57 protein-coding genes, 1 tRNA gene and 1 pseudogene are annotated in these 56,211 nt (G+C 61.0%); 28 read left to right on the top strand and 31 right to left on the bottom strand.

The window, feature by feature from the left end; genetic code table 11:
- The first annotated feature begins 123 nt into the window (after window positions 1–123).
- From NX775_RS19435 to NX775_RS19420, 4 genes are all read left to right on the top strand, one after another.
- Entirely contained in the window at window positions 124–903 is a 780-nt protein-coding gene (locus tag NX775_RS19435; protein WP_183553544.1) for an inositol monophosphatase family protein, read from the top strand.
- 246 nt (window positions 904–1,149) lie between these two features.
- A complete protein-coding gene (locus tag NX775_RS19430) occupies window positions 1,150–2,532 on the top strand; it encodes a DEAD/DEAH box helicase (RefSeq protein WP_258837465.1) in 1,383 nt (460 codons plus the stop codon).
- Between the two features lie 547 nt (window positions 2,533–3,079).
- Complete coding sequence (locus NX775_RS19425; RefSeq protein ID WP_258837464.1) at window positions 3,080–3,919, top strand: hypothetical protein; 840 nt, start codon at window positions 3,080–3,082, stop codon at window positions 3,917–3,919.
- Window positions 3,920–3,930: 11 nt separating this feature from the next.
- Complete coding sequence (locus tag NX775_RS19420) at window positions 3,931–4,584, top strand: hypothetical protein (RefSeq protein ID WP_258837463.1); 654 nt, start codon at window positions 3,931–3,933, stop codon at window positions 4,582–4,584.
- A 53-nt stretch (window positions 4,585–4,637) separates the two neighbouring features.
- On the opposite strand, the gene NX775_RS19415 is transcribed toward NX775_RS19420, so the two are convergent.
- From NX775_RS19415 to NX775_RS19400, 4 genes are all read right to left on the bottom strand, one after another.
- Entirely contained in the window at window positions 4,638–5,192 is a 555-nt protein-coding gene (locus NX775_RS19415; protein WP_258837462.1) for a hypothetical protein, read from the bottom strand.
- A gap of 114 nt (window positions 5,193–5,306) precedes the next feature.
- A complete protein-coding gene (locus tag NX775_RS19410; protein ID WP_258837849.1) occupies window positions 5,307–6,194 on the bottom strand; it encodes a M90 family metallopeptidase in 888 nt (295 codons plus the stop codon).
- 2 nt (window positions 6,195–6,196) lie between these two features.
- A complete protein-coding gene (locus NX775_RS19405) occupies window positions 6,197–6,943 on the bottom strand; it encodes a glutathione peroxidase (RefSeq protein WP_258837461.1) in 747 nt (248 codons plus the stop codon).
- Between the two features lie 215 nt (window positions 6,944–7,158).
- Window positions 7,159–7,767 carry a winged helix-turn-helix domain-containing protein gene (locus NX775_RS19400; protein ID WP_258837460.1) on the bottom strand — a complete coding sequence of 203 codons (609 nt, stop codon included), beginning with the start codon at window positions 7,765–7,767 and terminating at the stop codon, window positions 7,159–7,161.
- A 525-nt stretch (window positions 7,768–8,292) separates the two neighbouring features.
- Here NX775_RS19400 and NX775_RS19395 point away from each other — a divergent pair.
- Complete coding sequence (locus NX775_RS19395) at window positions 8,293–9,321, top strand: OmpA family protein (RefSeq protein WP_258837459.1); 1,029 nt, start codon at window positions 8,293–8,295, stop codon at window positions 9,319–9,321.
- A gap of 86 nt (window positions 9,322–9,407) precedes the next feature.
- Complete coding sequence (locus tag NX775_RS19390) at window positions 9,408–10,322, top strand: YihY/virulence factor BrkB family protein (RefSeq protein ID WP_258837458.1); 915 nt, start codon at window positions 9,408–9,410, stop codon at window positions 10,320–10,322.
- 37 nt (window positions 10,323–10,359) lie between these two features.
- On the opposite strand, the gene NX775_RS19385 is transcribed toward NX775_RS19390, so the two are convergent.
- The 3 genes from NX775_RS19385 to NX775_RS19375 all read right to left on the bottom strand — a co-directional run bounded on the left by NX775_RS19385 (window position 10,360) and on the right by NX775_RS19375 (window position 12,607).
- Complete coding sequence (locus tag NX775_RS19385; RefSeq protein ID WP_370660602.1) at window positions 10,360–11,589, bottom strand: AI-2E family transporter; 1,230 nt, start codon at window positions 11,587–11,589, stop codon at window positions 10,360–10,362.
- Between the two features lie 72 nt (window positions 11,590–11,661).
- Complete coding sequence (locus tag NX775_RS19380) at window positions 11,662–11,976, bottom strand: BON domain-containing protein (protein ID WP_183550710.1); 315 nt, start codon at window positions 11,974–11,976, stop codon at window positions 11,662–11,664.
- A gap of 79 nt (window positions 11,977–12,055) precedes the next feature.
- Entirely contained in the window at window positions 12,056–12,607 is a 552-nt protein-coding gene (locus NX775_RS19375) for a hypothetical protein (protein WP_258837456.1), read from the bottom strand.
- Between the two features lie 248 nt (window positions 12,608–12,855).
- Here NX775_RS19375 and NX775_RS19370 point away from each other — a divergent pair, with 248 nt between their 5' ends.
- Together NX775_RS19370 and NX775_RS19365 are read left to right on the top strand one after the other, a co-directional pair.
- Window positions 12,856–13,314 carry an outer membrane lipoprotein gene (locus NX775_RS19370; protein ID WP_258837455.1) on the top strand — a complete coding sequence of 153 codons (459 nt, stop codon included), beginning with the start codon at window positions 12,856–12,858 and terminating at the stop codon, window positions 13,312–13,314.
- A gap of 106 nt (window positions 13,315–13,420) precedes the next feature.
- The gene (locus tag NX775_RS19365) at window positions 13,421–13,768 is read left to right on the top strand and encodes a hypothetical protein (protein ID WP_258837454.1); all 348 of its coding nucleotides are present in this window, start codon (window positions 13,421–13,423) and stop codon (window positions 13,766–13,768) included.
- A 28-nt stretch (window positions 13,769–13,796) separates the two neighbouring features.
- Here the strand turns inward: NX775_RS19365 and NX775_RS19360 are convergent, their stop codons facing one another.
- The 7 genes from NX775_RS19360 to NX775_RS19330 form a co-directional block, all read right to left on the bottom strand.
- Entirely contained in the window at window positions 13,797–14,939 is a 1,143-nt protein-coding gene (locus NX775_RS19360; RefSeq protein ID WP_258837453.1) for a DUF3616 domain-containing protein, read from the bottom strand.
- Window positions 14,940–15,142: 203 nt separating this feature from the next.
- The gene (locus NX775_RS19355) at window positions 15,143–15,538 is read right to left on the bottom strand and encodes a hypothetical protein (RefSeq protein WP_258837452.1); all 396 of its coding nucleotides are present in this window, start codon (window positions 15,536–15,538) and stop codon (window positions 15,143–15,145) included.
- A 23-nt stretch (window positions 15,539–15,561) separates the two neighbouring features.
- Window positions 15,562–15,948: a phage holin family protein gene (locus NX775_RS19350; protein WP_183550679.1), complete on the bottom strand. Its 387-nt coding sequence runs from the start codon at window positions 15,946–15,948 to the stop codon at window positions 15,562–15,564.
- A gap of 13 nt (window positions 15,949–15,961) precedes the next feature.
- Complete coding sequence (locus tag NX775_RS19345; protein WP_258837451.1) at window positions 15,962–16,306, bottom strand: ElaB/YgaM/YqjD family protein; 345 nt, start codon at window positions 16,304–16,306, stop codon at window positions 15,962–15,964.
- Between the two features lie 63 nt (window positions 16,307–16,369).
- Complete coding sequence (locus NX775_RS19340) at window positions 16,370–16,903, bottom strand: ferritin-like domain-containing protein (RefSeq protein ID WP_258837450.1); 534 nt, start codon at window positions 16,901–16,903, stop codon at window positions 16,370–16,372.
- 37 nt (window positions 16,904–16,940) lie between these two features.
- Window positions 16,941–17,864: an OmpA family protein gene (locus tag NX775_RS19335; protein ID WP_258837449.1), complete on the bottom strand. Its 924-nt coding sequence runs from the start codon at window positions 17,862–17,864 to the stop codon at window positions 16,941–16,943.
- A gap of 105 nt (window positions 17,865–17,969) precedes the next feature.
- The gene (locus NX775_RS19330) at window positions 17,970–18,359 is read right to left on the bottom strand and encodes a DUF4398 domain-containing protein (protein ID WP_258837448.1); all 390 of its coding nucleotides are present in this window, start codon (window positions 18,357–18,359) and stop codon (window positions 17,970–17,972) included.
- A gap of 210 nt (window positions 18,360–18,569) precedes the next feature.
- Between NX775_RS19330 and NX775_RS19325 the strand changes: the two genes are divergently transcribed.
- From NX775_RS19325 to NX775_RS19315, 3 genes are all read left to right on the top strand, one after another.
- Window positions 18,570–20,639 (top strand): AsmA family protein, encoded by a 2,070-nt coding sequence (locus NX775_RS19325; RefSeq protein WP_258837447.1) that lies wholly within the window; start codon window positions 18,570–18,572, stop codon window positions 20,637–20,639.
- 119 nt (window positions 20,640–20,758) lie between these two features.
- On the top strand, window positions 20,759–21,085 hold the full coding sequence (locus NX775_RS19320; protein ID WP_258837446.1) for a BON domain-containing protein: 327 nt from the start codon (window positions 20,759–20,761) through the stop codon (window positions 21,083–21,085).
- Between the two features lie 20 nt (window positions 21,086–21,105).
- Window positions 21,106–21,327 (top strand): YMGG-like glycine zipper-containing protein, encoded by a 222-nt coding sequence (locus tag NX775_RS19315; RefSeq protein WP_183550660.1) that lies wholly within the window; start codon window positions 21,106–21,108, stop codon window positions 21,325–21,327.
- Between the two features lie 103 nt (window positions 21,328–21,430).
- Here NX775_RS19315 and NX775_RS19310 read toward each other — a convergent pair whose 3' ends face one another.
- Window positions 21,431–22,159 (bottom strand): Crp/Fnr family transcriptional regulator, encoded by a 729-nt coding sequence (locus tag NX775_RS19310; RefSeq protein ID WP_258837848.1) that lies wholly within the window; start codon window positions 22,157–22,159, stop codon window positions 21,431–21,433.
- A gap of 185 nt (window positions 22,160–22,344) precedes the next feature.
- On the opposite strand from NX775_RS19310, the gene NX775_RS19305 reads away from it, so the two are divergent.
- The 4 genes from NX775_RS19305 to NX775_RS19290 all read left to right on the top strand — a co-directional run bounded on the left by NX775_RS19305 (window position 22,345) and on the right by NX775_RS19290 (window position 24,450).
- Window positions 22,345–23,043, top strand: a complete 699-nt coding sequence (locus NX775_RS19305) for a glycine zipper 2TM domain-containing protein (RefSeq protein WP_258837445.1) — start codon at window positions 22,345–22,347, stop codon at window positions 23,041–23,043.
- A gap of 172 nt (window positions 23,044–23,215) precedes the next feature.
- Window positions 23,216–23,440: a hypothetical protein gene (locus tag NX775_RS19300; protein ID WP_183550651.1), complete on the top strand. Its 225-nt coding sequence runs from the start codon at window positions 23,216–23,218 to the stop codon at window positions 23,438–23,440.
- An 86-nt stretch (window positions 23,441–23,526) separates the two neighbouring features.
- The gene (locus tag NX775_RS19295) at window positions 23,527–23,673 is read left to right on the top strand and encodes a lmo0937 family membrane protein (RefSeq protein ID WP_005671362.1); all 147 of its coding nucleotides are present in this window, start codon (window positions 23,527–23,529) and stop codon (window positions 23,671–23,673) included.
- Between the two features lie 108 nt (window positions 23,674–23,781).
- The gene (locus NX775_RS19290) at window positions 23,782–24,450 is read left to right on the top strand and encodes a YiaD family glycine zipper/OmpA-like lipoprotein (RefSeq protein ID WP_183550648.1); all 669 of its coding nucleotides are present in this window, start codon (window positions 23,782–23,784) and stop codon (window positions 24,448–24,450) included.
- A 71-nt stretch (window positions 24,451–24,521) separates the two neighbouring features.
- On the opposite strand, the gene NX775_RS19285 is transcribed toward NX775_RS19290, so the two are convergent.
- Entirely contained in the window at window positions 24,522–25,358 is an 837-nt protein-coding gene (locus NX775_RS19285; RefSeq protein WP_258837847.1) for a branched-chain amino acid aminotransferase, read from the bottom strand.
- Between the two features lie 196 nt (window positions 25,359–25,554).
- Here NX775_RS19285 and NX775_RS19280 point away from each other — a divergent pair, with 196 nt between their 5' ends.
- Window positions 25,555–27,756, top strand: a complete 2,202-nt coding sequence (locus NX775_RS19280; RefSeq protein WP_258837444.1) for a site-specific recombinase — start codon at window positions 25,555–25,557, stop codon at window positions 27,754–27,756.
- Window positions 27,753–29,141, top strand: a complete 1,389-nt coding sequence (cls, locus tag NX775_RS19275) for a cardiolipin synthase (protein WP_258837443.1) — start codon at window positions 27,753–27,755, stop codon at window positions 29,139–29,141. Before NX775_RS19280 ends, cls begins: the two co-directional genes overlap by 4 nt.
- Window positions 29,142–29,158: 17 nt before the next feature.
- Here cls and NX775_RS19270 read toward each other — a convergent pair whose 3' ends face one another.
- Both NX775_RS19270 and NX775_RS19265 read right to left on the bottom strand, forming a co-directional pair.
- Window positions 29,159–29,995 carry a metallophosphoesterase family protein gene (locus tag NX775_RS19270; RefSeq protein ID WP_258837442.1) on the bottom strand — a complete coding sequence of 279 codons (837 nt, stop codon included), beginning with the start codon at window positions 29,993–29,995 and terminating at the stop codon, window positions 29,159–29,161.
- 11 nt (window positions 29,996–30,006) lie between these two features.
- Window positions 30,007–30,756: a phosphatase PAP2 family protein gene (locus tag NX775_RS19265; RefSeq protein ID WP_258837441.1), complete on the bottom strand. Its 750-nt coding sequence runs from the start codon at window positions 30,754–30,756 to the stop codon at window positions 30,007–30,009.
- A 140-nt stretch (window positions 30,757–30,896) separates the two neighbouring features.
- Here NX775_RS19265 and NX775_RS19260 point away from each other — a divergent pair, with 140 nt between their 5' ends.
- The 3 genes from NX775_RS19260 to NX775_RS19250 all read left to right on the top strand — a co-directional run bounded on the left by NX775_RS19260 (window position 30,897) and on the right by NX775_RS19250 (window position 33,462).
- Window positions 30,897–31,109 (top strand): hypothetical protein, encoded by a 213-nt coding sequence (locus NX775_RS19260; RefSeq protein WP_183550633.1) that lies wholly within the window; start codon window positions 30,897–30,899, stop codon window positions 31,107–31,109.
- 110 nt (window positions 31,110–31,219) lie between these two features.
- Complete coding sequence (locus NX775_RS19255) at window positions 31,220–32,221, top strand: sulfate ABC transporter substrate-binding protein (RefSeq protein ID WP_258837440.1); 1,002 nt, start codon at window positions 31,220–31,222, stop codon at window positions 32,219–32,221.
- 218 nt (window positions 32,222–32,439) lie between these two features.
- A complete protein-coding gene (locus NX775_RS19250; RefSeq protein ID WP_258837439.1) occupies window positions 32,440–33,462 on the top strand; it encodes an SDR family oxidoreductase in 1,023 nt (340 codons plus the stop codon).
- Here the strand turns inward: NX775_RS19250 and NX775_RS19245 are convergent.
- The 4 genes from NX775_RS19245 to NX775_RS19230 form a co-directional block, all read right to left on the bottom strand.
- The gene (locus tag NX775_RS19245; RefSeq protein ID WP_183550623.1) at window positions 33,424–33,858 is read right to left on the bottom strand and encodes a hypothetical protein; all 435 of its coding nucleotides are present in this window, start codon (window positions 33,856–33,858) and stop codon (window positions 33,424–33,426) included. The genes NX775_RS19250 and NX775_RS19245 overlap by 39 nt on opposite strands.
- Before the next feature lie 99 nt (window positions 33,859–33,957).
- On the bottom strand, window positions 33,958–34,929 hold the full coding sequence (locus NX775_RS19240; RefSeq protein WP_258837438.1) for a porin: 972 nt from the start codon (window positions 34,927–34,929) through the stop codon (window positions 33,958–33,960).
- Between the two features lie 141 nt (window positions 34,930–35,070).
- Complete coding sequence (locus NX775_RS19235; RefSeq protein WP_258837437.1) at window positions 35,071–35,802, bottom strand: helix-turn-helix domain-containing protein; 732 nt, start codon at window positions 35,800–35,802, stop codon at window positions 35,071–35,073.
- Between the two features lie 55 nt (window positions 35,803–35,857).
- Complete coding sequence (locus NX775_RS19230; RefSeq protein WP_258837436.1) at window positions 35,858–37,516, bottom strand: diguanylate cyclase domain-containing protein; 1,659 nt, start codon at window positions 37,514–37,516, stop codon at window positions 35,858–35,860.
- A 311-nt stretch (window positions 37,517–37,827) separates the two neighbouring features.
- Here NX775_RS19230 and NX775_RS19225 point away from each other — a divergent pair, with 311 nt between their 5' ends.
- Entirely contained in the window at window positions 37,828–39,285 is a 1,458-nt protein-coding gene (locus tag NX775_RS19225; RefSeq protein WP_258837435.1) for a carboxylesterase/lipase family protein, read from the top strand.
- 29 nt (window positions 39,286–39,314) lie between these two features.
- Here NX775_RS19225 and NX775_RS24100 read toward each other — a convergent pair whose 3' ends face one another.
- Entirely contained in the window at window positions 39,315–40,958 is a 1,644-nt protein-coding gene (locus NX775_RS24100) for a methyl-accepting chemotaxis protein (RefSeq protein WP_307732349.1), read from the bottom strand.
- Window positions 40,959–42,155: 1,197 nt separating this feature from the next.
- Here NX775_RS24100 and NX775_RS19210 point away from each other — a divergent pair.
- The 4 genes and pseudogenes from NX775_RS19210 to NX775_RS19195 all read left to right on the top strand — a co-directional run.
- Window positions 42,156–42,380: pseudogene (locus tag NX775_RS19210) on the top strand (Arm DNA-binding domain-containing protein); the annotation flags it as partial.
- A gap of 24 nt (window positions 42,381–42,404) precedes the next feature.
- Window positions 42,405–43,298 (top strand): tyrosine-type recombinase/integrase, encoded by an 894-nt coding sequence (locus NX775_RS19205; RefSeq protein WP_258837846.1) that lies wholly within the window; start codon window positions 42,405–42,407, stop codon window positions 43,296–43,298.
- Window positions 43,299–43,969: 671 nt separating this feature from the next.
- Window positions 43,970–44,731, top strand: a complete 762-nt coding sequence (locus tag NX775_RS19200) for a hypothetical protein (RefSeq protein ID WP_258837434.1) — start codon at window positions 43,970–43,972, stop codon at window positions 44,729–44,731.
- 94 nt (window positions 44,732–44,825) lie between these two features.
- Entirely contained in the window at window positions 44,826–45,347 is a 522-nt protein-coding gene (locus NX775_RS19195) for a hypothetical protein (protein WP_258837433.1), read from the top strand.
- Window positions 45,348–45,492: 145 nt separating this feature from the next.
- Here NX775_RS19195 and NX775_RS19190 read toward each other — a convergent pair whose 3' ends face one another.
- The gene (locus NX775_RS19190; protein WP_258837432.1) at window positions 45,493–46,431 is read right to left on the bottom strand and encodes a DNA-processing protein DprA; all 939 of its coding nucleotides are present in this window, start codon (window positions 46,429–46,431) and stop codon (window positions 45,493–45,495) included.
- Entirely contained in the window at window positions 46,431–47,024 is a 594-nt protein-coding gene (locus tag NX775_RS19185) for a hypothetical protein (protein ID WP_258837431.1), read from the bottom strand. The genes NX775_RS19190 and NX775_RS19185 overlap by 1 nt, the downstream gene beginning before the upstream one ends.
- Window positions 47,025–47,265: 241 nt before the next feature.
- On the opposite strand from NX775_RS19185, the gene NX775_RS24210 reads away from it, so the two are divergent.
- Entirely contained in the window at window positions 47,266–47,460 is a 195-nt protein-coding gene (locus tag NX775_RS24210; protein ID WP_370660601.1) for a helix-turn-helix transcriptional regulator, read from the top strand.
- Between the two features lie 72 nt (window positions 47,461–47,532).
- On the opposite strand, the gene NX775_RS19180 is transcribed toward NX775_RS24210, so the two are convergent.
- The 5 genes from NX775_RS19180 to NX775_RS19160 form a co-directional block, all read right to left on the bottom strand.
- A tRNA-Ser gene (locus NX775_RS19180) sits at window positions 47,533–47,622 on the bottom strand.
- 53 nt (window positions 47,623–47,675) lie between these two features.
- Window positions 47,676–49,739, bottom strand: coding sequence for a putative bifunctional diguanylate cyclase/phosphodiesterase (locus NX775_RS19175; RefSeq protein ID WP_258837430.1), 2,064 nt, complete (start codon window positions 49,737–49,739; stop codon window positions 47,676–47,678).
- Window positions 49,732–50,910 (bottom strand): HDOD domain-containing protein, encoded by a 1,179-nt coding sequence (locus NX775_RS19170; protein WP_258837429.1) that lies wholly within the window; start codon window positions 50,908–50,910, stop codon window positions 49,732–49,734. The genes NX775_RS19175 and NX775_RS19170 overlap by 8 nt, the downstream gene beginning before the upstream one ends.
- Window positions 50,911–50,989: 79 nt before the next feature.
- Window positions 50,990–51,622: a response regulator gene (locus NX775_RS19165; RefSeq protein WP_183550591.1), complete on the bottom strand. Its 633-nt coding sequence runs from the start codon at window positions 51,620–51,622 to the stop codon at window positions 50,990–50,992.
- A gap of 4 nt (window positions 51,623–51,626) precedes the next feature.
- Window positions 51,627–52,985, bottom strand: a complete 1,359-nt coding sequence (locus NX775_RS19160; RefSeq protein ID WP_258837428.1) for a cache domain-containing protein — start codon at window positions 52,983–52,985, stop codon at window positions 51,627–51,629.
- Window positions 52,986–53,187: 202 nt separating this feature from the next.
- On the opposite strand from NX775_RS19160, the gene NX775_RS19155 reads away from it, so the two are divergent.
- Together NX775_RS19155 and NX775_RS19150 are read left to right on the top strand one after the other, a co-directional pair.
- Window positions 53,188–55,254, top strand: a complete 2,067-nt coding sequence (locus tag NX775_RS19155) for a carbon starvation CstA family protein (protein WP_258837427.1) — start codon at window positions 53,188–53,190, stop codon at window positions 55,252–55,254.
- Window positions 55,254–55,448, top strand: coding sequence for a YbdD/YjiX family protein (locus NX775_RS19150; protein ID WP_183550582.1), 195 nt, complete (start codon window positions 55,254–55,256; stop codon window positions 55,446–55,448). Before NX775_RS19155 ends, NX775_RS19150 begins: the two co-directional genes overlap by 1 nt.
- A gap of 164 nt (window positions 55,449–55,612) precedes the next feature.
- Here the strand turns inward: NX775_RS19150 and NX775_RS19145 are convergent.
- A partial coding sequence (locus NX775_RS19145; RefSeq protein ID WP_258837426.1) for a GNAT family N-acetyltransferase occupies window positions 55,613–56,211 on the bottom strand: 599 nt, incomplete at its 5' end.

Genomic DNA, 56,211 nt, shown 5'->3' with positions numbered 1-56,211 from the left:
GATTGTAACGGGTTCCGGCGCCACCCTGCTCTTTAATCACTCTTCAATAGCTGATCGTTCACGGCGCCCCATCGGTGCGTGAGTGGGCGTTCGCGTTCTTACGGAAAAGCCTCCATGCACCCAATGCTCAACACGGCCATCAAGGCCGCCCGCCGCGCCGCCACCGTCATCAACCGTGCGTCCTTCGACATCGACCGCATCGTCGTTTCGGAAAAGCAACACAACGATTTCGTCACCGACGTCGACCAGGCGGCGGAGCATGAAATCGTCGAAACGCTGCTCAAGGCGTATCCGGGCCATGCCATCCTGGCCGAAGAAAGCGGTGCATCAGCCAATCTGAACGACGAGAGTGAAAATGTGTGGATCATCGACCCGATCGATGGCACAACCAACTTCCTGCACGGCTACCCCAACTACTGCATCTCGATCGCGCTCAAGCAGCGCGGCGTGATCACAAACGGCCTGGTCTACGACCCGGTCCGCAACGACCTGTTTACCGCCACCAAGGGCGGCGGCGCCTACCTGAACGACAAACGTATCCGCGTACGCAGCACCGAGCGCATCGGCCGCGCCCTGCTGTCGTCGGGCCACGGTCCGGATCCACGCGCACTGGCCGAATACCTGCGCATGTACGAAGTCGTTGCCTCGCGCAGCCACGGCGTGCGCAGCGGCGGTTCGGCAGCACTGGAACTGGCCAACGTGGCCGCCGGCCGCATCGACGGCTTCTTTGAAAAGAACCTGAAGATCTGGGACATCGCCGCCGGCGCCCTCTTGGTGACCGAAGCTGGCGGTATCGTCGGCGAGTTCAGCGGCGAGTCCGATTACCTGAACAAGGGCGACGTGATCGCCGCCGGCCCGAAGGTTTTCGGCGCGCTTGTCCCGCTGTTGTCGCCTTTCGCGTAAAATACACGTTGTAACAATCAGGCCACTCGCAGGCGGTGCTTGCCAGTGGCCTGTGTTTTTGTACAATACGTTACAGAGTTCTGCATCAAATACTTTCTACAGTGAAATACACTTCACTATAATCCCTGCCAGCCGCCTTTGCGGCAGCGTCCGGGCGCCCGCTAGCTTGCGCGCCTGCATCGATCAATCCGATTCCAGGACTGCCGCCAAGCATGGCGACGGGCCGCTTTTTTACTGAAAAAATCTATGTCATTTTCTTCACTTGGTCTTTCTGACGCGATCGTGCGCGCGGTAACCGAACAAGGCTATACCGCCCCGACCCCGATCCAGAGCCAGGCCATTCCAACCGTGCTGAACGGCGGCGACCTGCTCGCCGGCGCCCAGACCGGTACCGGCAAGACGGCTGGCTTCACGCTGCCGATCCTGCATCGCCTGTCGACCGACACGATCGGCGCAGCGCAGAAAAACAAGACCTCGCCACGCGTGATCCGCGCGCTGGTCCTGACCCCGACCCGCGAACTCGCGGCACAGGTCGAGGAAAGCGTGCGCCTGTATGGCACGTACACGAACCTGAACTCGGCCGTCATCTTTGGCGGCGTCGGCATCAATCCACAGATCAAGCTGCTCAAGCATGGCGTCGACATCCTCGTCGCCACGCCCGGCCGCCTGCTGGACCACGCTGGCCAGGGCACGGTCGACCTGTCGAAAGTCGAAATCCTGATCCTGGACGAAGCCGACCGCATGCTGGACATGGGCTTCATCCACGACATCCGCAAAGTGCTGGCGCTGCTGCCGGCCAAGCGCCAGAACCTGCTGTTCTCGGCCACCTTCTCGGAAGAGATCAAGACGCTGGCTGACCGCCTGCTGAACAACCCGCAGATGATCGAAGTGGCGCGCCGCAACTCGACCGTTGAAGTCATCGCGCAAAAAATCCACCCGGTCGACCGCGACAAGAAGCACCCGCTGCTGTCGCACCTGATCAAGTCCAACAACTGGACGCAGGTGCTGGTCTTCACGCGCACCAAGCACGGCGCCAACAAGCTGGTCGAGCAGCTGGGCAAGGACAGCATCGGCGCGATGGCGATCCACGGCAACAAGAGCCAGTCGGCACGTACCAAGGCGCTGGCCGAGTTCAAGGACGGCAGCCTGCAAGTGCTGGTCGCCACCGACATCGCCGCGCGCGGCATCGACATCGACCAGTTGCCACACGTGGTGAACTACGACCTGCCGAACATCCCGGAAGACTACGTCCACCGCATCGGCCGTACGGGCCGTGCCGGCGCGACGGGTGAAGCCGTATCGCTGGTGTGCGTCGACGAACACCAGATGTTGAAAGACATCGAAAAGCTGATCAAGCAAACGCTGCCACGCGAAGTCATCGAAGGCTTCGAGCCAGACATGAACGCCAAGCCACAGCCAATCCAGCTGCGCAGCGGCGCCCCAGGCCACACCGGCCGCGGCGGTCGTCCGGGCGGCGGCAACGGCGGTGGCCGTGGTAACGGCGGCGGTGGTGGTAATGGTGGTGGTAACGGCGGCGGCGGCAACAAGCCCCGCGCCCCAGGTGGCGCCCCCGCAGCCGCAAAACGCAGCGGCCCACGCCCCGCCTCCGCAGTACGCCGCGACCGCTAACCCAATCAGGGTCAGAGTCGAATTATCGAGAAACTTTGTCACACCACTCGGTAATTCGATGTCACCTGAAGGTTAATATCGCCAAAGCTCTTACCCAACAATGAGGGTCAGAGTCGAATTGTTTGACAACTTTAAAAGTTGTCATTTAATTCGACTCTGACCCTCATTGTTTTTGTTGCCACTGATCCCCAAAACTGCAAGAACTTCGCCGATCAATGTTCGCTAGAACATTGATTACTCGGCTCGCGCCTATTTATTTCCGCCTAGGTGTTTTTGGCCTTGTATTTAATGAGGGTCAGAGTCGAATTATTGAGTAACATCCGGGAATCAATTTGCCAGAAGATTGTTGCATTATCGACTTCCCCAAAATCAATTACTAATCAATTAGGGTCAGAGTCGAATTGTTTGACAACTTTTAAAGTTGTCATTTAATTCGACTCTGACCCTCATGTTTATTTTGGTGGTGTTAATGGGTGGATATTGAGGAATAACAAAGTTGTCTGGCGGGTGGGTGGGAAGAATGGGATTTTGGGGTGCAGGAGGTCGTATGGCGCGCAGGGTGCTGGTGCTGGTGGGGCTGTTGGTGGCCGGGTGTGCTTCTACGGGGCAGGTCAGCCTGGGTGAGGTGCGGGAGTTTGCGGATGCGTCGGCCAGGCTGGGTGGGTATGCGGAATTGTCGCGGCGATATCGGGACACCTATGATCGCGAGTCGCCGTATTTGTCGCCGCAGGCCGAGCGCGTGGCGCGCGATACCGATGCGCGGCGGCGGGCGGTGTTTGATGATTTTGTCGCGATTCAGAAAACGCTCGTGCTGTATATGCAAACGCTAAGTTCGCTGGCGGGCGATGGCCGGTACGACTTGTCCGGGCGCATCGATGACCTGGGAAGCGGCCTCAAGGCGATGACGGACTCGGGCTTGCAGCAGCGGCACGTGGCGGCCTATACAGGAATGACCCGACTGCTGACGCGGGTGATCACGTCCCGCTACCAGAACCGCAGCGTCGACACGATGGTGCGCGATGGGAATGCCGATGTGCAAACGCTGATCGACGCCATGATCGTCCTCACCCGCATTTATGAAAAGGCCAACGAGAATGAACGGAAGACCGTGCTCGGCCTCTTCAATGCCGAAATCCCAATGGCCAACCGCAATACCGATCGCATGCTGGTGACGCTGGCCAAGGTGCACCTGCAAAACAAGACTGCCGAATACAAGCTGATCGACCGTCGTTACAAGCTGGCCCAGCAGGGCCTGACCAAGGTGGCACTGGGCCACCAGAAAATGCGTGAGAACATGGATAAGCTCAGCAGCGAGGAAACACGCCACATGCTGGCGGGCTATGTTCACGACCTGAATCTGATCCGCGACGCGCTCAGCGGCGAATAATGGGGAATATCATGGCGACATCTTCACACAGCAATCCCGACCAGGCATCCGACGACACCGGCACGACGCCATCATCGGCCACTCCGCGCCAGCAGGCGGCATCGCCTCTGCCAAACCAGCCATCCATGCCCGACGCCATCGTTAACATAGTGACGCCTGGCATGCCGCCAGCTGCCGCAGACGGACACGATGTGGACGGTCCCCCTCGCGCCAACGCGCTATCAAATATGCAATGCGTCGTTGACCTGGCCGACAGCGTGGTCTGTATCGCCGATGACCTGCACGAACGTATTCTGCAAGAGATTGCTGGCTACAACGATCGCACCATGCCGGATGCGCAGAAGGCCCTGATGCGCGTATTGACCGACGATGAGCGATTGCTGCGCCAGTACGCCCATGCGCTGTACGCCGACGCGGCCACATTCGTGATCCAGGATCTAAAAGAGCCACAACATCGCCTGATGTCACTGACGGCAGATGCGGCCGAAAAAATCCGCCGCATCGGTGTCATCGGCGAAGTCACCGGGCTGGTTGGCGGGATTCTGTTACTGGTCGGGAGCATCGCCAGGGGCCAGTTTTCGAAAGTAGGCGCTGCGCTGGAGAAAATACAGCTCCACAACGCCGCACTCAAGACGCTCAAGCCGGGCTCAACAGCCAAGACCTGAATCCTGCTGGATGCAGATGCACAAAGGGCGTTAACCGAGCCCCACTGGCTCGCTCAGGCAATCACGTCCGGCAGGCTCGATGGATCGAAATCGGCCCAGTCCCCAGCCACGATATTGCCCTGCGCACGCTCGATATGATGCGCGCCGAGTCCGCGCAACAGATCGATCGCGCGGGCTTCCAGCGCGGGATCGGTGAACGCAACCGCCACCAGCATGCCGGCCGTGCGCGGCGCCACCGCATTTTCGCCCCCCTCTTCCGGCTCGCCCCGGTCTTTCATTTTCGAAAAACTGAACAGCGAACCGATGTGCCCGCCCACGAGCCCGCCGACGATCGGACCGATGGGGCCGGTGATCGGCGACGTTGCCGCACCGACCGCCACGCCAACCGCACCCCCCGTCGCCATGCCCTGAACGACGCCTTCGGGCGTGTCCTTCGCACCGGGCGACTGTAAATTGTCGCCGCCGATGGGCGTCATATCGTGCTGACCGGGCTGGCTCAGATAAAAGCCGCTGATGCGATCGGCTTCAAAACCGGCGTCGACCAGTGCGCTGCGCGCGCGGTCCACCTCGTCCTGAAGCTGGAAACGTCCTGCGATGATCATAGACATGGGCAAGTTCTCCTGGATAGAGAGGCCAGCATGCGCCCGCAGCAGCGACCCATCTGTACGGCGCCGCACGCACCCTGTCACGGGCGGTTGCCATCAATTTGACGACGTCAGCGTTCAGCGCCACTGACCGTAGACCACGCCATACTGCGGCGGTTCCTCCACGGGCGCAGGTGGTGCGCTTTGCCATTGACGTGGATCGATCCTGTAATACTTGAGGAATTCGTCGTACAACGCAGGATGGCGCGCAGCGAGCTGGTGCGGTTGCTCAAAGAAGCTTTCCGTGGCGACGGCGAAAAATTCGGCGGGATTGGTGGCGCCGTAATGGTCGAGCACTCCCTGCTTGCCCCACATGGCATCGTGCCGCAAGTTCGCGTAATCGCGCGACAGTACCTCAGACCAACTACGATAGCGCTCGCTGCTGCCCAGATACGGCGCACCATTGGTGTTGCCGGACTCGCTATCGAGCTGATGCGCAAACTCGTGCAGTACGACGTTGTGGCCAGGCGCATCAGCCGTATCGCCACGCCGGACATGATCCCACGACAGGATCACGCGCCCATCGCCCCACGATTCACCCAGCAAGTCTTGCCGTTCTTCGGTCACCACGCCGGACGCATCGATCTGCTTGCGCGGCGCCAGAAACGCTCCCGGATAGACCAGGACCATCTCGAGCGTCGGATAACTGACCGGCTTTTCGTGGCTGCCAACACGGCCCAGCAGCAGCAAGCACGCCTGGCCCGCGATCGTCACGCGCATTTCGTCAGTCAACTCGAGACCGGCGCAGCCGACAAACTTCTTTTGATGCAGAAAATGCTGGACCATCCGCGCCAGTTGTTGCCGCTGCAGATCGTCCATGCCGCTGTATTGCATGACATTGCGCGCCAGGATCGCGACATGCTCTGGCGGAAGCGGCCGGGATATGGCGCGGCGCAAGCGCCACTTGGGCACCAGCCAGGCGGCCAGGATGACGACGCCCAGCAACCCGACAGCAAGCGCTTCCATCATCAGGTCCGGTTGGCGAGCCAGGTTTGCACGTCGTCGGCGCCGCCAATCAATTCACCACCAACAAATACTTGTGGCCACGTCATGCGGCCTGTGATGCCGCGCAAGACGATCGAATTGATCTTCTGGTCTTCGGAAATGTCGGTGAAATGGATGTCCTTTTCCTGCAACGCTTGCCTTGCGCGCGCGCAATGTGGGCAACCGGGCCGCGAAAACATCACCACCGGCTCGGGTACCTGCGCCTGTGGCGCAACGTAGTCAAGCATCGTGTCAGCATCCGACACCTCGAACGGATCGCCTTCCTTGTCGGCCTCGATGAAGATCTTGTCGATCACGCCGTCGCGCACGAGCATCGAGTAGCGCCACGAGCGGCTGCCGAACCCAAGGTCACGCTTGTCGACCAGCATGCCCATCCCGGTCGTGAAGTCACCATTGCCGTCCGGGATAACTGTGATGTTTTCCGCATCCTGCCCTGCTTTCCATTGGTTCATGACGAACGCGTCATTGACCGAAATGCAGAGGACCTCATCCACGCCATGCGAGCGCAGCACGGGCGCCAGCTCGTTGTAGCGTGGCAGGTGCGTCGAGGAGCAGGTTGGCGTGAACGCCCCCGGCAGTGAAAAGACTACGACCGTTCGGCCCTTGAACAATTCGTCGGACGTCACATCGCGCCACTGATCGTCCGGGCGCGCCTTGAATATCACGTTTGGTACAGGTTTGCCTTCCAGCGATTTGGCACTCGGTAACATCGATACTCCTATCTGGTTGATTGTGCATCGCGCAAACACAGCGACATGGCACGTCAGTTGAGGACTATTGATTTGTTTTCAACACATACGGTGCAAAAAACGCGGCCCAAAAAACAAAACCGCGCAAAATGCGCGGCGAAGGACGACAGCGTTCGTCAGGACCGTGGCCAGTGCGGGTCTCGACCGCACCAGCCCGGGGGCGCAACTACGGCGCCTTACTTGACTGCAGGTTGGCCTGGTGGCGGGCCGAACAGTGCTGCAACGAGTGGATCGCGTGCCACAGGGCTGCGATTGACGCGGATGGCGTAGTGGGTATCATCGGCCAGGATGTGGAAATGACGACCGCTGCCAGCCATGTTCTGCTCACGCAGGCCCGGACGCTCCTTGCGTGGTGCAACACCTTCGCGCTTTGGCTGGCAGATCGCTGCCAGGAACGCCTTGACGCGGTCTGGGTCTGGCGAAATCTGGTACACGGCCTTACCCAGGTAGGTAGCGGTGCCTTCGATGTAGCGGGCCAGCTCGATCACGCCTGCTTCACGCAGATCGCGGATGTACTTGCGGGCGCCGGACGGCGAAAACTTGAGGAACCAGGCGATTTCATCAGCCAGCATTTCATGGCTAGAGAGCTCGTTGATCAGCTTTTGCATGTTTTCAATGCGGCGCTGGGTGGCAGACGTCGAACGCACGCGCTCGATTGGGGCCAAAGAAATCGGTGCGCGCTCGGTTGGCTGTGGTGGGACGCGTTCAATCAGCGCCGAATTGCCGGAGGTGTGCACTGCGCCGGTCTCGCCATGTACCGCGTTGTGCTGTGTCGTTGCATGCATATTGATTAGCTCCAATAGAGAGTGAGACTGTGTGGTCCGGGTCGCTGTGTGTCGTGTGACACCCTGACAACATCTCGGTTCCGCTTAACTAGCCTCAAGATTGCCTGCATCAGACACCATGGTCTGTGCGCCATCCAACATTCGACAAGATTCCTGAAAGCACCATGGTGCAGAGCACAAAACACGTTGTTTTGACGCCGCTGGTGGAACTCTTTGCAATCTTGTAAACTCTCTAAGACATGACGACGCTGCCGCATCATGTCATCTGCACAAACAACACTATACCTGCATGACTGCAACATGACATTCTGCAGTGTGCACCCTCTTCATCTGCAACATGACAGCGTCGTTACACTTAGTTTCACCTTAGAAATGTGCGAATTTGACCACTGTTGTAAAATCGCACAGCGTTTTTGCATTAGGTGCGGTAGCGCACCGAGGATTCGGAACTGGCACTGTTAAGCTTTATCCAACTTAGCTGCTGACGCATGCTTTGTCATCAATTTTAACCAACGGGAGTTACCTGTGAACAACACCAAGAAAATCGCCCTGGCTGCTGCACTGCTGTGCGCATCCGGCGCCACCCTCGCTCAAGAGATCAACCCATCGTGGTATATCCAGCCTAGCGTGAACCACGTTAAGCCGGATGCAGACTTCGGCGTTGATGACCGCGACACGGGTGGCGGCCTGAAGTTCGGTAAGGCGGTCAGTCCAAACTGGGACATCCAGGTCGGCGCCAGCCAGACCCGTTTCGAACAGGGTCGCAGCGAATACCGCCAGACCCTGCTGGGCGCGGACGCTCTGCTGATGCTGAGCCGTGAGCGTTTCCGTCCATTCGTCCTGTTCGGTCTGGGCGTGGAGCGTGACAAGGTCAACAACCCACTGCGCAACGTCGAGAAGAACTCGCCGTACGGCACCGTTGGTATCGGTTTCCAGGCAAGCCTGACGCCGCAATGGTCGCTGCAAGCCGACCTGCGCACCGTGCGCGGCTTCCTGCGTGATGACGAACTGTATGGCTTCAAGCGCAGCAACAACAAAATGCTGACCGTTGGCCTGAACTACGCGTTCAACCCGCCACCAGCGCCACCAATGCCAGCACCGGCACCAGTGGTCGAAGCACCAGCTCCAGCACCTGAGCCAGTCGCACCACCACCACCACCAGCACCACGCTTCCAGAAAGTCACCCTCGAAGCGACCAAGATGTTCGCCTTCGACAAGGCCGTCGTGATCACCCCAGCACCTAAGCTGGACGAAATCGCTGCTGCTCTGCAAGCTGACACCAGCGTCACCAACGTCGAAATCACCGGTTACACCGACCGTCTGGGTTCGGAAACCTACAACCAGAAGCTGTCGGAGCGTCGCGCCATGGCCGTGCGTGAATATCTGATCGGCAAAGGCATCGACGGTAACCGTCTGCGCGCTGTCGGCAAGGGCGAAGCTAACCCAGTCGTCGAATGCAACCAGAAAGGCCGCGCTCAGCTGATCGCTTGCCTGGAACCTAACCGTCGCGTCGAAGTCGACCAGATCACGGTTGAAGTCCCAGTGCAGCGTTAATACCTGAAGCTGTCACTGCCGCATGCCGGTGGTGACTATGCGAGATCGAGGGGGCTTCGGCCCCCTTTTCTTTTGGAGAAGCGGTTATGGCAGTGAATAAATGGTTCCCGTACACGCACCAGATTTACCAGGTACTGCGCGCTGCAGTCATGGATTGGATTGATCACCGGGCGTCCAGCAAAGGAGCCGCCCTCGCGTTCTACACGTTGTTTTCGCTGGCGCCGATTCTGGTACTGGTGATTGCCGTTGCCGGTTTTTTCTACGGTGCAGAAGCAGCCCAAGGGCAATTGCTGAATGAATTGCGCGGTCTTGTGGGCGCCCAGGGCGCCGACACCATCCAGGCCATTCTGGCTGGTGCGCAAAACAAGGAAACGGGCATGTTTGCCACAATCGTGGCCACATTGCTGCTGATCGTCGGCGCAACGACGGTGTTTTCAGAACTCAAGGACAGCCTGGATGAAATCTGGAACCTGCCGGCGCCACCAAATGGCGGCATCTGGAACCTGATCCGCACCCGTCTGCTGTCGTTTGGCGTGATTCTGGTGCTGGGTTTCCTGCTGATGGTGTCACTGGTGATCAGCGCCGCCACAACGGTGGCTGAGAAATTTATCAGCGGTATGTGGCAAGACGCTGCGATCGTCATGGGCTGGATTGCCTCGGGCCTGGGCTTCCTGGTCATCGCCACCCTGTTCGGCGTGATCTACAAGCTGCTGCCGCGCGTGAAACTGTCGTGGCAAGACGTGGCCATCGGCGCGCTTGGCACGGCGGCGATGTTCACGCTGGGTAAGTTCGGGATTGGCCTGTACATTGGCAACAGCGGCACCACCGACAGCTTCGGCGCCGCCGGTTCGCTGATCGCCCTGCTGTTGTGGGTATATTACTCGGCGCAGATCTTTTTCTTGGGCGCAGAATTCGCGCGCCAGTATGCGTTGCAGATGGGTAGCTTGCGTAACAAGCCAAAGTCGGTAACGGGCGTGGACCCGAAACCCAAGGCGGAATAACGTTATACCCTGAAGGTCGGCGGCCTGGCTGCCGACCTTATTCTCCCAGCAGTTCCGATACGACTTCCATGCCCTCGACGCGCTCGGCCACGACCTTGAGCACCATCACGAGCGGCACGCCCAGCAGCAAGCCCCAGACGCCCCAGAGCCAGCCCCAGAACAGCAGGCTGACGAAGACCGCCGCCGGATTCATGCGCGCGATCTTTCCGGTCATCCAGGTTGCCACGACCATGCCGACCAGTGTCGCGATGCCCAGCGATGCGCCCGCCACCAGCGTTACCATGCCCACGGTCTCAAACTGCAGGAACGCGGCCATGCCGGTGGCAACCGTGATCACGAGCGGACCAAAATACGGCATCAGGTGCGCCACGCCGGCAAACGCCGCCCAGGCGCCGGCGTTTTCCAGACCGATCGCGCGCAGCGTGCCCCACATCAGCAGCGCCAGCAGGACGTTGGTCACCAGCAGCATGAACATATAGCTCTGGATCGACGTATTGATGTCGTCCAGGATGTGGACGGTAACTTTCTTGCGTGTAAGCGATGGCCCGGTGAGCTTGACCAGCTTGCGCTTGAACGTGTCGCCGGCCAGGAGCAGGAAGAACACGAGGAAGATCACCATCGTAGCCTGCGACATGAATGCCGCCAGGCTCATCGAGCCGGCCAGCACCCAGTCCATGACGCGGATCGGGGAGCTCGACGAAGAATCGCTCACATTCTGGCGCCGCTGCTGCGTCACGCGGCGCGCGTCCGAGCCGACATTGCTGGCGGCGCGCTCGATCTCGGCGGCCGCTGCCTGCATCTGCTGCAGCGTCGACCGCTCGCCCGTGGTATTCGACAGGATGCGCGTGACTTTCGAGGTCAGGGTCGGAAGATCGTCGATGATATTGAAGAATTCACCCTGCAGCCGGTACACGGTACCGGCCATTGCGCCCACGATCACGACGGTGACCAGCGTGGCGCCGACGATGCGGCGGATATGCCAGCGCTCGAGCCAGCGCACGACAGGATTGAGGGTGTAAGCGATCAGAATGCCGAGCAGAAGCGGCACGAAGAATTTTTGCGCCCATTGGAGCGCGAAGACGAAAGCGATGGTAGCGAGGACGCCGAGCGCGAGGCCGCGGGCGTTGACGTGCAGTGGTACGCGTAGGGCACCGATGTGGAGTGCGAGATCGTCGCCGGTGGAACGCACCTCGGGATGGAGGGCGTCACCGTTGCTGCTTGGGGGCAAAGCCCCCAGGGCGGCAGTATCAGGCGGGGTTGCCGGCATGGCCGGATCAGATTGAGCTAGCTGCATATGTGTGCCTGAACAAGTGACCGGGCCGCCCCGGCGATCCGACTATTACTTCACGCGGATGTCGTTCTTGACCGCGGTCACGCCTTTGACGCCACGTGCGATCTCGACAGCGCGCTGTGCATCGCGTGCATCAGCAACAAAGCCCGACAGCTGAACGTCGCCCTTGAAGGTTTCGACGTTGACTTCGCGTGCTTTCACGTTAGGGTCATTGATCAGGGCAGCCTTGACCTTGGTGGTGATCACTGCGTCGTCGACGTATTCGCCGGTGCTGGCTTGCTTGTTGGTCGACGAGCAACCGACAGCGGTAATAGCGACGGTAGCGAAGATGGCAGCGGAAATGATGCTTTTAGCGATTTTCATGATGGCTCCTAATAATGATCATGTTTAAAACTTACCCTTGCGGGCGGATTGCGCGGCGCCGGCAAGCCGGCCCGCAGGTTTATTTGCCGTATGCCGTCCGGGCGGTGCTCACGCACCCGTCCTTGACGGCGCCGGCGAAGGCATCGCACTTCTGCAGTGCGACGCGATATTCGGCTTCGATCTTGACGTCATTGGCATCCAGACGCGCTTCAATCGCCTTGCGGTCGGCCCGGGCATCTGCCTGGAGCGCGACCAGTGTCGCCTTGGCCTGGGCCAGGCAGACTTCGCGGTCATTCCCTACCAGGGCACCGCAGCGCGTCTTGTCACGCTCATGGAACGCGGTCGCGATGCGCATGCGTGCCTGGGTATAGGCCGCGAGCGTGTTCTTCTGGGCTGCCGTCGCCTCTTCTTCGATCCGGACCCGCGCTGCGCGGGCATCGGCAACGCAGATCTCGTGCGGCACACCAGCCAGGGTGTCACACCTGGCCTTGGCCGCATCATAGCCGGCTTCGGCAGTGTCCATCGCGTATTGATAAGCGGCCTTCGCATCCTGCCCTGCGCCTTGCGCCAGAGCCGGAGCAGTCCAGGCCATGGCAACAGCGATCAGGAACAGCACATGCGGGGTCTTCATTATTTTTGTTCACCATTTGTCAACACTGGCGCTATCTTTACATGCACTACACCCGTCTTCTGTACGCTGGCGAACACAAGACGCAGAGTGTTGGGCTGTGTCACGGAAACAACGCTAATTGCCTGACATATTTACCGTCCCATGGCGAAACAGCGGAGGTAGTAGCAGAACAAGGTAGGTGCGGCAACGCACAGACCCCCATCTCCAGCGTGTCTATTCTGAGTAAAACCTTTTGTCAGGAGAACAATATGAATGCAAACCGTAAACTTATCGCTGTCGTCCTTGCCACCGGCGCCCTACTCACTGGTTGCGCCAGCAACACCCAGCAGCCATTCGGCGGCGGCTACAACAATGCCAGCAGCAGCGCCTCGGCCGGCTACGGCGTGATCGATTCGATCCAGGTCGCCCAAGGTGAAAACCGCACGAGCGGCGCCGGCGCCATCCTGGGCGGTGTGGTCGGTGCACTGGCCGGTAACCAGATCGGTAGCGGCAGCGGCCGCACTGCAGCCACCGTGGCTGCCGGTGTTGCCGGCGCTGCGCTGGGCAACAATGTCGAAAAGAACCGCAATGCACAGGGCCCTGAGCAGTACCAGATCAATGTCCGCATGGATAACGGCGAATACCGCGCCGTGATGCAGGACAGCGTCTACGACCTGCGCGTGGGCAACCGCGTTCGCATCGTCGACGGCCGCGTCTACCGTTACTGATCCACGCATCGACCAGGTACAGCAGGAGCGGAAGCGGGGCATCACGCCCTGCCCCGCTCTTGCCTCGTCAGCACGTCCATCTGTTGCACCGCTTCAGGAGACCATCATGGCCCACCTCATTCGCTCCACCAGCGCTTGCGTGCTCGCCCTCGCCACTTCCCTTACTTGTTTGACTGCTGCCGCGCAATCGACGCCTGCCACCGGTGGCGACGCGAATGTGAGCCAAGTCGCCGCCCGTCAACAGGCCCAGGAAATTGCCAATGGCGATCCGGCACGCTGGTACCGCAACGATTCCGAGCAACAGACGCTGCGCAAGGAACTGCGCGCCGCATTGCAGGAAGCGCAGAACGCTTGCAAGCAACAGCCTGCCGCCGATCGCAAGGCCTGCGTGGCCGAAGCACGTGCAACGTTCCAGCGCGATTCGGGGCTGCTGACCAAGGCGCCATCGAACTGAGGCAGAAGTTCGCCAGCGCCAACTAGCTTTAGCGCTTTTTCTTGCGCGACGGTAGCGGATACACGTCCGCCACCAGCGTACTCTCCCCGATCTGGCGGCTCGGCGACGCCGAATCGTGCACCACCAGCAAACCCTCATCGGCCCCGTCGCGACTGGCAAACAGCGCGATACCTTCCGGGTGATCCACGCCCTGCCCGAACGGCAGGTTGAGAACGTGCTCCAGTACCTCGGCAGACACGACTGTTTCGCCATCCGGCTCGGCGCCGCCAACCCATCTGAACAGCGTTACAGGACCGTCCAGATCCATCGTCGGCCCGGCCAGGATCAGCAGATCCCTGCCCTGCTTGCACAGGTCGCGAATGCCCAGTCCACCCAGGTCAAGGAAGTGCTTGCGGTACAGACTGCCATCGGCATCGAGCGGCGTCAGGCGAAGCGAACCCGGCATCTCGTCATCGACGGGGGCCACTTCGATGATGGTGGCCCAGCCCCGCAGCACCGGCCCGCGCAGGCCCAGCAGCACGTGCTTGCCCGCCAGCGCGATGCCCTCGATATCAAAACCGTTGTCCTTGCCGGGAATGGCCAGGAACGGGCCGAGGTGTTCATCCTGCTTCAGCTGCGCTGTGAGCTCGTTGCCGTGCGCATCGCCGCGCAGCAGCGCGGCAGTGCGGCGCTTGCCCTTGTGCTCGACTTCCTTGAGCAAGGTGGGCACGCCATCCTGTTCGCCCATCGGAATGCGGCCGAGCAGATAGCGGTTGCCGTCGGCGCTGACTGTCGCCAGGCGCTTGTGCGTGCGCTTGTTGCCATCGAGCGGGTCGGGCTTCTTGCGGCGCAGGCTGTGCGAGCCGGTCACCCACATATATTTGCCGTCGCAGGCCAGCCCTTCGACATCGGCCTCATTGATGCGGCCTTTCTCGACATCGAACGCCGGCAGCGGCAGGTCGAAGAAATCGTGCAGCGCGAACTGGTGGTGCTCACGCGCAAAGCTGCTCTGGCCGCGGCTGTCCTCTTCCACCAGCGTCAGGCGCTCGATGCTCACGGACTCATCGTTTGCCAGCCACAGCGTCTTGCCCATGCGCAGTGCCACCGACAAGCCATTGCGCAACTCCTTGTCGGGACTGAGGTCATCGCGTTCCGGATGGAATTCGAGCAGGACAATATTCGAGGGATGCATGGGGTTCTCGCAGTAAAGGGACGGGTGCAGCATACTGGATGGGAGGGAAGCAGGCGGACAAAAAAAGACGGCGTCCAACTTGCGATTGGAACGCCGTTCAAGCCCCACCAAAGCCGGTACAACGTACTACACTGCAGCGTTATTCGTGATCGTTACGTCGTGTGCCGGCGCTCGAAGGCGCCGGCACCGATTCATGCTCATGTTCATGCTTCCTTGGCTGCCTTGGCCTTGCGGGTGCGCCGGCGATTCAGGTACCAGCCCAGAATGCCAACGCCAACTGCGGCGCCCGCTGCCTGCTTGCCCATACGACGCTGGCGCACGAAGTTCACCGCGGTCATGGCGTACGGCATCAGCATCGACACATTGGTGCCGGTCGGCTTGAGCAGTGCGTCGGCCCGGGTGCGCAGCGCCACGGTCGTGTGGTCGAACGCCGAGCGCAGCATCACCTCAGGCTTCATGCCATGCTGGATGCTCGCCTTGGCATGGGCCACGCCAGCGCGGAAGAACTCGCCTTCACGCAGCAGTTCCTGCTTGCGAATTGCCGGGTCCAGGCTGTGTTGATGACCGGCCAACCCGGTCGTCTTGTCGTGTTTGTGCATGTTGGCCTCTTTGGGTGCGCCGCTCACAGCAGCATCTCGCGGTCGTTTTTCAGTTCTTTCATCGTCGCCGGGAAGCCAAGCTTGTTCTGCTTGATCAGCGCCATGCCCTTGGCCACGAGAATGGCCGTGATCAGTGCAAACACCGCGAACATGATCAACAGGATGGTCCAGCCCATCGATTCCCATGCCAGCGCGACGATGGTCATTGCACCGAAGGCGATGGCAAACCAGACCGCCAGCGCGGCCACGGCAAAGATGGCCACCAACTCGATGATGTGATTGCGGATGTCGGCCAGCTCCAGCGCCGCGAGTTCGACGCGCGAGACGGCAAGGCCGAACAGACTCTTGAACAGACTGGAAATGCCGGCGAATACGCCGGGGTTATGCACGACTGCTTCTTCTTTATCCACGTAGCCCCCAACCTTAATGTTTGCGGCTAATTAGCACGCCAATGAGCACGCCGACACCTGCCGCTACTGCCACGATGCGCCACGGGTTGTCCTTGACATAGACATCAGCGGTATGAACCAGTTCCTTGCCCTTGACCACGGCCTGGGTCGGGACCAGGCTGGCGCCGCCCAGGACCGTGTCAAGCAGCGCCATGCCACGCTCACGCAGCTCTTCGGCTTTCTCGCCGGTGAGCGATGCGGCGGCGGTCAGCATCGACTGCGCGTCACGCACGAGAGCCTTCATGTCGGACTGGGTGGCATAGGTGCTGCCGCTGATCGGGTGCATGCTGCCGTTGCTGTTGCGGGAAGTGTCTAGCATGTTCTACTCCTGTCACTAATCAATCGTTGAAACTGACCCGCACGGGGCGGGTCACGGTCAAGCTCAGGCCATCAGGTCGCGCATGTCGTCGGCGTGTTCTTCTTCGACGGCCATGATTTCAATCAGCATGTTGCGGGTGGTTGGATCCTTGTCACCGATCGCCACGATCATCTGGCGATACGATTCGATCGCCACGCGCTCGGCGATCAGGTCGGCGCGGACCATGTCCTGTGCTTCGAGCGATTCGTCGTATTCAGCGTGGCTGCGGGCAGCGAACGTGGCCGGGTTGAAGTTTGGCGAACCGTTCAGTTGCACGATGCGTTCGGCGATGCGGTCGGCGTGTTCCTGCTCTTGCTGCGCGTGCTCGAGGAACTCGGCCTTGATCTGGCCGGTGCCTGGACCGCTGACGGTGTAGTAATGGCGCTTGTAGCGCATCACGCACAGCAGTTCGGTGGCCAGTGCATCGTTCAGCATCGCGATGACTGCTTCACGGTCGGCCTGATAGCCCTCGGTCACGGCGCCGTCGTCGAGGTTGGCGGCTGCCTTGCGGATTGCCGAGACATCAAAGCCGTGGCCGAGGTTGTTGGTTTGTTCCATTGTCATTCCTTAATTCAGAGTCGGTTCAAAAACAGGTTCAACGCGCTGCTGCGCGTGGCGGAATGGCAGCGCCTTCGTTCGACAGAACGATTTCGACGCGACGATTCTGCTGACGGCTTGCTGCGCTGTCATTCGATGCAACAGGGAAGGCTTCGCCGTAGGCACGCATTGCAATGCGTTCGCGTGGCACGCCCTGGCCGGCCAGCGCGGTTGCGACGGCGCTGGCGCGACGCTCCGACAGTTGCTGGTTGTGGCTCTCGCTGCCGGTGCTGTCGGTGAAGCCTTCGATCAACACGGTGCGGTTCGGGTTCTGGGCCATGACGTCGGCCAGTTTGCGCAGCGTCGACATGCCATTCGCATTCAGCACGGCCTGGTCGGTCGCAAACAGGACGTCGCCGATCGTGACGACAAAGCCGCGTTCGGTTTTCACGGCCTGCAGGTCAACCAGCAGCGCTTCGAGCTTGGCCGTGCGTTCGGCCATGGCAGCCGTTTCAGCCTGGGCTGCCTGTGCCTGCATCTGGGCTTGCTGCGCCTGACCCTGGGCCTGCTGGGCAGCAGCCTGGGCGGCTTCAGCGTCGCGCTTGGCGCGATCGGCTTCGGCGGTGCGGGCATCCAGGCGGACCATGTCGCGCTGGCGCGTTGCGTCGGCGATATTGGCTTCAGCGGCCTTGCCCTTGGCAACTTCTTGCGCCGTGGCGATGCGCTGCTTGGCCACATAGGCCAGACGGTCGATGTCGCTCAGGCTTTCGCGGCGGGCCGCAGCCTGGTTGGCCTGGTCGAGGGCCTCGCTGGCCTGCTTGAATTCGAGTGGTGCGTAGGTCGAGACCTGCGAATTATTGTTCGCGCTGACAAAGTCGGCACGCGCCTGGTCGAGCGTTGGCGTGGTCATCGGCGCGCTGGCGCAGGCTGCCGCCAGCACGGCGGCGGCCAGGATCGATACGGCGGATTTGCGGTTTTTCATGTTGTTATTCCTTTTATTTTCCAAGCGCCGGATCGTCGGCGCGAACTCCTGTCCGGAGACAGGAAACAGTGCAATGACTCAAATGACTCAGTTAGCTCAGTTGCCTTACTTGGTGTTGGCGCGATCGACTTCTTCACGCAGCACGCGCAGATCGTCATTCAGCTGGGTTGAAGCAGCCGTTGCCTTGCTCGACACAGCCTTGCTCTGGGCCAGCTTGGCGTCGGCCTGGGCCTGGACTGCCAGTTCGCGTGCCAGCTTGTAGTCACGCGCGGCCAGGGCCTGGTTGGCCTTGCCCATCTTTTCACGTGCCGCCGTGATTTCCGCTGGCGCCAGGTCAGCTGCACCTGCCGACACGGCATTCTCGATCGCGTTGCGCGAGACAGCCACATCCGCCGTCGCAGGCGCCTTGTCAGGACTTGCGCAGGCCGTCAGTGCCAGCAGAGCGGCAACGCAGCCAAGGCGGGCAAACCCGGTCATCGATTGATGTTTATTCATTACATTTTCTCCTCGGAAGTGGTGTAGATAACGTTATAAACCTGTTATGGAATGCGCTCAGTTCGGTGACGCACATTGCCTGCAGCGATGCACACCCCGGCTGCATACGTCGCTTATCGCCGGCACTGGGTGCGCCATCGCACGTTGACACAGACCAGCGTAGGCTACCCTCGCCGCACGAATCACATCCACTACTGATAAAGGACTTTCATGGCCGAGACAATGCCGCTGCCGGCGCAGCGCCCACCGGGGCCGCGCCGCAGCAAGAAGAAGATCGGCTTGTGGATCCTTGCCGTGCTGATCGCGCTGCCCGTCATTGCCATCATCGTCATCGCGACCTTCGACTGGAACCGCGCCCGGCCGTGGATCAACGACAAGGTCAGCGACGCCATCGATCGCCCGTTTGCCATCCAGGGCGACCTGACTGTGTCGTGGGAGCGTCCCGCGGCGCGCATGGCGCCAGCCGAGCGCACGTGGCGCGACCACATCCCATGGCCCTACCTCGTGGCGCGCAACACCACGATCGGCAATCCGGCCGGCATGGCGACCGGGAACATGGCCAGCGTCGGCCAGTTTTCCTTCTCGCTCGATCCGCTCGCGTTGCTGGACAAGCGCATCGGCATCCCGCTGCTGCGCTTCGACGCGCCCCGCGTCAACCTGCTGCGCCTGAACGCGGCCACGAATAACTGGACCTTCCAGCGCAACGAACAACCGTCGCGCTGGAATCTCGACCTCGAGCGCGTCGTGCTGACCGACGGCGTCGTCCACGTCAAGGATGCGGTCACGAAGGCCGATGTCACGGCCCGGGTGCGCACGCTCGAACGCGATCCGGTCTATGGCGTGGCGTTCACGCTGGACGGTGACTACAACGGCGCGAAAGTGGGCGGCGGCGGCAAGCTCGGCTCGGTGTTTTCGCTGAAGGACGAGACCGCGCCCTACCCGATCCAGGGCGAATTCAAATCGGGCAAGACGCGCATCGCCATTGCCGGCACCGTCACCAATCCGGCCCGGCTCGCCGCGCTGGACGTGCAACTCGAACTGGCTGGCGCCAGCATGGCGCGCCTGTATCACTTTACCGGCGTGCTGTTACCGGAAACGCCAGCGTTTTCCACGTCGGGCCGCCTGACCGGCCGCTTGGCCAAGGATGCCAGCCGCTGGGTGTACGACGGCTTTGCCGGCAAGGTGGGCGCGAGCGATATCGGGGGGCGCCTCGAATACGCCACCGGTGGCGCGCGTCCGGTGTTGTCGGGCAATGTGCGCTCGCGTCAGCTCGTGTTTGCCGATCTGGCGCCACTCGTTGGCGCCGATTCGAACGCCAGCAAGGCGGCGCGCGGCGTCGAGACGAAGCAGCCGACCGGCAAGGTGTTGCCGGTGGAAGAATTCCACACCGAACGGTGGACAGCGCTGGATGCAGACGTGCGCTTTGCCGCCGACAATATCGTGCGTGACAAGGCACTGCCGATCAGTAAGCTCAGCAGCCACATCAAGATGGACAACGGCGTGCTCCGGCTCGATCCGCTCGAATTCGGCATGGCCGGCGGCACCGTGCGCACCACCATTCGCCTCGATGGCAGCGGGCGCAGCGGCAAGAATGCCATCAAGGCGATGGCGGACGTGCGGGCACGCAAGATCGGCATCAAGCAATTGTTCCCGAAGATCGAGCAGATGCAGGCGACGGCTGGCCAGATCAATGCGGATGCCAAGCTGTCGGCCACCGGCAACTCGGTCGCATCGCTGCTGGCGACATCCAATGGCGAACTCAAGGCGCTCGTCAGTGAAGGCACGGTGAGCAAGATGCTGCTGGAAATGGCGGGCCTGAACGTGGCGAACATTGTCGTCACCAAGCTGTTCGGCGACAAGCAGGTCGAACTCAACTGCGTGGCGGCCGACTTTGCCATCCAGGACGGCGTCGCGCGCACGCGCAGCTTCATTGTCGACACCGAAGAGGCCATCATCAACGTCGACGGCGCCATCAACCTGGCGGGCGAGCAGATGGAACTGCGCATCCGGCCCGAGACCAAAGCGCTGCGCATCTTTTCGCTGCGCGCCCCAATCTATGTGCGCGGCCCGTTCAGCAAGCCGGACGTCGCCATCGACAAAGGTGTGCTGGCAATGAAGGCAGGCGGCGCCGCAGCACTGGCCGTCGTGGCGGCGCCGCTGGCTGCCCTGCTCCCCCTGATCAATACAGGGCCGGGCGAGGACAGCGATTGTGCGCGGTTGCTGGCCCAGGCACGGCAGGCGCCCAGTGCGCCGCCACCGGGCCAGCGTCAGCGTCGCTGAAATAGCCTGACGGATACAACCTGTAACAACCTGGCACCGGCTTTGTGTGTTGCCGAACAGATCAATTTGGCAATCCTGTCTATGATCGTGTTCAGGTCATCAAGAAAAGAAACACCCGCATGAACGGATCGAGCATCAAGCGTTTTGGCAGCATCCCCGTTTTGCTGGCCGCACTGGCCGGTGGAGCACTGACGGGATGCACGTCCGGATTACCCGGTTTCGGCAAGGTCGAAGCGGTCCAGGACGATGTCATCACTGCCGGGGTGCACAGCGCCATCAGGCGCGATCCCGACCTGAAGGTGTCCGATCTGGATGTCAATACGTACCAAGGCATTGTCCGGTTGCAGGGATTTGTTTCCTCGGCCGACAGCGTCGCCGCAGCGGCTTCGGCCGCGCGAACCGTCAACGGCGTGAAATCGGTCAGGAATGACCTGCGCCTGAAATAACCCCATCAAAGGAGAACTTCATGAAACTCATCAAAAACCTGGTAGTGACGGCAACCCTGGCGACCGCCGCTTTCGGTATGGTCGGCTGCTCGAACATGTCGAAGCAAGACCGTAACACTGCAGTCGGCGCTGGCGCCGGTGCTGTGATCGGTGGCGTCCTGACCGGCGGCAGCGCAGTCGGCACCGTTGGCGGCGCAGCTGTCGGCGGCGTGGTCGGCAACCAAGTCAAGACCACCAACTGATTTCCGTTCGCTGGCAGCAATGCCAGCGCACTGTCAGTGAATGCAAAACGCCCGGCTTGCCGGGCGTTTTGTTTTTGGTGCACCGCGTTACCGCCGGGACCAATCAGACCGTATCGGTGGCTGGCGCAGCCCCGGCTTCACGCACGATCTGGTAGCAGGAGCACGCCGCTGCCGTCAGGCGCTCCGGGTCGAGGATCTCGATATTGCCCCGGCTGTAGTTGATCAGGCCCTGCTGCTGCAGCGCGCTGGCCGCCTTGGTCACGCCGACCCGGCGCACGCCCAAAGCATGTGCAAGAAACTCGTGCGTCAGATGGAATTTATCCGATTGCAAACGGTCGCGCGTGACGAGCAGCGACCGGGCCAGGCGCGCCTCGAGCACGTGAAAGCGGCTGCACACAGCGATCTGGATCGCCTGGGCCAGCAAGGAATCGGTGTAGCGATACAGCACGCGCTGCAATGCCGGATTGCGCGAGACTTCGAGGCGAAAACGACCACCCTCCATCCGGCTTGCGCTACCGGCGCGCTGGACGACGGCGCGCACTTGCGTGATGTCGTGGCCCAGCGCCGTGGTGGCGCCGAGCATGCCTTCGCGCCCGACCTGCCCAACCTCGAGCGTCATGCGCCCTTCGGCTACACCAAGCAGGGACACCAGGCAATCATGGGGGAAATAGATATGAAGAATAGGGTCGCCCGCTTCGCACAAGACCTGGCCAGCTTCCACCCTCACCTCGTCGAGCTGCGGCAGCATCTGGGCGAGGTCGTGCGGGGGAAGTGCTGCGAGTAACAAATTACTGTTGGGCTCGAAGACAGGCGGGTGGACGGCAGAATTCATCATTTCCTCACAAGTTGGTGCGTGGGCCAGCCGGGACCGCTACGACCAGTTACATTTACAAACAATGTGATGGAGCCTAATCGCACAGGCTGCGCAGGTATGTACGGTGACGCACGGAAGCATTAGTTGTTCCTGAGGACAATCATCGGACATCCGGCTTAATGCCTATACGAAAGGAACAAAAGATGACAACCCCTCCAACCATGCCGGTGAAGAACCGCACCCACCCGCTGCTGCTGCTGGCCGCTGCCGCTGTCGTGCTGTTCTCACTGGTGGGCACCGCCGCCATCATGGGCTGGCTGCCATCGTCGGTCGGCGGCACGGCGAACCGTCAGCTGACCGAGGCCGATCGCCTGGCGCTCGCCTCTACCCTCCCGCAGGGTGCGCCGCAACCTGGCTACGCCTACCCTGCAGACGCCCAGGCGCCGCAGCAAGCCTATGCCCCTGCGCCGGTTCCCGTACCGGCACCGGCACCTGTAAAACAAGCTGCACCTGTGACGCAGATCAAGGAAAGCGAGCCGACCCAGGTGGCAGCAAAGAGCAACTGGTGTGAAAACTGCGGCAACGTGGAATCGGTGCGCGCGATCAAGCAACGTGCCGAAGGCAGCGGCCTGGGCGCAGCCGGTGGCGCCGTCCTCGGCGGCTTGCTGGGTAACCAGATCGGTGGCGGCAATGGCAAGACGCTGGCTACCGCGGCTGGCGCCATCGGCGGCGCTGTCGTGGGCAACCAGGTCGAGGGCAATGTGAAGGCAACGACCAGCTATGAAATCCGGGTGCGCCTGGATGACGGCACGCTGCGTACCTTCCGCCAGACCAGCCAGCCACAATGGGGCAGCGGCGACCGCGTGCGCATTGTCAAGGGCCGTCTGCGCTCGGTGGCCTAACCAAGAATCAGCTTTTTTGCAGCAACATCAATGGCCGGGATCGCGCAAGCATCCCGGCCAAATTTTTTCCTAATTGCAATGTGTGCCATCGCACGGAATTATTGATGAGCTAAGGCGACAATTGTTCCCATGCTGAATCGATTGGCGAACAGCATTCATCAGGGAGCCGCGCATGAACACATTGACCTGGATCGGCATCATCATTTGGGGAATGGTACTGACTCTTTTCGGCCTGCTGTCGGCCGGCCCGGCGCCAGCTGTGCAAGGGCTGGTAGAGGCGCATGACGTGCTTTTCCTGATCGCTGGCGGCCTGTTGACGTGCCTGATCGGCTTTACTGGGCTGATCGGGATGATGGGCTGGATCCCCGGCGTGCAAAAACAAAAAAGTTGCGTTTAATGTACGCCATCGTACGGTAGTCGCTCTCAGGAAACAACATACTGGTCTCACAGCGCAACCGGCGCACCCCTTCTAGGAGATTCATCATGCTGTACACAATTGCTGTTGTCCTCGTTATTCTCTGGCTGCTCGGCTTGGTGACCTCGTACACCATCGGCGGTTTCATTCACATCCTGCTCGTCGTCGCCGTCATCATGATCCTGGTTCGCCTGATCAGCGGTCGCGGTATATAGCATTTTTATGGCAAGTCTCTGCTTGTCGTAAAATTCAATCCGTTTCGCGGTCGCGCCCTTTGATGGTGTGACGGCGAAACGGATTTCTTACTTTTAAGGAGTTCCACCATGAACAAAAACTTCATCAAAACCACCGCAGCAGTTGCCATCGTCGTCATGACGGCCACCGGTTGCGCAGACATGACCGGCACCCAGCGCGGTACCGCAACCGGCGCCGGCATTGGCGCAGGCCTGGGCGGCCTGATCGGCGGCACGACCAGCGGTGGTGGCGGCGGCCGTGTGGCAGGCGGCGCAGCGATTGGCGCAGCAGCCGGCGCCGTGATCGGCAATATCTGGTCCAAGCGCATGGAACAGCAAAAACAAGCCATGGAACAAGCAACCCAGGGCACTGGCGTGCAAGTCACCCAGACCTCGGACAACCGCCTGAAACTGGAAATCCCGAGCGACATCTCGTTCGACACGGGCCGCTCGGACATCAAGGGCAACTTCCAGCCAGTGCTGCAGCGCTTCGCTTCGACGCTGCAAGAGAACCCGAACACCAACGTCGTGATCATCGGCCACACCGACAGCACCGGCAGCGACAGCATCAACCAGCCCTTGTCGGTTGACCGCGCATCGCGCACCCGTGACTACCTGGCAGGCCGCGGCGTGAACCCGAACCGCATCACCATCGAAGGCCGCGGTTCGCGCGAGCCAATCGCGTCGAACAACGACAACGCAGGCAAGGCGCGCAACCGCCGCGTCGAGATCTATGTCGCGGAACCAGCACGCGGCTAATCGCCACGTAGCGTAGCAATGCAAAAGGCCGGCAATTGCCGGCCTTTTGCATTGGCACAGACCAGGACCGCTTACGCGGCCTGCGTGAACGCCAGATACAGCTCGCGCGCCTGGCTTGCGACCGGCCCGACTTCCAGCACGTGGTCTTCATAGCGGGTACATGGCGTGACCTTGCCATAGTTACCGGTGCTGAAGATTTCACGCGCGGTGCGCAGCTCGGCTTCTTCGACCGTGCGTTCTTCGACCTCGATGCCGACACCGGCCAGCAGCGCCATCACGCGCGCACGCGTAATGCCGGCGAGGAAGGTGCCGTTCAAGCGGGGCGTGACCACCTTGCCGTCGGCCGTGACCAGGAACAGGTTCGAGGCGCCGAATTCGGCGACATGGCCTTCGCCGTCGAGCATGATCGCCTGCTCGAAGCCGCGCGCCTTCACTTCGCGCATGGCGCGGGTCGAGTTGGCATACAGGGCCGATGCCTTGGCATCCGTCGGCGCCATGCTCGGCTGAGGCCGGCGCATGGTCGACAGGCCGGCCGAGAACCCGACGAACGGCGGCAGCGGCGCATCGAACAGCGTCAGCGCGAACTGGCTTTTCTCCGCCACCGGAATCAGGAAGCCTTCCGTGCCGAATACGAGCGGGCGCACGTACAGCTCGGCATCCGGCGCAAACTTCGCGACGCCTTCATGCACCAGCACTTCCATCTCGTCCACGCTCAGGGGGCAGGCCAGGCCCAGCTTCTCGGCGGAGCTGATGACGCGCTCGAGGTGCGGCCGCAGGTCGGGCAGCTTGCCGGCAAGCGAACGCGCGCCGTCGAAGACGGACGAACCCAGCCACAGGCTGTGATCCATCGCGCCATACAAGGGCACATTGCCCTCGGCCCATTGGCCGTTGAAATACGTGAGGTACATGGTTTCCTTCGTCACTGCAACATTGCAAATCCAGTCCAGTGTAGCGGGATTGCCCTGCCCTCGTCCAGCCGCCACCATTGCCAGTTCGGGCATTAAAAGTGCCATGCGGACATTTCCACGACGTTATTGTTCGTTGCCACACCATCCAGGCTGGACGCCTCGCGTACACTGAGGCTTTCCAGTATCAATTTTTTTCATGCTTTCTACGCTCGAACGAATCGACCCCAACAGTGACAACATCGACCTGCTGGTTGAGTTGGTGTGCCATCTGCGCCCGCGCCAGCGCTGGGTGTGGCAAACCGTGGACGATCCGGCCCAGTCCGTGCGTACGCTGACCCAGCTTCTCAAGGGCAATCCCGACCAGGCCTGGGCGCTGCGCCGCTACATCACCACGCTGCTCGAAAAACGCCGCCACACCAGCCTGTACAGTGACATCGGCATCCTGTCGAACGATGGCTTCGTCACCGAGCTGAAAAGCCGCATCACGTATCGTTTCCTGCCGCCGGCACTGGAAGACCTGTACCTGTCCGACGCACTCGATCAGGTGCTGTACCGCCAGGACGATTTCGAGTGGATCCGCGCGGTGCCCGACACTGACTGGATGGCGCTGTTCCATGTGATCGAAAGCGCGCCGGTCCCGGCCGATGCGAACCCTGGCCGCGCGCGCGTGGTCACGCTCAAGGGTCTGCTCGATGCGATCCGCACGCTGTCGTGCCGCGTCTGCGCGCTGGGCCTGGAGCCGCGCCTGGTGCACAGCTACAGCCAGATCGAGAACTTCGATTCGCCGTTCCTGATGCAAAACATCGAGGTCAACCGGTATCTTGATGAATACGCGCGCTACCTGAATGGCGACATCCCGCGCCCTGACGACGCGCGCCACCTGCTCGTGATGCTGGACCAGTGCGAAGACGTGGTGCTCAAGATCCGGCGCCTGGCGCTGAGCAGTGGCACCAGCATCGCACTGACCTATCTGCTGGTCGCGCTGCAGCAGAGTATCGACCGCCTGCAAAAGCTGCTGTTCCTGGTGGACGTGCCCGAGGTTGCCACAAACGCCGACACTGCGGCTGACACGGAAGCCGCCACCCAGGGCGTGCTGAGCGCCATGGCGGCCGGCACGCCACAGCTGGCCGGCGCGGCCGCATCGGCCGTCACGCTGACGCCGCAAGGCAATGTCGCCGTCTTGGCTGACCAGCCTCCGCCCGAATTGACTGCGCGCGAGCGCGCCGTGATCGAACTGGCCGAAGAACTCATCGAAGCGCACAACACCAAGTACCAAGTGACGAACCTGGTGCGCGACAACGTCGACCTGCTGGCGCGCAACGTCACCGAAAACGCCAGCCGCACCGGCGAGCACTACATCGCCGAAGACCGCAAGGGCTTGCGCAAGATGCTGTGGTCGTCGTCCGGGGCCGGTTTCATCGTCGGCTTCATGGCGCTGCTCAAGATCCTGCTGGGATATCTGCACTCGCCGCCACTAGTCCAGGCCTTTTTGTTCAGCATGAATTATTCGTTCGGCTTCGTGCTGATCCACATGCTGCACTTTACCGTGGCGACCAAGCAGCCGGCCATGACGGCCCAGCGCATCGCCGCCTCGCTGCATCGTTCGGCAACCGGGCGCGGCCTCGACGTCGACCGGCTTGCTGAGCTCGTCAACAAAGTGTTCCGCACCCAGATGGTGGCGGTGCTCGGTAACGTGCTGGTAGCGTTCCCGGTGGCCTGGGCCATTGCCGAGGGCGTGCGCTGGTACCGGGGCGAGCATCTGGTCGACCCGATCAAGGCGCTGCACCTGCTTAACGAGATCGATCCCGTCAACAGCCCTGCTCTTTTCTATGCGGCGGTGGCCGGTGTCTGGCTGTTCGTGGCCGGTCTGGTGTCGGGCTACTACGACAACAAGGCGCTGTACACCCGCATGGGCCAGCGCGTCCAGCAGTTGCGCGGCCTGCGCACGCTGCTGGGTCCGGCACGGCTGGCGCGCCTGGGCGCGTATGTCGAGAACAACCTGGGCGGCCTGATGGGTAACTTCTTCTTCGGCATCCTGCTTGGCACCACCGGCACGGTCGGCTTCCTGCTGGGTCTGCCGATCGACATTCGCCACATCACGTTCTCGGCCGCCAATTTCGCGACCGCGCTGGTGGCCCTCGACTACCAGATGACCGTGCCGCAGCTCATCAACGCTGCGTCCGGCGTGCTGCTGATCGGCACGGTCAACCTCCTGGTCAGCTTCGGCCTGGCGCTGTGGGTTGCGCTGCGCGCACGCAAGATCCGCTTCAAGCGCGGCATCCTGCTAGTGCAGGCACTGGGCCGCCGTTTTGCGTATTCGCCGGTGGAGTTCTTCCTCGGCCCCAAGCACCGCCAACTGGCGCCCCCTGATGCAGAACCCGTACGAGGATCAAAATGATCAAACAGCGCTTCGCCGCCTGGTGTGCCATCGCCGCTCTCGCCTGCGCGGTGACGGCCTGCAAGTCACTGCCCGATGCGAGCACGATGACCGGGGCGCCTGGTCAATCGACGCCGACGGTCACGACGCAGCATGGCGAACTCAAGCAGAAACAGGCGGCAGCGCTGCTCAAGCGGCGCTGGGCGCGCGCGTCGACCGATCTCAAGGGGCTGGCGGTACTGGAAGAACAGGCTACCGGGGTGCCGATGATCGCCGGCAATGCCGTCACGCTGCTGTTCGACGGCCCGGCAACGATGCGCGCGATGATGGAAGCGGCGCGCGCGGCCAAAAAATCGATCAATCTGGAAACCTATATCTTTGACCACGACGAGATTGGCGGGCAGTTTGCCGAGATCCTGATGCAGAAACGCAGCGAAGGCGTGGTGGTCAATATCATGGTCGACGGGGTCGGCACGCTGGCCACACCGAAGGAATTCTTTGACCGGCTGCGTCAGGCGGGCGTGAACGTGCTGGTCTTCAATCCGGTTGACCCGACCAAGCGCCCCGGTAAATGGGCGCTGAACAACCGCGATCACCGCAAGATCATGATCGTCGACGGGCTGGTGGCCTTCACCGGCGGCATCAATATCAGCAGCACCTACGCCAACAGCTCGCTGTTCCGGTCCAAGAAGCGTCCGGACGACGTGAGCCAGGACAAGGTCGGCTGGCGCGACACGCACATCAAGATCCAGGGCCCTGCCGTCGGCGCGCTGCAGTGGGCATTCATCGACAACTGGGTGCACCAGGACGCCGGTGAATTGCCGCAAATCGATTATTTCCCGCAACTGGCGCCAGCGGGCGACAAGGTGGTGCGCGTGCTGGCCACGTCGCCAGACCACGATTCATCCATCTACAAGTCACTCGTCGTCGCCATCGGCGAATCGAAGAAATCGATCTACCTGACGGCCGCCTACTTCGTGCCGGACCGCCAGATCGTCGACGGCCTCATCGCTGCCGCCAAACGCGGCGTGGACGTGCAGCTCGTGCTGCCGGGCGTGTCCGATCACGGCTTCATCCGGCATGCGGGCGAATCGTTCTACGAAGAGCTGCTCGCGGGCGGTGTGCGCATCCACCAGTTGCAGGTGGCGGTCCTGCATGCCAAGACCACAGTGATCGATGGCATGTGGTCCTCCATCGGCTCGGCCAATATCGACCGCCGCAGTTTCATCCACAACTACGAAGTCAATGTGGTCGTGCTGGATCCGGCCTTCGGGCGCGAGATGGAGGCGGCGTTCAAGGAGGACGTCGTCCATTCGAAGGAAATCAAGCTCGACGCCTGGAAGCGGCGGCCATGGTCCGACCGCCTGCGCGAAGCGATGGCGCGCCTGACCGAATACTGGATCTGAGCGCGCCTGGCGGGGCCTCAGAGCCCCGCCGCCAGCATGCCGTCGGTGTGCGGCGACCAGACACTGCCTGCCTGCATGAACTTTTCGGTATTGACCACTTCAAACTTGCCGCCCACCGCGTCCCACCCGTAGCGGTCGATCTCGACCCGCTGCGCGTCGACCCGCACCACATTGAATGAATTGACTTCGCCGCGCCCACGCGTCGAGGTTGCCGTGCCGGCCTGGATCACCAGCGCCGCGTAAGCATCGATCTGGTAACGCGCCGCCGTGCTACCGGCGTGGCTGGCATGCATGTGCCCGGCCATCAGGATATCGACGCCGGTTTCGGCAAACACTTCCATCGCCAGCGGCGCGCGCACGACCAGGTCGCGCTTTTCGAAATGATCGGGCAAGTCGAACGGGTGGTGCGTGACGACGATGCGCGTGACGTCGGGGCTCAGGCCGCTCAGGCGCTCGCGCAGCGCGGCGATCTGCTCGTGGCTGACGCGCCCGTCCTTGATGGTCAGCGAACGGGCCGTGTTGATGCCAACGACGGCGATCTCGTCGTCGATGAAGACCGGCTCGAGATCGTCGGTGATGTAGCGGCGATAGCGCGACAGCGGCCGGGCGAAACGGCGCAGCACGTTGTACAGCGAAATGTCATGGTTGCCCGGCACGACGATCTGCGGCCCCGGCAGCGAATCGAGAAACGCGCGCGCCTCCTCGAATTCTTCGACCTTGGCGCGCTGGGTCAGGTCGCCCGAAATGACGACGACGTCGGCCGCGATGCTGTGCACGAGCTCGCGCAATGGACCGAGCAGGGCCTGGTCGACGCGGCCAAAGTGCAGGTCGGAAAGGTGAACGAGAGTGCGCATCGAAAAATTCCTTACATGTCTTGAGGTGAGGTCGCGCCGGACTGGCGCCGTTCACGGGCCCTGCGGCGGCGATTGAGGGTGGCGGTGCCGCCGATGCAGATCGCGAGCCAGCCGCAGCCCTCCGTCAGTGCGGCGAGGATGTCGGTGAGATAGTGCGCGCCGAGATACATGCGCGAAAACGCCACGGCGCCGATCATCAGGGCTGCCAGCACGAACGGCAGCACCCTGCCCGGCCATGTATGGGCGCGGCGCGCAAAATAACAGGCCAGCACGCCATACAGCACGGTGGCGGCCATCGTGTGCCCGCTGGGGAAACTGTAGGTGGTCAACGTAACGATCGGCTCGTCGAAGTGCGGCCGCGCGCGCTCGAACGTGTGCTTGAGCGCGACGTTGAGCAGCATGCCGCCGGGCACGCTGGCGATGACTGCCATCGTCCAGTAACGGTGACCGCTGCGATACAGCCACAGCGCCGCGCAGAAGGCCATGATGAGGATGCCCGGCGTGCTGTGGATGTGGGTGATGAGCAGGAGCACATCGCGCAACAGCCCGCCCTGGCGCGCATGAAGGTGCAGCCAGTTGGCGATCTCGGCGTCGAACTGGGTAATTGGCGCGCCAGCCACGACGGCGCCTGCAAGCTGGGCGAACACGGCCATCGCAGCGAGCAGCAGCGCCACGCCGATGGTCAGGTGCAGCCCGTATTCGCCCTCGGCGGAGAAGCGGTTGGCGGCAAAGCGCTGGAGGCGAGGCAGTGTTTTGGTCATGATGACGCGATTATGACTGACTTGGCGAAAATACCACACACAGCAAAAACTACTGTATGCCCGAACAGTAACTGTTGATTCATACAGTAGTTATGGTATTCTTACCTCACTGCATAACCACTCGATACGAGGAAACGAACATGACCACGCTCAATAGCTCTTTTGGTATGGAACACGCCCCGACCCCTTTCATGGTCCGCATTGGCCGTCGTGAAATCCTGGTGACCCGCGACTTCCGCAAGCGTTTCTACGCCGTGAATCCGGTCATCGAGTGCGATACGGGCGTCGAAGCCGGCCACGTTGAGATCCTGCTGTTCCGCCGCTGGCTCGTCATCCTGTCCAAGGCAAACTGAGCCGCACCTGTGCCGGCGCAGAAATCGTATAAGGTTGCTTGAATTTATTCGTTTTCTTTCTACAGGCCGAGACCGTACTCTACCGTCTCTAACCTGAAGAAAGACACTCGATGCTTCGCAAAACCTTCATCAGCTCGCTGGCAGCCCTGACCCTTTTGGCGCACGCGCCTGTATTTGCCGCCGACATCAGCCTGCTCAACGTATCGTATGATCCGACGCGCGAGCTGTACCACGAGTTCGATGCGGCATTTGCCAAGCACTGGAAAGCAAAGACCGGCGACAACGTCACGATCAAGCAATCGCACGGCGGCTCAGGCAAACAGGCGCGCTCGGTGATCGATGGCCTGCAGGCCGATGTCGTCACCCTCGCGCTGGCATACGACATCGACGCCATTCGCGACAAGGGCCTGATCAATCCAGGCTGGGAACAAAAGCTCAAATACCGCAGCGCGCCGTACACGTCGACCATCGTGTTCCTGGTGCGCAAGGGCAATCCAAAACAGATCCGCGACTGGGGCGACCTCGTCAAACCGGGCGTCTCGGTGATCACGCCGAATCCAAAAACGTCGGGCGGCGCGCGCTGGAACCACCTGGCGGCTTACGGCTACGCGCTGCGCCAGCCGGGCGGCACCGACGCCAAGGCGCGTGACTATCTGGCGCGCCTGTACAAGAACGTGCCAGTGCTCGATTCGGGCGCCCGCGGCGCCACCACGACCTTCGTCGAGCGTGGCATCGGCGACGTGCTGCTGGCCTGGGAAAACGAGGCACTGCTGGCGCTGCGTGAACTCGGCCCGGACAAGTTCGAAATCGTCGCACCGTCGGTCAGCATCCTGGCCGAGCCGCCGGTGGCCGTGGTCGACAAGACCGTCGACAAGCGCGGCACGCGGCCGGTGGCGCAGGCTTACCTCGAATTTTTGTACGGCGACCAGGGCCAGGACATCATCGCCAAGAACTACTACCGCCCGTCGGTCGAGAAATTTGCCAAGAAATACGCGTCGCAGTTCCCGCAGATCAAGCTGTTCCAGATCAGCGATTTCGGCGGCTGGACCGCAGCGCAGAAAACCCACTTTGCCGATGGCGGTGTGTTCGATCAGATTTATTCCAAGAAATAACCTGCTCGCCTGCTCGCCTGCTGTACCTGCAGCCGCGCAGTCCTCTTGAAACGCCGTTCCCGCATCGTGTGGGAACGGCGTTTTTTGTCATGGAACGTCTGCCTGCACCGCCCCGTCACCCGCGCGCCACGTTTTCTCTTGAAATATCACTATGCAACACGAAGTGATCATTTCAATAACTCCCTCCTCGACCAAATCAAAGCAAAAAAGGATCATCCATGTCAGTCAAACTGAAGAAAATCAATGAGCAAGTCATCGTCATCACGGGCGCCACCAGCGGCATCGGCCTGACCACGGCGCGCATGGCCGCCGAACGCGGCGCCAAGCTGGTGCTGGCGGCACGCGCCGACGACGCCCTCGCCCACCTGGCGGAAGAACTGACCACAAACGGCGCCGAGGTCGTCACTGTCACGGCGGACGTGGGCAATATCGACGATGTGGCGCGCATCGGCGACGCCGCCATCGAGCGCTTCGGCCGTATCGACACCTGGATCAACAACGCGGGCATCTCGATCTTCGGCCGGATGGAAGATGTGGCGCCCGAAGACCACCACCGCCTGTTCCAGACCAACTTCTGGGGCGTGGTCAATGGCTCGATGGAAGCGGTCAAGCGCATGAAGCTGCGCGGCGGCGGCGCGCTGATCAACCTGGGGAGTGAGCTGTCGGACCATGCGATTCCGCTGCAAGGCATGTACGCGGCGTCCAAGCACGCCGTGAAGGGCTTCACGGATTCGCTGCGCATCGAACTGGACAAGGAAGGCGCACCGATGTCGGTCACGCTGATCAAGCCGACCGGGATCGACACGATGTTTGCCGTGCACGCGAAAAATTATATGGACAAGGAACCGAAGCTGCCGGCGCCGGTCTACGCGCCAGAAATCGTTGCTGATGCGATCTTGTATGCGGCCCAGCATCCGAAGCGCGACGTGTTCGTCGGCGGTGCGGCCAAGATGAATTCGACGGGAGCGCGCCTGCTGCCACGCGTGTTCGATAAATTCCTGCAGGCGACGATGTTTGTGAACCAGAAGCTGGACGTCGACACCGACCCAAGCCGGCGCGACGCCTTGCACAAGCCCGACTACACGCGTGAACTGCGCGAGCGCCAGGGCTCGCCACATCACGTCATCGAGCACAGCGAATACACGGCGGCGGCGCTGCGCTCGAAATACATCAACGCTGCCCTGTTGGGCAGCGGCGCCTTGTTAGCGGCTTACGTCCTGACCCGGCGGAAGACTCGTTAAGAAGTCGGTGTCATCCTCGGTCAGCGGCAGATCGGGGATGGATTCGATGCGGTCGGTGTCGATGTCGGCGCCGTCCCTGACAACCGCGTCGCGCCCGGCTGCGGCGCGTTCACCCGTGCCGCTGCGATCGCTGTCGCCCGAGAAATCGGCGTCGCCCACATCAGGCCCGGCCGTTTCACCTGCGTGACCGGCTTCGAGGTCGGACGTGGTGCCGCCGTCGAAGTCGAGCGTCTGCTCAGGATCGATATTGCTGGCAAAGCCAGGGCCGCCCACGACGTCGCTGCCGGTGTCCGACAAGTCGCTCGGGCCGAGTGCGTCGACGCCATGGCCCTTGCCCAGGCTGCGGTCTGGTGCTTCAGGGAAGTTATCCGGATCAAGTGTGCTGGTACCAGTCATAAGGTCTCCTCAATAGTTAATGAACCATGGAGACACATTACTGAATTTTGCCGATTCCTGTCGCAACGCAGGGCCGGCGCACGAACGGGCACGCTGTGATCAGAACGAGCGTCGCATCCCGACGTTGAGCGACGAGCCATTGCCCGGCTTGACGCCCAGATGCACGCCGGCCAGATGCTGGATGCGCGAATACGCGGCGTAGAAATCCATGCGCCGCGAGACGGCGTAGCTGGCGCCGACGGCGACCTGGCGCGCATCGCGGTTGGACAGGTCGCGATCATTGCGACGGATGTAGGAGGCCAGCAGCGTCGTCGAGTGACTCATGGGCACGGCCACGCCGGCCAGCACGTCGCGGCTGTTGGTGGAACGCGTGGCGGCCACGCCCGCGCTGTAGGGATTATCGGGATTGAAAAGCGGCGAGCTGCCCCAGCCGCGGCTGGCGCTGTAGGCGGCGTACGCCGTGCCCCAGTCGAAGCGCATATTGGCGGCAACGATGGAATTCTTGGCCGCCATCGTGATGTCGACCTGGTCGTAGCGCGTGACCTTGGCCACATTGCGGTTCTGATGGGCAGCGCGAAGCGTCAGCGGTCCCAGATTGACGCCGACCGACATGCCCCAGGCGCGGCCCGACGGCGAACCGTCGACGTCGCCCTTGCCCCACTTGGCGCCGGTCGACACGCCGGCAAGCTTGCCTTCGTAGGCGACGCTGTCGTCGGCGCGGGCGCCGCGTGGCGCAGCCTGGGCGGCCAGGCCACCGTGAAACGGGTCGCCAACGTCATTGAGCGTCGTGTAATCGATATTGAATTGCCGGCCAACGGTGAGCGTGCCGGCGCCGACGCGCTCGGCGGCCTGCTGCGGCTCAGTGGCAGTTTCATGGGTAAAGATGGCAGTGCCGGTGGGCGCATTCGCGTCATCGGCGCGCACGGCCAACTGGAGTTGGGCCAGACAATCCTGCGCGCACACGGTTTCAGGGATCGCAACACTACCGGCGCCCCTTGCGGTGGCCGCCGACTCCTGTGCCGAAGCACATACCGCACTTGAACCCAGCACGGCCATAGCGATGAAAGACATTTTCATGGCGTCACTCTCTCCCTGACACCTACTATCCGCGAAATGTCGCGAACCCATCTGTCTATTACTTCACATTACTTCACAGAATCGCCTGCTTCCGCTCCGCTCCGGTACTGTGCAGCAGATGCAATCGATCATACTCTACCGGCGCAGCTCCGCAAAGCCTGCTGGCTCCCATTCGCGCAGTGCAAGCAGCAAGCCGGTACCACGCCGCTGCGCAAGCGGCGCGGCCAGGCTTTCGTCGTGCAATTGCGCAAAGCGGCTGCGCAACTGGCGCAGCTCCTGCTGCAGCTTGGCGCGCGCGCTTTCCGTCAGCATCCCATGCGCAAAATCGAGTGACTCACCCACCCCGCCGAACGCGCCGGCCACGAATTCAGGCAAGCCCTGCTCCCGAAAGTAGGCCCGGATCGGGCCATCCGGCAGCCAGTCAAAATCGCGCGCCACGTTCACGCGGATGCGGTTACCCGGCAAGAGCGAGATCAGTTGCAGGCGGTCAAGATGGAGCAGGTGCTGCACGCATTGCGCTTCCGTCAGGGCATAGGCGCCAAGGATGTCGAGCATGCGCCAGTGGTTCAGCGCGCAGACGGCGACGAGCAGCAGCTTCGGATCCGACACCAGCTCGGCTTCCTGCCCGGCGCTGAGCGTACGCAGGCGGCGCTGGCCGGCCTGGGCTTCCTGCGTGATCTCGGCCAGCGTGAAGCCGAGCAGGCTGCAGATTTCGACGATCCGGTCGAGGGTAAATTGCTCGCTGGCGAACAGGCGCTTGACGCTCGGCTCGGACAAGTCGAGCGCAACGGCAACATCACGGTAGGTCAGCCCCTGCAGTTTCAGCTGACGCTTGATGGTGGCAATGATCTGACTGATCTGATTCATGGAGGCTACTGGCAATCGCAAAGGACAACTTGGGGCGTGAAGGCCAGCCTGCGCCTCATATTGGTACGGCAGCCAGCGCCACCGCATTCTCGCCGCCGCGCTTGGCGGCGTACATGGCATGGTCGGCGCGCGCCAGCCAGGCATCGAGATCGGGCTTGTCGCCCGGCGCAAACACCGCGACGCCAATGCTGGCGCCCACGGTGACGTCGGTGGTGCTGAGCGCATACGGCTCGCGCACGCGGTCGAGCAACTTCCAGGCAGTTTCCTCGGCATCGGTGCGCGAGGTCAGCATTTCCAGCACGACGACGAATTCGTCACCCGCCAGGCGCGCGACCATATCGGTCATGCGGATCGACTCGGCAAGGCGCGCGCCAAACTGGCGCAGCAGCTCGTCGCCTTCTTCGTGACCGTGGTTGTCATTGACCGCCTTGAAGCCATCCATGTCGATGAACAGCAACGCCGCCGGGCGCCCGCCCCGGCTGGCGCGGCCCATGGCTTCGGGAAGCGTTTCGAGCAGCGCCCGCCGGTTCGGCAGGCCCGTGAGCACATCGCGCAGCAGCAGTGCCTGCAATTCAGCCGTACGCTGCGCCACCTTCGATTCCAGGTGTTCATTCATCTGCTGTAAGGCGCTCCGGTATTGCTCTTCGCTCTCGACCAGGTTGCGCATCGTGCGCGACAGCATATTGGCTTCGTAGAAGCCCTGGATATGCGGAATCGTCGGCAACTCGTGACCACTGGCAGTGGCCTCCGTCACCCGCTCGATCGCTTCGCCCAACCGCGTCATCGGACGCGCCAGGCGCTGCGCCAGCAAGGCCGCGACCACGGCCAGCACTGCGCCCAGCAATCCGCTCCACATCAGCATCCGGTGCTGCAGCAGCTTGGCGCTCTGTAATGCCTTGTCTTCGTCCTGGCGCACCAGCACCGCCCAGTTCAGCGACGCCTCGTTGCCGATCTGGCCCGTCTGGCTATAGCCGGTGAGATACGTATGACCATCGGGCCAGGCTTCGCGCAGCGCGCCCGTGTCGCCCAGCCTGGCGCGGCGCAGGCTTTCCGTTGAAATCTTTTTCTCGACCAGTTCTTGCGGGCCAAGCATGACCGTCCCGTCATTGCGCACGACCAGGATCTCGGCGCCGTACTCGCGCAGCGCTGGCGTCAAGAGCTTGCGCGCCTGGCGCCGTGCCCAGTCCCAGCTCAGGTGCAGGCCAAGCACGGCGAACATCTCGCCGTCGTGGCTGAACACGGGCGTGGAGACATCGACAAAGCGCCATGGATCGCTACCATGGGGCATGAGCTTTTCGAGCATGACGGCAGGATGGTAATCGGTGGCGCGCACGCCCACCTGGCCCGACTTGAACCACGGCCGGGCGCTGACGTCCGCGCCTTCGAGCAGGCCTTTGGTCGAGGCCGTCACCTTGCCATCGATGTCGGCCAGGCCGATCCAGGCGTAATCGGGGAATGTCTGCTGCAGGCTTTCGAGCGCAATGCGCGCGGACGCCGGACTGCGCGCGTTGCGCACTTGTGGCAAGGCCGCCAGCAGGCGGGCATCGCCCGTGGCCTGCTCGACCACTCGGTTGAGCGAATCGCGCATTTGCCATGACAGCTGTTGCAGCCGCAACTGCGCTTCAGCATTGGCCTGGCGCACTGCAAAATGGTTGACCACCGCCAGCAGCAGAGCGACCGTCAGTGCCACTGTGGCGCACACGGCCAAGGTCATCAGGGTGGAAAGTCGAAATCTACAGAGCAAACCTTGCATGTGCGGTATTGGCAAACGGGTAATAGCTCATCATGATAGCGCCGAAACCGGTAGTGAATAAGGATTACTGCCGATGCGCCTTGGAAATACATTTCCGGTCCGCTATTTTGGATGAATTGCAACACTGTAACGGAGAATCGGAGGCTGGACCACCTCCAGGACAAGATTGCCTCCGGCCGCTTCGCTGGTGGTCATCCGTACCGCCTTCACTGTCACAGGTCGATTACTATCTGCTAACACCCTTTCAACTATCCGATCAAGAGGCCCCATTCATGTCGCATCGTTCCCTGCTTCCCCTGCTTGCCGTATCCCTCGTCGTGGCCGCGCCGGGCGCGACTGCGTCGCCAGGCACACCCGTGATCACCATCGACACTGGCAAGGTGGCAGGCTCGACTGATGCAGGCATCGCCAGCTGGAAAGGCATTCCGTTTGCCGCGCCGCCGGTGGGCACGCTGCGCTGGCGCCCGCCCGCGCCTGCCAAGCCGTGGCCGGGCGTACGTCAGGCCACCGCCTACGCGGCCGACTGCATGCAAGTGCCCTTCCCCAGCGACGCCGCGCCACTGGGCACGACGCCAAGCGAAGACTGCCTGTACCTGAACGTCTGGAAGCCGGCCGATGCCAAGGGCAAATTACCCGTGATCGTCTGGATCTATGGCGGCGGCTTCGTCAACGGCGGCGCGTCGCCCCCGACCTATTCCGGCGCCGAGCTGGCAAAACAGGGCGCGCTTGTCGTCAGCTTCAATTACCGCATCGGACGCTTTGGTTTCTTTGCCCATCCACAGCTGACGCGCGAGACGGGCACCAGCGGCACTAAAGGCGTGGTTGGCAACTACGGCTTCATGGACCAGATCGCCGCGCTGGAATGGGTCAAGCGCAATGTGGCGGCGTTTGGCGGCGATCCGACGAATGTCACGATCGCCGGTGAATCGGCGGGCGGCATGTCGGTCAATACGCTGCTGACTTCGCCGATGAGCAAGGGCTTGTTCGCCAAGGCAGTCGTGATGTCGGGTGGCGATGGCGGGACGGCGCCGACGCCGCTGGCCGACATCGAACGGATCGGCGTGCAGTTTGCGACCGGCAAAGGCATCGCAGCGGACGATCCAAAAGCGCTGGAGAAACTGCGGGCGCTGCCGGCAGACGCGATTGCCGATGGCTTGAACCTGGCCAACTTCATGCAGCGCGACAAGCCGACGTACCACGGCCCATATGTCGACGGCAAGCTGGCCATCGATTCACGCGCCGCATTTGCCGAAGGCCGGATGCACAAGGTGCCGGTGATGATCGGTGCGACCAGCGCCGATATCGGCGGCAAGACCGGGTATATGGTGGCCGGTGCGCGCAGCCTGGCTGGCACGCTGGCCGGGCACGGCGCGCCCGTGTATGCGTACCGCTTTTCGTACGTGCATCAGGCAAACGAGAAGCCGGACGCCGGCGCTGGGCATGCAACGGATATCCCGTTCTTCTTCGACACGGTGGCGATCAAGTACGGCGCGCAGGCGACGGCCCGCGATCTTGGTATGGGCAAGACGATGAGTACGTATATGGTGAATTTTGCGAAGCGCGGGGATCCGAACGGGGCCGGACTGCCGGCATGGGACCGCTATGCGCGTTCGGCCGATGCGATCATGGACTTCACTGCCAACGGCACTGCGGTGATGGGCAAGGATGCCTGGGGCGCCGACATCGATGCGGCGCAAACGACGCCCGCCAAGGCTGGCGAGCGTCGCTAAAGCGCCAGTTTCTGGCGCTCGGATTTACATCAGGCCAGTTTCGCCTGGAACGTAATCGCGTTCGGGCGGCGCGTCGTGACAGCCTGGGCTGGGGCTGACACGGCGGCCGGCGCGACCTTGAATACACTGACGCGATCGGCCAGCCCGGCAGCGCTTTCCTGCAACGACGTGGCAGCGCTGGCAGCTTCCTCGACGAGGGCAGCGTTCTGCTGCGTCACTTGGTCCATCTGGCTGATCGCGTGGTGTATCTGCTCGATGCCCGAGCTCTGCTCGGCGCTGGCCACACTGATTTCACCCATGATGCCCGCCACCCGGCGCACGCTCTGCAAGATTTCTTCCATCGTTGCACCGGCCTGGTCGACCAGGCGCGTGCCCGCATCCACCTTGCTGACCGAGTCGCCGATCAGTTCCTTGATTTCCTTGGCGGCACTGGCCGAACGCTGCGCCAGATTGCGCACTTCGCTCGCGACGACGGCAAAGCCGCGGCCCTGCTCGCCGGCACGCGCCGCTTCGACTGCCGCATTGAGCGCCAGGATATTGGTCTGGAACGCGATGCCATCGATGACGCCGATGATGTCGACAATCTTGCGGGCCGACGCATTGATCTCGCCCATGGTACCCACGACCTCGGTCACGACCGAACCACCACGGGTGGCGATCTGCGTGGCCGATGCCGCCAGCTCATTCGCCTGGCGTGCATTTTCTGCATTCTGGCGCACGGTGCTGGTCAGCTCTTCGACGGACGCGGCGGTCTCCTCGATCGCGCTGGCCTGCTGTTCGGTACGCGCCGACAAGTCCATATTGCCGGCGGCGATCTGGGTCGACGCCGTGGCGATCACTTCACTTTCACTGCGCACATCCTTGACGATACCGGCCAGCGACGCGGTCATGTCACGTAAGGCAGCCAGCAGCTGACCGAATTCATTGGTCGACTGGACCGGCGTCTGGACACTCAGGTCACCATCGGCGACACGGCGTGCCACGGCCACGGCTTGCATCAGTGGCGTATTGATCGCACGGACCAGGTAGAACGCGGCACCGATGCTGAGCAGGATCGCCACGACGATGGCGGCAATCACGACCGTGTTGAGCACGGCGAGTTCCTGGTGCAGTTCCTTGCCTTGGCGGATGTTGCGCTCGCTCATCAGCTTCTGCAGTGCCGCAAATGCCTCGGTCGACTTGTTGTAGGTCGGGTTGATCTGCTTGCCGAGCATCAGGTTGGCGTCATCCCACTGACCCGATTGAATCGCGCGCATGGCATTGCCGATCATGTCGATGCCCAGATTGTCGCTGGCCGTCATCCATGCAGCAAAACGCTCGCGCGTTTCGGGGAAGCGCAGACTCGCCTGCAGCTCCTGCTGCTCCTTGCGCATCTCTTCGCTGTTCTTGGCGATGAAATCGCTGTGGAACGTCAACGGGTGGTTGTGCAGCGCCGCATGCTTGTTTTCAGGATTGTGCTGCAGCGCCTGCAGGATGTGGCTGCGGTTGGTTTCCATGCGCATTTTCAGGTCGGACATGCCGATCTGCTGGTTGGCCGTGGTGAGTGCGAGGTTTTCGAGGAGGTCAACAGAGCGCTGCGTGGCGTGGTAGCCAAGGGCGCCGACGGTGATCACGGCAAGGATGAGCAAGCCGATGACGGCGGCAATCACGTACTTGATGCTGAAGTTTTTCATGTCGGATGGGAAGTGGGGCGCGAACGATGTCGCTGAGGGGGTCGATTATCCACAAATTTCGACCAGATTTCGAACAAGAAACATGACTTTCCGTCTTACAATGTTTACAGTTGTTGTTCAGGCAATGCGCTATGTCTGATGCGAGTGCCTGGACTTGTGGGACCATATAGCTAGCCATAGCTGGTGCTCTTCAAAGGCCAGTACGGTTCGCGTAATCTGTTCGGCCCTGAGCGTGTACCGGCATCCAGATGACCCACTCCCTGCCCCGTCAGGTATGCACCATCAATTTGTTCGCTAGCGATGCGCAGCGATACCGAAAACAGAAGTATTGCTCACCAGTGAGTGTGAGGAATCCACTGAAAGGCGCTGTTATGAATTGCATGAAAGCGCGGGCTGATCTGTTAGATCGTCTATTCCCACGCGATACGGGTGACTCGGCGGTATGGCTCGCCGTAAGCGGCTGCATCGAGGCGGACGACGACAATTTTTCGCCGTTGATAACGCAACAGATCATCCATGTTGCAAATTGCCGATCATGTCAGAAGTGGTTAGATTTTATCGACCCCAGTCGAATAACTGCGAGAGAAAGGGCGGAGAAATTCTGCTGTGCTCAAATGCAAGGAGCGGTGGACGGCGATGATGGGACAAAGTTCTCGTTCGAGATGTTCAGAAATGAAGATCCCTGTTGGTGCATCAACGACGACTACGCCTTCGCAAAGTTTTGTCCATGGTGCGGTAAGGTGCTGCCTGATGGGTCATTTTAGTAATTCGTCGCGACACGAGCGCGTCACGAATTCACGCTTTGCATGGTGGACTGGCTTGCAGTAATAGGTGACAGCGGCCCACGGCGGAGGGTCGAAGAGGTAGTCGAGCCGAGTAGATAAGGCAAATGTTGCAAAACTGCGTTCCGCAACCTGTTAAATAATGAGTGCAACCCGTCACAAGCAGGCTGCCAAATTACAGGCTCCAAAAACGAAAAAGCCGTTGAAAAATCAACGGCTTGTTTCTAATTTCTGGCGGAAGCGGTGTCCGTATAACGTTCTGTCTAGCATCATCTTCACTCATCCCTAAAAGCATCTTCTTCATAGGGAAATCTCTTTTCCGTTTGTCTAACACTGTCCAACTCGATATACTTGAATCTGACATTGGATTGGGGGTAGGAACGTGGGTAGACGTGAGTACGACAGATTGACGGCGATGGGTGTTAAGAAGGAAACGACGCCCGGTTATCACGCTGATGGACGCGGCCTGTATTTACAGATAAGCCCTACGGGGTCAAAGTCGTGGATTCATCGATACAGCCTTAACAAGAAGTCGCGGGAGATGGGTTTGGGATCGTATCCTGACGTGTCGCTTGCACAGGCTCGGGATCAGGCTACTGTGCAGCGCCTACTCCTCAGAGACGGCATTGACCCACTAGAAGCCCGCCAAGCTCGACGAGCAAGTATGCAGCCACAGCGAACGTTCGAGCAGTGCGCAATCGAGTACCACGAGACACACAAGCATAGCTGGCGGAATGCGAAGCATGCATCCCAGTGGACAAATACGCTTAACACCTATGCCTACCCGTTCTTCGGCTCCAAAGGTATCTCCGACATCAACAAAGCCGACATCCTCGACGCGCTACTGCCGATCTGGGCATCGAAGCAAGCAACTGCATCAAGACTCAAACAGCGCATTCACGCCGTCCTAGACTGGGCAGCGGCCAAAGACTACCGACACGGACATAACCCTGGCATTTGGGATGAAATTGCCCGTGCACTGCCCAAGGTACGCGACACCAGCAAACATTTCGCCTCATGCTCATACCGGGAAATAAACGCTACCATCAATGCATTCAAGTCGTCAGGCTGTGCCGACACCGTAAAGTTGGCGCTGGAGTTCATTATCCTAACAGCTGCAAGAACTGGCGAAGTTCGACAGGCCCGTTGGTCGGAGATCGACTTCGATACTGCTCGCCGCGTGATCCCTGGAGAACGGATGAAGTCAGGCAAAGAGCATCGTGTTCCATTACCACCGCGAGCGATGGAAATTTTACAACTCCAAAGAAACAATGGGTCAGACCTGATCTTCCCGAACCCTAAGGGCAAGCCGTACTCAGATATGACGTTCACCCAAGCCCTTCGTCGGCTCGGCCTGGACTTCACCGTACATGGCTTCCGCTCCACATTTCGAGACTGGGCAGCAGAACAGACCAGCTATCCACATGCAGTATGCGAAGCGGCACTTGCCCATACAACAACTGACAAGACAGTTGCCGCATACTTCCGCTCTGACCTGTTCGACAAAAGACGGGAACTGATGAATGACTGGGCAATCCACTGCGCAACTGCAAGGTAATCAAGGATTCGCAAGCCAGCCGAACTGTACTTACAGTCGCTCTATCCAGCCGGATAGAAAACTATCATCTTGTTAAGTAAATACATGCGCTTTTATCGGTGGTAGAGAAATAAATTTCATTCGATCGATTTATTTTGGCCCTAGCATAACTAAGACTCGGCAATGCCTCTAGGAACGGCCAGATCAAGCCAGGATCGATTTTACCGCATCGCACTGTGCAAACCACGCCTGCCGATAAAAACGCCTCCTGGGCCGCCTAGAGCGATCTGCATCTTGCAAAAATCAACGCTATGCGTAACATTGCACATCCGAGCCAACCGTGGTAATATTCGGAAGTGCGGGAGTTCGTGATTCTCTACGTCTGGACGTTTTACAATCAAGTTTCACGAAGCAACCTTGCCCGCTGAAGGCCGCATGCCTAGTGGCGCTCTGCGATTTGGCGTCTTAGAAGCGCCAAGACTCCCAAGGGCGTGGATCACCGTTACTGTAGTAGCAGGTAGCGATAGTGTGATATCCCAAGTTGTATGCCACCGAAGCCATCGTACCAGGCAAGGTTCCGTAACACTGCACGTCTTCCGGTAGCGCATCGACTACCGCTTACTATGCCCAGTAATCATTCGTCCCTCCCACGGGACCAAGGAGAGCTACACCCACAAGAAAGGGAACACCAAATGCCGAAGGCAACCACTACGTATCCATCATCCGTCGTCAACGGAAAGCGCCGCAGTAACTCAGGATGGCACCCTAAGGGTAAGCGTGCTTATCGCAATGCAGAACGAACAATCATCAACTGCCTTGCCTCTTACCGGGACGCTCGGCTCTACCATGTGGTTTTCTCAGGCGGTACAGCCCGACAACACCGAACGATGCTCACCGCCCTGTGCCTTCGTCTGACCCGAAAGGGATATGAGCATGAGTGGTTTGCAGGAAGAGAGAAGAGCGTGGACAAAGGTGAGCATCTTCACATCTTCATTCTGGTAGACACATACGGCAAGCAGGTGCACAGCGTGCTGAACACCTTCGATGATTGCTGGCTCACGATGACTTGCAGACAGCGGCAACTACACAAACCCTACGTAAACGGACCGCAGGATAGCGAGATTCATGGCAGCAACCGCTATGCCCAGCTACCATACCTCGGGCCAGCAAACAGAGCCACTGAACAGGGGATCGCACGACTTGTCGATGCGCTCGACTGGCTAAGTTACATTTACAAAGCACGAGACAAGCATGAGGGGGAGTGGGAGAAAGAAGGGCAAGTGTTCCCCGCCTCTCGACCGCACAGGAGCAAGCAGATTATTACTCCTAACCTCGGCCAGCAAGCTAGCACAGTACCGATGGTAAAAATCATCACTGGCGATGGCCTTCTTGACCAGTTGATAGCAACGACACAGCATCAAAAGGGCGAGCGAGCACACCACCGCCACCCATGATGAGGTAACGATAACGTCCTCGGCTTAGGACAGGGGATGACAAAAAGTCAATGTAAGATGCTATGCTGGCGAGTATCGACACGAAGAAGACTTTATGAACCAGCTAGATGACAACAAGCAGTCCGAAGATAGACAAAAGCCATGGCTGCCACCCCTTGTCGGAGCCATTAGTGATGGGAAGGTAACGTGGCAGGGGATTAAGGGAGTCGATTTCGAATTGTTGGGCTACTTCCTGTCATGCCATCTTGTAATCGAACATTACATGGATGAATTCCTTAAAGCAACATACCCGATGCTCTCCTGGGAGGCAGCCAAGCCGACATTCACGCAACGGGTTGCTTTGCTTACCGATATGCGCTTGCCCGACAGATTCAACTGCATCCCCGCGATCAAGCACATGAATACGATACGGAATAAATTAAGTCATCGTATTGAATTCAAGATTGACGCTGAAGCGCTGCTGCCACTACAACAGTATGTGCAGAAAGCCTCCAAACAAGCCTTGCAACCGTTAGGACCCAAGGAGTTGCTCGAACATTTCACTTCGTTATGTTGTGCTACCTTTGCTGGGAGCATATCGATGACCGTTCACCAAACAAACTACACACGTCGCTAATGTCAAAGGGAACAGTCTAAGTCGCATTAAAGGACTAACAACCGTCCATTGATATTTTGGAAAGCCGGGTAGAAGGCAATAATACCCGGTCATACCTGTTAAGCCGGGTAGTGGCTATTGCGAATTTTTTATTTTTTAAGATCACTCACGCAGTAGGCACAGTCGAATCACCAAGTATCTGCGCTCTCTTCGAGTTTAACATTAGCTCAACTTTGTCGTAATCATCCTTAGAATGAATTGGGATAGCCCCACGCTTTGCAACAAGCTGAACAGGCAACGATGACACAAGATTTAGTCCAGACGTACTTTCATTTTGTAATACAGCGAAGAGATGTCGACGATTCTTCAAGCAATATTCGGCCTGAGTTCTAGTACCACTCTTCTCTTCGCCTTCAACAATAACAGAACCGACGGACAGTCCAATCTGAAGTCTGTTACGCAGAACAAACTGCTCGGGCTTCGGCGGTATGCCAGCAGGATACTCAGATAGAAGAAGGCCTCCATTCGCTAGAATGTCATCAGCAAGCACGGAGTTGGCTTTTGGGTACACAATACCCAGACCGTGAGCCATCACCGCAATTGTCTTTCCACTGCCTAGCAGAGCGCCGCTATGAGCAGCAGCATCGATCCCCAATGCCAGCCCACTCACGATCACCCAGCCCTTCTCTGCAAAATGACGCCCGATCCGCTCAGCAATGACAAGGCCATTCCGGGTTGCTTTTCGAGTCCCAACGACTGCAAGACCTGGAACCTGAGCTAACGTTGATAACATCCCCCGATAGTAAATAACCGGCGGGGCATCATCGATAAGTGCCAAACTCCTTGGATAAGCCGCAGATGTTACCGGAACAGCGACTATGCCCAATCTTAGTGTCCGTTCAACAAGTTTGCTGCCCATTTCCAAATCAGAGCTACTGAAAGGTGGCAGCGTTGGATATAGCTCGGCGTACATGCTTACAACCGTAGCACGCGATGCACCTGCCGCACCTAATGCACTGAGCACGACCGATGCCAACTTGGGAGGCATCCGCAACTGATTTACCAGTGCAGCCCCCACGGAAGCAAAGAAGATCGAATCGTCCATCACTTTGTCCGCCCTAATACGACGGGGAACACGCGAGCAGCGCCAGCTGCATAGATAAGATCAGTACAAGCAATGATCGAATTGCCTGTCGTTCCGATGTCGTCCAATAGCAGTACAGCCCTCCTTCTGCGATTCATAGCGATATCAGCCCTAATTGATTGCGTATGTACAGACGTAGCTCGATTCCCACCACTTGCCAATTTTTCAATTGTCTTCGTACGCGTCAAAATCTGCGGGCGAGGTAATACAAAACGCTTATCGAGCGCCACCAGCCGCTCAGCTACCCCGATAAGTCCCGGAGCCACCCGACCCGCCTCACTTTTCGGGACAATGGCAATATCGATGCTTACATATTGAGCAAAAGGCTTGAAATCCCTCAGAGTCTTCGCTAAAAGATTACCAAAAGCAGTTACGGAAGGAGCAAAGCTCCGGCCATTCTTGTCGCCCTTAACGTCGAGCAACTGACCGCAGCGCACGTCGAACTCAGGATTCTTTACCTTTTCGTTCTCCTCATCGTACACCCAATATTTATGGTAATCGATGAGACAAATTGTCTCGTGCATTACACCGTTTCGAGCAAAAACAATACTCATGGTCGTCTCGTTATGGAAGCTATGGGCAGATTCAGCGAGTGCTTTTGCTGACTCCGATGTTTCCATAATCTAACACATTGCTGCTCGCTTGGAAACTTACCCCCAATCGATATAACTTGCATGAGACGATCCGACATGGTAGAGTGCAATCATGGTGGCAAACCACTGGCGGATCTGCACGCCTATTGCAAACACACACATAGGAGGCTTCGGCTTTAACCGTTTCAGAAGGAGGTAGTAAATGATTCACAGCGACCGTTTTATTTCAGTAAAGCAAGTTTCGGACATTCTTGGAATCGGCGTCAGTACAACATGGCACTGGCTCAACAACATTCCTGAATTCCCACGATCAATCAAACTGTCCACCCGGTGCACAAGATGGTCGCTTAGCGAAATCAACTCCTACGCGGAAAGCCTAAAGGCAACACGGCATTGAGGGTAGAAGTGCGGGTAACCCTGCCATGAAATAGAAAAAGCCCTTAATAATCAAGGGCTTAATCGAAATATATGGCGGAAGCGGTGAGATTCGAACTCACGAACGGCTCACACCGTCGGCAGTTTTCAAGACTGCTGCCTTCAACCACTCGGCCACGCTTCCTGTTGCACGGCATTATACATAATCATCGGCTGTGTGAGGGAGTTCTGCCCCCCTCACCCCACTAACGCCCAATTCTCCCGCAACGCCTTCTCAAACGCATACGCCGGCAACGGCGCCGCATACAAATACCCCTGCACCTCGTCACACCCTGCCCCGCGCAGAAACGCCAGCTGGTCCAAGGTCTCAACACCCTCCGCAATCACGCGCAAACACAACTGTCGCGCCATGCTGATGATCGTCCCGGCAATCGCGCAGTCACTCCCATCCGCCGGTATCCCCATCGTGAACGACCGGTCGATCTTGAGCGTATGAATCGGGAACCGCTTCAAATACGACAGACTCGAGAACCCGGTCCCGAAATCATCCAGTGACAGCGACACGCCCAGCGCCGTGATCTGGTCCATGATGGCCGTCACGCGATCCACGTCGTGCATCAGCGTGCTCTCGGTGATCTCCAGCTCCAGCCACGATGGATCGAGCTGATAGCGGCGCAGCGTGGTGGCCACGCGCTCCGGCAGCGATGGCGTGAACTCGCGGGCCGACACGTTCACCGCGACGCGGAACGGGGCGATGCCCGAGCGCTGCCAGATCGACGCCTGCGCGCAGGCTTCTTCCAGCACCCACTCGCCCACCTGCACGATCAGGCCCGTGGTCTCGGCCAGCGGGATGAATTCGCCGGGCGGCACGATGCCGCGTTCGGGATGCATCCAGCGCACCAGCGCTTCCGCGCCCACCAGGCGGCCGCTCGCGATTTCGAACTTCGGCTGGTAGTACAGCACCAGCTCGCCGTTACCCAGCGCGTGGCGCAGGCCGGATTCGATGCGCATGCGCTCCTGCATGCCCTTGTTCATGTCCTGGCTGTAGAACGCGACGCTGCGGTCCGGGTTGGCGTCGTCGCCCTTGGCCCGCTCCATTGCAATGTCGGCCAGCGCCAGCAGCGTTTCGGCGTCGTTGCCGTCCTGCGGGTAGACGCTGATGCCAATGCTGGCGCCCACGCGCAGGTCGTGACCGGCAATCATGAACGGTGCGTCGAGCGCGGCCTGCAGTTTCTGCGCCACCGTGGTGGCTTCGAAGTGCTGGCGCACGTCGGCCAGGCCCACCGCGTATTCGTCGCCCGACAGGCGCGCCACCAGGTCTTCGTCGCGCAGCGTGGCCTTGAAGCGCTGGCCGACCTGCTTGAGCAGTTCGTCGCCGATGCGCCGACCCAGCGTGTCATTGACGCGCTTGAAGCGGTTCAGGTCGATGAACAGGATGCAGCCGGCCGTCTCGTTGCGCTGCGCCACCATCAGGGCCTGGTCGACCAGGCGCGCGAACAGCGTGCGGTTCGGCAGGCCGGTCAGCTCGTCGTAGTAGGCCAGGTGGTGTAGCTGTTCTTCGGCCTGCTTGCGTTCGGTGATATCGGTCAGGTAGGCGATCAGGCCATTCGGGCGGCCGGCCAGGTCGCGCAGCGGCGAGAGCGACAGGCTGGCCCAGAAGATGTCGCCCGACTTCTTGCGGCGTTTCACCTCCATCATGCGCCCGCCATGCTCGGCGAACAGATCGGGCAACGCGCCGCCCTCCTCGTCGCCCAGGTCTTCGTCGGCGTACAAAAACAGGATGTTGCGGCCCACCGCTTCGAACGATGTGTACCCGAACAGGCGTTCGGCGCCCCGGTTCCAGCTGGTGATGTAGCCCATCTGGTCCATCGTCAGCACCGACTCGTGGATCTGGTCGAGGATCTGCGACTGGTGCGCCAGTTGCGCTTCCATCTGCGCGTAGGCGTGGGTCGAGCGCTGCGCCAGCGAGTGCATCTGCATCAGGCTCGCCGTCAGCTGTGCGAGCGCGGCGAGCGCGTGGGCGCTGGCCTCGGCATGGTCGCTAAAGCCGCTCACTTCATACCAGCCGAATTGTTCGAGGCCCACGGCCACCGCGTGGCGCAGCACGCGCCCGCCGGGTTGACCGGGATCGACCAGGCCCGGGCCGGGCACGAAGCGGCCCTGCGCGCTGCCCGTCAGAATACGCACCAGGCGGCTCAGCTCCAGCACCAGCGCGTCGCCGCGCAGGCGCAGGACGGCGTCGCAAACGGCGCTCGTGCCCTGGACGAAGGCGGTCGGGGCCAGTTCGCGCACGTCAGACATTGCGGCCTACCTCGATTGCCCAGTGGTAGGCGTGCAGCTGGCTGCTCCACCAGTGCTCCAGGCTCACGCCGGCGGCCTGCAGCACGGCCTCGGTTGGATTGGCGTCGACCAGTTCGAGCCACGCGCCCAGCTGGCCGCTGTGGTGCACGAGCGCGCCGTAGACGTCCTCGGGCAGGTAGAGTTCGGCCGCGATCTCGGACATCGGCATGTGCAGCAGCCGGTCGAGCAACGAGAACACGCCGGTCATGAAGGCCAGGTCCTGCGCATCGCGGTCGTCGCCCTGCAGGCGCGCGAGCGCTTCGAGCTGGGCGCCGCGGCGCGCGGCCAGCGGTAGCAGCAGGTTGGGCAGGCCATCCGGTTGCTGGCGCGCGTACAGCAGCAGTTGCAGCCAGCGCTGCAACTGGCGCCGACCGAGTACCGTGATCGCTTGGGCAAAGCTGGTCACTTGCGTGGCGACGGTGAACGCAGCCGAATTGACCAGTTTGAGCAGGTTGTAGGCCAGCGCCGGATCCTGTTTGACTTGCTCTTCGAGCTCGCACGAGTCGGCGTCGCGCGCCAGCAAACCGAGCAGCGTGAGGATGCGGCGGCGCGAACTGCCGTCGTCGTCGGGCGACGGCGCGATGTCGGGATCGTAGGCGTAGTCGCCGATAAACCAGTCGAAGCCGGCGATCTCGCAACCGAAGAAGCGGCGCGCGCTGTCGACGCCGTAGGCGATGTGCGGGGCGAACAGGGCCACCAGGCGCCCGGGCGGCAACGGGGCAACGCGGCAGTTGCGCGCGACCGAGCGCAGCGCGGGCGGCGCGGTGACGCCGTCAGGGATGTCGCCGTCCAGCCAGATTCGGTAACCGCAGGCATGCAGTTCGACGAGCTTTTGCGCCACGCCATCGGTGGCCAGCGCGTTGGCGTCGATCACGAAACCAACGCGATCGGCGGGCAACAGCGCCAGCACCTCGGCGGTCAAATGGAACGGGTCGTCCAGCGTCAGCAGGCAGTCGAGTGGCGCGACAGCGGCCAACAGGTCGGGCGTGCCGAACACGGTGTGCAGGCGCTGCGGCAGGTCAGCGCCCGGCGCCAGGCGCACGTTGAGCGCGACCCATTCATTTTGCGCATTCGCGACCGGCTCGATTGCCACCAGTGGATATGTTTCCTGCTCTGCCATGGAAAGTTTCAAAGTAGTATCCAGGCAATCTTATTGCACCGAATGCCATAAAGCAAATCGAAGTTTCCTACCGGACAGCCCTTATTGACCATCAGTTACCGCCGGCGCGCTGGACCGCGAACCGGATCAGTTCTGCCTGGCCTTCGATACCCAGCTTGCGCTTGATGTTCAGGCGGTGCGTTTCGACCGTGCGCACCGACAGATCGAGGTCGCGCGCGATCTGCTTGTTCGACTGGCCGGCAGCGATATGCCCCAGTACTTCGTGCTCGCGCGCCGTGAGCTGGTCGCTCGGCACGGCCGGGTTGGCCAGCTGGCGCGCCAGCGCGGCGCTGTAATAAATGCCGCCACCCATGACGGTGTCGATGGCCAGCACGATGTCCTTGCCGGGCGCATCCTTGAGAACGTAACCGCGGGCACCGGCGCCCATCGCCTGACTGACGTATTCAGGTTTGTCGTGCATTGACAACATCAGGACTGCAATACCGGGAAAACGCGCGGTGAGCTGGAACGTGGCTTCGATACCACTGCCGCCGCGCATGTTCACGTCCATTAGTACCAAATCGGGATGGTATTCGCCGGCGCGTTCGAGCGCCTCGGCGCTCGAACCGGCTTCGGCCACGACGTTCAGGTGCGGCGCCGACTCGAGCCGCGCGCGCAGGCCGTCGCGCACCAAAGGGTGGTCGTCCACCAGCAAAATCTTCACTTCTTTCGTTTCACCGTTCACTGCCCTACTCCTTCAAGTCGATGCTGGCCACCACGCTGGTGCCGCTGGACGTCGAATTGACCGACAGTCGCCCGCCGATCGCTTCCATCCGTTCCATCATATTCCTCAAGCCGATGCCCCGCTTCGGGTGCACGGCCACGTCATCGGTGTCGAAGCCCACGCCATCGTCGGCGATCGACAGGCTGACGCGGTTGGCCACGCGCTCGAGCGAGAGCTCGATGGTGCCCGCCTGGGCGTGGCGTTCGACATTGGTCAGCGCCTCTTGCGCGATGCGAAACAGCACCGTGCCGACCATGTCGGGCAACGCATCCACGGCGCCGGCCGCGCGAAAGCGCACTGGCGTACCGGCGTCCTCGCCAAATTCGCGGGCCAGGTATTCCAGCGCCGGCGCCAGGCCCATGTCGTCGAGCAGCGTCGGGCGCAGGTCGTGCGAGATACGGCGCACTTCGCCCAGCACCGCGTTGACCTGGTCGACGGTGCGCTCCAGGCCGGCGCGCGCCAGTTCGCGCTTGCCGGCGTCGCCGTCGAGACGGATGATGCCCGCCTCCAGCTGCAGCTTGACCGACACCAGCGCCTGGCTGATCCCGTCGTGCAGGTCGCGCGACAGGCGCGCCCGCTCTTCTTCCTGCGACTCCACCACGCGCTGGGCCAGCGCGCGCAGCTTGGCGTCGGCCAGGCGCCCTTCGCTGATGTTCAGCGCCAGCCCGCCACCGGCCACGCCGATTGTCGCCAGCGTGGCCAGCACCGCCATCCAGAGCAGCGTCTGGTCGCTGTTGCGCGACTGCTGGGCCTCGACCAGTTCGAGCGCCGCCTCGACATCGTCGAGGTAGATGCCGGTGCCCATGACCCAGCCCCAGTGTGCAACCGGCACCACGTAGCCCAGCTTGGGCGTCGCCGTCTTGCTCGATGGTTTGGCCCACGTGTAGCGCAGGAAGCCGCCACCGCCCTGGGCCAGTCCGATCAGGCGCTGGATGGTCAGCGAGCCGGTCGAGTCGCGCCAGTTCCACATGTCGGTGCCGACCAGTTCCGGCTGGCGCGGATGCGCGAGGTTCTTGCCACGCGTGTCATACACGAAAAAGTAACCGTCGCCGCCGTAGCTCAGCGACGACAGGATGCGGATGGCCTCGGCCTGCGTGGCCGGGTCGCTGCGCCCGCTCTGGGTCAGGTGCGCGATCGAGCGCGTGGCGAGTTCGACGTAGTGGCGCAGCTCGGCCTCCTTGCTGGCCAGGTAGGCGCTGCCGATCGTGTCGCGCTGCTGTTGCGCCAGAGTGACAGCCTGCTGGCGCACGTAGAGGGTAATCGCGCACAGGGCCACGACCAGCGGCGCGACCGCCAGCATGATGACTTTTTGCTTGAGCCGCATGGGCCGACTGCCTTCTGATGGGGAAAGCAAGGCATTTTACGTGCGTTACGGGCATGCGTCCTACGTAGTGGTACGTAGCCCCTGCGTAATTGTTACGCTTGCAGTCCTGATAATTGTGCAAGATACTCATTGCCATGCTGTAAAGAATGGCGCCGGCATGTACTGGCGTACGAAGCATCAATCCATATCGGAGGAGTCACCAATGAAGAAAATGACGAGCATGCTCGGATGGATCGCCTTGTCCATCCTGGGCGCGTTTTCGCTCGGCTACATCGCGCTCAAACGCGGTGAAACCATCAATGCCATCTGGATCGTCGCGGCCGCCGGCTGCGTCTATCTGATCGCTTACCGCTTCTACTCGAAGTTCATCGCCAACAAGGTGCTGGGGCTCGACGCCACCCGCCAGACACCCGCCCACAAGTTCAACGATGGCCTCGATTACGTGCCGACCAACAAGAACGTTTTGTTCGGTCACCACTTCGCCGCGATTGCCGGCGCCGGTCCGCTGGTGGGCCCCGTGCTTGCCGCGCAGATGGGTTACCTGCCCGGCATGATGTGGATTCTGGCCGGCGTCGTGTTCGCCGGCGCGGTGCAGGATTTCATCGTGCTGTTCATGTCCACGCGCCGCGACGGCCGTTCGCTCGGTGACCTGATCAAATCCGAAATGGGCGAGATCCCCGGCATGATCGCGCTGCTCGGCACCTTCATGATCATGGTGATCATCCTGGCCGTGCTGGCGCTGATCGTCGTGAAAGCGCTCACCGGTTCGCCGTGGGGCACCTTCACCGTGATGGCCACGATCCCGATCGCGCTGTTCATGGGCATCTACTCGCGCTATGTGCGGGTCGGGCGCATCGGCGAGATTTCGCTGATCGGCTTCGTGTTGCTGATGCTCGCCATCATCGGCGGCCAGTGGGTGCACGATTCGCCAGTCTGGGGCCCGATGTTCACCTTCACCGGCACCGAACTGACCTGGATGCTGATCGGCTACGGCTTTGTCGCCGCCGTGATTCCCGTGTGGCTGCTGCTGGCGCCGCGCGACTACCTGTCGACCTTCCTCAAGATCGGCACCATCCTCGCGCTGGCGATCGGCATTCTGGTCGTCGCACCTGACCTGCGCATGCCGGCCGTGACGAAGTTCGTCGATGGTTCGGGCCCGGTCTGGTCGGGCGGCATCTTCCCGTTCCTGTTCATCACCATCGCCTGCGGCGCCGTGTCGGGCTTCCACGCGCTGATCGCCTCGGGTACCACGCCGAAGATGCTGGAAAATGAAACGCAGGCGCGCTTCATCGGCTACGGCGGCATGCTGATGGAAAGTTTTGTCGCCATGATGGCGCTGATCGCCGCGTCGACCATCGACCCGGGCGTCTACTTCGCCATGAACAGCCCGGCCGCCCTGCTGGGCACCACCGCGCAATCGGCCGCCGCTGCCGTCTCGCAGATGGGCTTCGTGATCACGCCGGAAGCACTGGAGCAGATGGCCCGTGACGTCGGTGAACACACGATCATCTCGCGCGCCGGTGGCGCACCGACGCTGGCGGTGGGCATGGCCCACATCCTGTCGAACCTGGTCGGTGGCCAGACCATGATGGCGTTCTGGTACCACTTCGCGATCCTGTTCGAGGCGCTGTTCATCCTGACCGCGGTGGACGCGGGCACCCGCGCCGGCCGCTTCATGCTGCAGGATCTGCTGGGCGCGTTCGCACCATCGCTCAAGCGCACCGATTCGCTCCCGGCCAACCTGCTGGCCACCGGCCTGTGCGTCGCGGCCTGGGGTTACTTCCTGTACCAGGGCGTGGTCGATCCGCTGGGCGGCATCAACACCTTGTGGCCGCTGTTCGGTATTGCCAATCAGATGCTGGCCGGTATTGCGCTGATGCTGGGCACCTGCGTGCTGTTCAAGATGAAGCGCGGTCAGTACGCGTGGGTCACTGCGCTGCCGACCGTGTGGCTGCTGGCCTGTACGCTGACGGCGGGTTACCAGAAGATCTTCCATGACGACCCGCGCATCGGCTTCGTGGCGCACGCCAACAAGTACCAGGCCGCGCACGACGCCGGCACGATCCTGGCGCCGGCCAAGTCGATCGTCGAGATGGAACGGATCATCTTCAACGACTACGTGAACGCCAGCCTGGCCGGCTTCTTCATCTTCGTCGTGCTGGCCGTGCTGTTCTATGGCCTGCGCACGATGATGGATGCCCGCAAGGCGAATGGCGCGACCGCAAAAGAGTCGCCGTACGTCGCCATGCCCGCACCGCAGGTGACCTGATGTTCGGCACCCTGAAGCAGGCCGGCAGTTACCTCGGGCAGTCGCTGCGCCTGATGGTCGGCCTGCCCGAGTACGACACGTACCTGGCGCACATGGAGCGTACGCATCCGGATGAGCCGGCGATGACGTACGAGGAGTTCTTCCGTGAGCGTCAGGAGGCGCGGTATGGAGGGAGTCGGGCTTCGTGCTGCTGAGCCTGTAGCAGCTGGGCGTCGTCAAGACGACGCCGCGTGAACTGAAAACCCCAAAAGTTGGATGTCAACTTTTGGGGTTTTTTCATGACCGGGGATTCGCTACCAGGAACGCGGTCAGGCCTTGCAAGCCAGCGCTGGCAGAACGCGAGAGGTCTGAGGCTCCCTCAGTCGAGCAGGCCAAGGTTGTACGCTACGAAGGCCTCTTCGCGTGCCCAGCCAGTTTCCTGATACAGCGTCTGTGCAGTCTCATTGGCTTTTGCGGTGGATAAGCCCAGGCGGATCGCGCCAGTCGCCTTGCCATGCCGTATCGCAGCGTCGATCAGCGCCTTGCCGATACCGCGACGGCGAGCATTTTCTGCAACAAACAGATCGTTGAGTATAAAAGTTCGGGCCATCGATACGGATGAAAAGCTCGGATACAGCTGAGTAAATCCAAGCGCCTCCTCGCCATCCTGCGCAAGAAACACGACCGAATCACCATTCTTTAAACGCTCTGCCAGGAACGTTCGCACTGCGGCGGGATTGCTGTCTTGGTCGTAAAACTGGCGATATTGGTCAAACATCGGAACGAGCAAATCAAGATCCGCGAGGTTGGCCTGACGGACCCGGACGCTGGCAGATTTAGCAGGTAATTCGTTATGCACACTGGCTCCAGTATTTGAGAATGAATGTTGCCGCTTGGCCTGACCAGCGACCAGAATCACAGCCGGGGTCAGATACCGTCTTGAATTGCAAGCCGATTCGATAAGAAATTTGCGTCGAA

The organism is Massilia aurea (genome assembly GCF_024753205.1).
GTDB classification, from domain to species: domain Bacteria; phylum Pseudomonadota; class Gammaproteobacteria; order Burkholderiales; family Burkholderiaceae_D; genus Telluria; species Telluria aurea.
Note: the sequence above shows the minus strand (reverse complement) of the source record. Positions and strands in the feature narration are given on the sequence as shown.

Bases quoted from the DNA above. Each gene is read 5' to 3' on its own strand.
- NX775_RS19435 (WP_183553544.1), top strand. From the start codon at position 124: ATGCTCAACACGGCCATCAAGGCCGCCCGCCGCGCCGCCACCGTCATC.
- NX775_RS19430 (WP_258837465.1), top strand. From the start codon at position 1,150: ATGTCATTTTCTTCACTTGGTCTTTCTGACGCGATCGTGCGCGCGGTA.
- NX775_RS19425 (WP_258837464.1), top strand. From the start codon at position 3,080: ATGGCGCGCAGGGTGCTGGTGCTGGTGGGGCTGTTGGTGGCCGGGTGT.
- NX775_RS19420 (WP_258837463.1), top strand. From the start codon at position 3,931: ATGGCGACATCTTCACACAGCAATCCCGACCAGGCATCCGACGACACC.
- NX775_RS19415 (WP_258837462.1), bottom strand. From the start codon at position 5,192: ATGTCTATGATCATCGCAGGACGTTTCCAGCTTCAGGACGAGGTGGAC.
- NX775_RS19410 (WP_258837849.1), bottom strand. From the start codon at position 6,194: ATGGAAGCGCTTGCTGTCGGGTTGCTGGGCGTCGTCATCCTGGCCGCC.
- NX775_RS19405 (WP_258837461.1), bottom strand. From the start codon at position 6,943: ATGTTACCGAGTGCCAAATCGCTGGAAGGCAAACCTGTACCAAACGTG.
- NX775_RS19400 (WP_258837460.1), bottom strand. From the start codon at position 7,767: ATGCATGCAACGACACAGCACAACGCGGTACATGGCGAGACCGGCGCA.
- NX775_RS19390 (WP_258837458.1), top strand. From the start codon at position 9,408: ATGGCAGTGAATAAATGGTTCCCGTACACGCACCAGATTTACCAGGTA.
- NX775_RS19385 (WP_370660602.1), bottom strand. From the start codon at position 11,589: ATGCCGGCAACCCCGCCTGATACTGCCGCCCTGGGGGCTTTGCCCCCA.
- NX775_RS19380 (WP_183550710.1), bottom strand. From the start codon at position 11,976: ATGAAAATCGCTAAAAGCATCATTTCCGCTGCCATCTTCGCTACCGTC.
- NX775_RS19375 (WP_258837456.1), bottom strand. From the start codon at position 12,607: ATGAAGACCCCGCATGTGCTGTTCCTGATCGCTGTTGCCATGGCCTGG.
- NX775_RS19370 (WP_258837455.1), top strand. From the start codon at position 12,856: ATGAATGCAAACCGTAAACTTATCGCTGTCGTCCTTGCCACCGGCGCC.
- NX775_RS19365 (WP_258837454.1), top strand. From the start codon at position 13,421: ATGGCCCACCTCATTCGCTCCACCAGCGCTTGCGTGCTCGCCCTCGCC.
- NX775_RS19360 (WP_258837453.1), bottom strand. From the start codon at position 14,939: ATGCATCCCTCGAATATTGTCCTGCTCGAATTCCATCCGGAACGCGAT.
- NX775_RS19355 (WP_258837452.1), bottom strand. From the start codon at position 15,538: ATGCACAAACACGACAAGACGACCGGGTTGGCCGGTCATCAACACAGC.
- NX775_RS19345 (WP_258837451.1), bottom strand. From the start codon at position 16,306: ATGCTAGACACTTCCCGCAACAGCAACGGCAGCATGCACCCGATCAGC.
- NX775_RS19340 (WP_258837450.1), bottom strand. From the start codon at position 16,903: ATGGAACAAACCAACAACCTCGGCCACGGCTTTGATGTCTCGGCAATC.
- NX775_RS19335 (WP_258837449.1), bottom strand. From the start codon at position 17,864: ATGAAAAACCGCAAATCCGCCGTATCGATCCTGGCCGCCGCCGTGCTG.
- NX775_RS19330 (WP_258837448.1), bottom strand. From the start codon at position 18,359: ATGAATAAACATCAATCGATGACCGGGTTTGCCCGCCTTGGCTGCGTT.
- NX775_RS19325 (WP_258837447.1), top strand. From the start codon at position 18,570: ATGGCCGAGACAATGCCGCTGCCGGCGCAGCGCCCACCGGGGCCGCGC.
- NX775_RS19320 (WP_258837446.1), top strand. From the start codon at position 20,759: ATGAACGGATCGAGCATCAAGCGTTTTGGCAGCATCCCCGTTTTGCTG.
- NX775_RS19315 (WP_183550660.1), top strand. From the start codon at position 21,106: ATGAAACTCATCAAAAACCTGGTAGTGACGGCAACCCTGGCGACCGCC.
- NX775_RS19310 (WP_258837848.1), bottom strand. From the start codon at position 22,159: ATGAATTCTGCCGTCCACCCGCCTGTCTTCGAGCCCAACAGTAATTTG.
- NX775_RS19305 (WP_258837445.1), top strand. From the start codon at position 22,345: ATGACAACCCCTCCAACCATGCCGGTGAAGAACCGCACCCACCCGCTG.
- NX775_RS19300 (WP_183550651.1), top strand. From the start codon at position 23,216: ATGAACACATTGACCTGGATCGGCATCATCATTTGGGGAATGGTACTG.
- NX775_RS19295 (WP_005671362.1), top strand. From the start codon at position 23,527: ATGCTGTACACAATTGCTGTTGTCCTCGTTATTCTCTGGCTGCTCGGC.
- NX775_RS19290 (WP_183550648.1), top strand. From the start codon at position 23,782: ATGAACAAAAACTTCATCAAAACCACCGCAGCAGTTGCCATCGTCGTC.
- NX775_RS19285 (WP_258837847.1), bottom strand. From the start codon at position 25,358: ATGTACCTCACGTATTTCAACGGCCAATGGGCCGAGGGCAATGTGCCC.
- NX775_RS19280 (WP_258837444.1), top strand. From the start codon at position 25,555: ATGCTTTCTACGCTCGAACGAATCGACCCCAACAGTGACAACATCGAC.
- cls (WP_258837443.1), top strand. From the start codon at position 27,753: ATGATCAAACAGCGCTTCGCCGCCTGGTGTGCCATCGCCGCTCTCGCC.
- NX775_RS19270 (WP_258837442.1), bottom strand. From the start codon at position 29,995: ATGCGCACTCTCGTTCACCTTTCCGACCTGCACTTTGGCCGCGTCGAC.
- NX775_RS19265 (WP_258837441.1), bottom strand. From the start codon at position 30,756: ATGACCAAAACACTGCCTCGCCTCCAGCGCTTTGCCGCCAACCGCTTC.
- NX775_RS19260 (WP_183550633.1), top strand. From the start codon at position 30,897: ATGACCACGCTCAATAGCTCTTTTGGTATGGAACACGCCCCGACCCCT.
- NX775_RS19255 (WP_258837440.1), top strand. From the start codon at position 31,220: ATGCTTCGCAAAACCTTCATCAGCTCGCTGGCAGCCCTGACCCTTTTG.
- NX775_RS19250 (WP_258837439.1), top strand. From the start codon at position 32,440: ATGTCAGTCAAACTGAAGAAAATCAATGAGCAAGTCATCGTCATCACG.
- NX775_RS19245 (WP_183550623.1), bottom strand. From the start codon at position 33,858: ATGACTGGTACCAGCACACTTGATCCGGATAACTTCCCTGAAGCACCA.
- NX775_RS19240 (WP_258837438.1), bottom strand. From the start codon at position 34,929: ATGTCTTTCATCGCTATGGCCGTGCTGGGTTCAAGTGCGGTATGTGCT.
- NX775_RS19235 (WP_258837437.1), bottom strand. From the start codon at position 35,802: ATGAATCAGATCAGTCAGATCATTGCCACCATCAAGCGTCAGCTGAAA.
- NX775_RS19230 (WP_258837436.1), bottom strand. From the start codon at position 37,516: ATGACCTTGGCCGTGTGCGCCACAGTGGCACTGACGGTCGCTCTGCTG.
- NX775_RS19225 (WP_258837435.1), top strand. From the start codon at position 37,828: ATGTCGCATCGTTCCCTGCTTCCCCTGCTTGCCGTATCCCTCGTCGTG.
- NX775_RS24100 (WP_307732349.1), bottom strand. From the start codon at position 40,958: ATGAAAAACTTCAGCATCAAGTACGTGATTGCCGCCGTCATCGGCTTG.
- NX775_RS19205 (WP_258837846.1), top strand. From the start codon at position 42,405: ATGCAGCCACAGCGAACGTTCGAGCAGTGCGCAATCGAGTACCACGAG.
- NX775_RS19200 (WP_258837434.1), top strand. From the start codon at position 43,970: ATGCCGAAGGCAACCACTACGTATCCATCATCCGTCGTCAACGGAAAG.
- NX775_RS19195 (WP_258837433.1), top strand. From the start codon at position 44,826: ATGAACCAGCTAGATGACAACAAGCAGTCCGAAGATAGACAAAAGCCA.
- NX775_RS19190 (WP_258837432.1), bottom strand. From the start codon at position 46,431: ATGGACGATTCGATCTTCTTTGCTTCCGTGGGGGCTGCACTGGTAAAT.
- NX775_RS19185 (WP_258837431.1), bottom strand. From the start codon at position 47,024: ATGAGTATTGTTTTTGCTCGAAACGGTGTAATGCACGAGACAATTTGT.
- NX775_RS24210 (WP_370660601.1), top strand. From the start codon at position 47,266: ATGATTCACAGCGACCGTTTTATTTCAGTAAAGCAAGTTTCGGACATT.
- NX775_RS19175 (WP_258837430.1), bottom strand. From the start codon at position 49,739: ATGTCTGACGTGCGCGAACTGGCCCCGACCGCCTTCGTCCAGGGCACG.
- NX775_RS19160 (WP_258837428.1), bottom strand. From the start codon at position 52,985: ATGCGGCTCAAGCAAAAAGTCATCATGCTGGCGGTCGCGCCGCTGGTC.
- NX775_RS19155 (WP_258837427.1), top strand. From the start codon at position 53,188: ATGAAGAAAATGACGAGCATGCTCGGATGGATCGCCTTGTCCATCCTG.
- NX775_RS19150 (WP_183550582.1), top strand. From the start codon at position 55,254: ATGTTCGGCACCCTGAAGCAGGCCGGCAGTTACCTCGGGCAGTCGCTG.